The 57136-nt window shown below is 74.5% G+C and carries 45 protein-coding genes, 1 tRNA gene and 1 riboswitch (2 of these 47 only partly in view); of the genes, 26 read left to right on the top strand and 20 right to left on the bottom strand.

The window, feature by feature from the left end:
* From ACZ6ZI_RS30180 to ACZ6ZI_RS30170, 3 genes are all read left to right on the top strand, one after another.
* On the top strand, nt 1–1126 hold the 3' portion of the coding sequence (locus tag ACZ6ZI_RS30180) for a PTS transporter subunit EIIC (protein WP_469526040.1). It extends 122 nt beyond the left edge of the window; only the last 1126 of its 1248 coding nucleotides appear in the window; its start codon lies off the left edge, out of view; it ends in the stop codon at nt 1124–1126.
* A gap of 120 nt (nt 1127–1246) precedes the next feature.
* The gene (locus ACZ6ZI_RS30175) at nt 1247–2302 is read left to right on the top strand and encodes an SIS domain-containing protein (RefSeq protein WP_469526037.1); all 1056 of its coding nucleotides are present in this window, start codon (nt 1247–1249) and stop codon (nt 2300–2302) included.
* A gap of 57 nt (nt 2303–2359) precedes the next feature.
* On the top strand, nt 2360–3070 hold the full coding sequence (locus ACZ6ZI_RS30170; RefSeq protein WP_469526034.1) for a (2Fe-2S)-binding protein: 711 nt from the start codon (nt 2360–2362) through the stop codon (nt 3068–3070).
* Nucleotides 3071–3130: 60 nt separating this feature from the next.
* Here the strand turns inward: ACZ6ZI_RS30170 and ACZ6ZI_RS30165 are convergent, their stop codons facing one another.
* Together ACZ6ZI_RS30165 and ACZ6ZI_RS30160 are read right to left on the bottom strand one after the other, a co-directional pair.
* Nucleotides 3131–4900 (bottom strand): S8 family peptidase, encoded by a 1770-nt coding sequence (locus tag ACZ6ZI_RS30165; protein ID WP_469526166.1) that lies wholly within the window; start codon nt 4898–4900, stop codon nt 3131–3133.
* Nucleotides 4901–5309: 409 nt separating this feature from the next.
* The gene (locus tag ACZ6ZI_RS30160; RefSeq protein ID WP_469526032.1) at nt 5310–6728 is read right to left on the bottom strand and encodes a cation:dicarboxylate symporter family transporter; all 1419 of its coding nucleotides are present in this window, start codon (nt 6726–6728) and stop codon (nt 5310–5312) included.
* 67 nt (nt 6729–6795) lie between these two features.
* Here ACZ6ZI_RS30160 and ACZ6ZI_RS30155 point away from each other — a divergent pair, with 67 nt between their 5' ends.
* Nucleotides 6796–8451, top strand: coding sequence for a sensor histidine kinase (locus tag ACZ6ZI_RS30155; protein WP_469526029.1), 1656 nt, complete (start codon nt 6796–6798; stop codon nt 8449–8451).
* Nucleotides 8448–9167 carry a response regulator gene (locus ACZ6ZI_RS30150; protein WP_469526027.1) on the top strand — a complete coding sequence of 240 codons (720 nt, stop codon included), beginning with the start codon at nt 8448–8450 and terminating at the stop codon, nt 9165–9167. Before ACZ6ZI_RS30155 ends, ACZ6ZI_RS30150 begins: the two co-directional genes overlap by 4 nt.
* On the opposite strand, the gene melC2 is transcribed toward ACZ6ZI_RS30150, so the two are convergent.
* Entirely contained in the window at nt 9122–9970 is an 849-nt protein-coding gene (gene melC2, locus ACZ6ZI_RS30145; RefSeq protein WP_363059680.1) for a tyrosinase MelC2, read from the bottom strand. The genes ACZ6ZI_RS30150 and melC2 overlap by 46 nt on opposite strands.
* On the bottom strand, nt 9967–10362 hold the full coding sequence (melC1, locus tag ACZ6ZI_RS30140; protein ID WP_363059678.1) for an apotyrosinase chaperone MelC1: 396 nt from the start codon (nt 10360–10362) through the stop codon (nt 9967–9969). Before melC1 ends, melC2 begins: the two co-directional genes overlap by 4 nt.
* A gap of 288 nt (nt 10363–10650) precedes the next feature.
* On the opposite strand from melC1, the gene ACZ6ZI_RS30135 reads away from it, so the two are divergent.
* Nucleotides 10651–12042: a glutamate decarboxylase gene (locus ACZ6ZI_RS30135; RefSeq protein ID WP_469526023.1), complete on the top strand. Its 1392-nt coding sequence runs from the start codon at nt 10651–10653 to the stop codon at nt 12040–12042.
* 63 nt (nt 12043–12105) lie between these two features.
* On the opposite strand, the gene ACZ6ZI_RS30130 is transcribed toward ACZ6ZI_RS30135, so the two are convergent.
* The 3 genes from ACZ6ZI_RS30130 to ACZ6ZI_RS30120 all read right to left on the bottom strand — a co-directional run bounded on the left by ACZ6ZI_RS30130 (nt 12106) and on the right by ACZ6ZI_RS30120 (nt 18214).
* Nucleotides 12106–14589, bottom strand: coding sequence for a helicase associated domain-containing protein (locus ACZ6ZI_RS30130; protein WP_469526022.1), 2484 nt, complete (start codon nt 14587–14589; stop codon nt 12106–12108).
* A gap of 184 nt (nt 14590–14773) precedes the next feature.
* A complete protein-coding gene (locus tag ACZ6ZI_RS30125; protein ID WP_469526019.1) occupies nt 14774–16543 on the bottom strand; it encodes a sigma-70 family RNA polymerase sigma factor in 1770 nt (589 codons plus the stop codon).
* A 342-nt stretch (nt 16544–16885) separates the two neighbouring features.
* On the bottom strand, nt 16886–18214 hold the full coding sequence (locus ACZ6ZI_RS30120) for a glycoside hydrolase family 18 protein (RefSeq protein WP_469526016.1): 1329 nt from the start codon (nt 18212–18214) through the stop codon (nt 16886–16888).
* 198 nt (nt 18215–18412) lie between these two features.
* Here ACZ6ZI_RS30120 and ACZ6ZI_RS30115 point away from each other — a divergent pair, with 198 nt between their 5' ends.
* A complete protein-coding gene (locus ACZ6ZI_RS30115; RefSeq protein ID WP_469526015.1) occupies nt 18413–19492 on the top strand; it encodes an NAD(P)H-dependent amine dehydrogenase family protein in 1080 nt (359 codons plus the stop codon).
* The gene (locus ACZ6ZI_RS30110) at nt 19489–19974 is read left to right on the top strand and encodes a carboxymuconolactone decarboxylase family protein (RefSeq protein ID WP_363059662.1); all 486 of its coding nucleotides are present in this window, start codon (nt 19489–19491) and stop codon (nt 19972–19974) included. The genes ACZ6ZI_RS30115 and ACZ6ZI_RS30110 overlap by 4 nt, the downstream gene beginning before the upstream one ends.
* A 55-nt stretch (nt 19975–20029) precedes the next feature.
* Here the strand turns inward: ACZ6ZI_RS30110 and ACZ6ZI_RS30105 are convergent, their stop codons facing one another.
* Nucleotides 20030–21679, bottom strand: a complete 1650-nt coding sequence (locus tag ACZ6ZI_RS30105) for a GMC oxidoreductase (protein WP_469526011.1) — start codon at nt 21677–21679, stop codon at nt 20030–20032.
* 227 nt (nt 21680–21906) lie between these two features.
* Here ACZ6ZI_RS30105 and ACZ6ZI_RS30100 point away from each other — a divergent pair.
* From ACZ6ZI_RS30100 to ACZ6ZI_RS30085, 4 genes are all read left to right on the top strand, one after another.
* Nucleotides 21907–21983 (top strand) — tRNA-Trp (locus tag ACZ6ZI_RS30100).
* Between the two features lie 333 nt (nt 21984–22316).
* A riboswitch (cobalamin riboswitch) is annotated at nt 22317–22432 on the top strand.
* A 35-nt stretch (nt 22433–22467) separates the two neighbouring features.
* Complete coding sequence (locus ACZ6ZI_RS30095; protein ID WP_469526010.1) at nt 22468–23463, top strand: ABC transporter substrate-binding protein; 996 nt, start codon at nt 22468–22470, stop codon at nt 23461–23463.
* Entirely contained in the window at nt 23460–24485 is a 1026-nt protein-coding gene (locus ACZ6ZI_RS30090) for a FecCD family ABC transporter permease (protein WP_469526007.1), read from the top strand. Before ACZ6ZI_RS30095 ends, ACZ6ZI_RS30090 begins: the two co-directional genes overlap by 4 nt.
* A complete protein-coding gene (locus ACZ6ZI_RS30085) occupies nt 24482–25261 on the top strand; it encodes an ABC transporter ATP-binding protein (protein ID WP_469526005.1) in 780 nt (259 codons plus the stop codon). The genes ACZ6ZI_RS30090 and ACZ6ZI_RS30085 overlap by 4 nt, the downstream gene beginning before the upstream one ends.
* Before the next feature lie 24 nt (nt 25262–25285).
* Here the strand turns inward: ACZ6ZI_RS30085 and ACZ6ZI_RS30080 are convergent, their stop codons facing one another.
* A complete protein-coding gene (locus ACZ6ZI_RS30080; protein WP_469526004.1) occupies nt 25286–25669 on the bottom strand; it encodes a VOC family protein in 384 nt (127 codons plus the stop codon).
* Between the two features lie 225 nt (nt 25670–25894).
* Between ACZ6ZI_RS30080 and galT the strand changes: the two genes are divergently transcribed.
* The 3 genes from galT (at nt 25895) to ACZ6ZI_RS30065 (ending at nt 29231) form a co-directional block, all read left to right on the top strand.
* Nucleotides 25895–26950 carry a galactose-1-phosphate uridylyltransferase gene (gene galT / locus ACZ6ZI_RS30075; protein ID WP_469526003.1) on the top strand — a complete coding sequence of 352 codons (1056 nt, stop codon included), beginning with the start codon at nt 25895–25897 and terminating at the stop codon, nt 26948–26950.
* The gene (gene galK / locus ACZ6ZI_RS30070; protein WP_469526000.1) at nt 26947–28131 is read left to right on the top strand and encodes a galactokinase; all 1185 of its coding nucleotides are present in this window, start codon (nt 26947–26949) and stop codon (nt 28129–28131) included. Before galT ends, galK begins: the two co-directional genes overlap by 4 nt.
* Nucleotides 28132–28286: 155 nt before the next feature.
* Entirely contained in the window at nt 28287–29231 is a 945-nt protein-coding gene (locus ACZ6ZI_RS30065; RefSeq protein ID WP_469525998.1) for an aldo/keto reductase, read from the top strand.
* Nucleotides 29232–29356: 125 nt separating this feature from the next.
* On the opposite strand, the gene ACZ6ZI_RS30060 is transcribed toward ACZ6ZI_RS30065, so the two are convergent.
* Both ACZ6ZI_RS30060 and ACZ6ZI_RS30055 read right to left on the bottom strand, forming a co-directional pair.
* A complete protein-coding gene (locus ACZ6ZI_RS30060; protein ID WP_469525995.1) occupies nt 29357–30223 on the bottom strand; it encodes an ABC transporter permease in 867 nt (288 codons plus the stop codon).
* The gene (locus tag ACZ6ZI_RS30055; RefSeq protein WP_469525994.1) at nt 30220–32982 is read right to left on the bottom strand and encodes a CocE/NonD family hydrolase; all 2763 of its coding nucleotides are present in this window, start codon (nt 32980–32982) and stop codon (nt 30220–30222) included. The genes ACZ6ZI_RS30060 and ACZ6ZI_RS30055 overlap by 4 nt, the downstream gene beginning before the upstream one ends.
* A gap of 207 nt (nt 32983–33189) precedes the next feature.
* On the opposite strand from ACZ6ZI_RS30055, the gene ACZ6ZI_RS30050 reads away from it, so the two are divergent.
* From ACZ6ZI_RS30050 to ACZ6ZI_RS30040, 3 genes are read left to right on the top strand one after another with little or no spacing between them, the layout of a single operon-like run.
* Complete coding sequence (locus ACZ6ZI_RS30050) at nt 33190–34734, top strand: ATP-dependent DNA ligase (protein WP_469525991.1); 1545 nt, start codon at nt 33190–33192, stop codon at nt 34732–34734.
* Nucleotides 34735–34792: 58 nt separating this feature from the next.
* Nucleotides 34793–35461, top strand: coding sequence for a helix-turn-helix domain-containing protein (locus tag ACZ6ZI_RS30045; protein ID WP_469525989.1), 669 nt, complete (start codon nt 34793–34795; stop codon nt 35459–35461).
* Between the two features lie 16 nt (nt 35462–35477).
* Nucleotides 35478–35735, top strand: a complete 258-nt coding sequence (locus ACZ6ZI_RS30040) for a DUF6126 family protein (protein WP_469525986.1) — start codon at nt 35478–35480, stop codon at nt 35733–35735.
* Here the strand turns inward: ACZ6ZI_RS30040 and ACZ6ZI_RS30035 are convergent.
* The gene (locus ACZ6ZI_RS30035) at nt 35699–36367 is read right to left on the bottom strand and encodes a DUF6629 family protein (RefSeq protein ID WP_469525984.1); all 669 of its coding nucleotides are present in this window, start codon (nt 36365–36367) and stop codon (nt 35699–35701) included. The two genes, ACZ6ZI_RS30040 and ACZ6ZI_RS30035, sit on opposite strands and share 37 nt — an antisense overlap.
* Before the next feature lie 16 nt (nt 36368–36383).
* Nucleotides 36384–37910, bottom strand: a complete 1527-nt coding sequence (locus ACZ6ZI_RS30030; RefSeq protein WP_469525982.1) for an MFS transporter — start codon at nt 37908–37910, stop codon at nt 36384–36386.
* Between the two features lie 269 nt (nt 37911–38179).
* Between ACZ6ZI_RS30030 and ACZ6ZI_RS30025 the strand changes: the two genes are divergently transcribed.
* The 5 genes from ACZ6ZI_RS30025 to ACZ6ZI_RS30005 all read left to right on the top strand — a co-directional run bounded on the left by ACZ6ZI_RS30025 (nt 38180) and on the right by ACZ6ZI_RS30005 (nt 44827).
* Nucleotides 38180–41755, top strand: a complete 3576-nt coding sequence (locus tag ACZ6ZI_RS30025; protein WP_469525979.1) for a S8 family serine peptidase — start codon at nt 38180–38182, stop codon at nt 41753–41755.
* 138 nt (nt 41756–41893) lie between these two features.
* Nucleotides 41894–42709 (top strand): serine hydrolase domain-containing protein, encoded by an 816-nt coding sequence (locus ACZ6ZI_RS30020; protein WP_469525976.1) that lies wholly within the window; start codon nt 41894–41896, stop codon nt 42707–42709.
* A gap of 25 nt (nt 42710–42734) precedes the next feature.
* Nucleotides 42735–43250, top strand: a complete 516-nt coding sequence (locus tag ACZ6ZI_RS30015; protein ID WP_469525974.1) for a protein-tyrosine phosphatase family protein — start codon at nt 42735–42737, stop codon at nt 43248–43250.
* Between the two features lie 126 nt (nt 43251–43376).
* A complete protein-coding gene (locus tag ACZ6ZI_RS30010) occupies nt 43377–44588 on the top strand; it encodes a hypothetical protein (RefSeq protein ID WP_469525971.1) in 1212 nt (403 codons plus the stop codon).
* The gene (locus ACZ6ZI_RS30005) at nt 44585–44827 is read left to right on the top strand and encodes a hypothetical protein (RefSeq protein ID WP_363059622.1); all 243 of its coding nucleotides are present in this window, start codon (nt 44585–44587) and stop codon (nt 44825–44827) included. Before ACZ6ZI_RS30010 ends, ACZ6ZI_RS30005 begins: the two co-directional genes overlap by 4 nt.
* 21 nt (nt 44828–44848) lie before the next feature.
* On the opposite strand, the gene ACZ6ZI_RS30000 is transcribed toward ACZ6ZI_RS30005, so the two are convergent.
* On the bottom strand, nt 44849–46255 hold the full coding sequence (locus ACZ6ZI_RS30000) for a GntT/GntP/DsdX family permease (protein WP_469525968.1): 1407 nt from the start codon (nt 46253–46255) through the stop codon (nt 44849–44851).
* Nucleotides 46256–46269: 14 nt separating this feature from the next.
* On the bottom strand, nt 46270–46806 hold the full coding sequence (locus ACZ6ZI_RS29995; protein WP_469526163.1) for a gluconokinase: 537 nt from the start codon (nt 46804–46806) through the stop codon (nt 46270–46272).
* 173 nt (nt 46807–46979) lie between these two features.
* On the opposite strand from ACZ6ZI_RS29995, the gene ACZ6ZI_RS29990 reads away from it, so the two are divergent.
* Entirely contained in the window at nt 46980–47690 is a 711-nt protein-coding gene (locus ACZ6ZI_RS29990) for a FadR/GntR family transcriptional regulator (RefSeq protein WP_469525965.1), read from the top strand.
* Nucleotides 47691–47799: 109 nt separating this feature from the next.
* Nucleotides 47800–49872: an ATP-binding protein gene (locus ACZ6ZI_RS29985; RefSeq protein ID WP_469525962.1), complete on the top strand. Its 2073-nt coding sequence runs from the start codon at nt 47800–47802 to the stop codon at nt 49870–49872.
* A 210-nt stretch (nt 49873–50082) separates the two neighbouring features.
* Here ACZ6ZI_RS29985 and ACZ6ZI_RS29980 read toward each other — a convergent pair whose 3' ends face one another.
* The 4 genes from ACZ6ZI_RS29980 to ACZ6ZI_RS29965 form a co-directional block, all read right to left on the bottom strand.
* A complete protein-coding gene (locus ACZ6ZI_RS29980) occupies nt 50083–50730 on the bottom strand; it encodes a hypothetical protein (RefSeq protein WP_469525961.1) in 648 nt (215 codons plus the stop codon).
* Between the two features lie 13 nt (nt 50731–50743).
* On the bottom strand, nt 50744–51811 hold the full coding sequence (locus ACZ6ZI_RS29975) for a DNA polymerase III subunit beta family protein (protein WP_469525958.1): 1068 nt from the start codon (nt 51809–51811) through the stop codon (nt 50744–50746).
* 63 nt (nt 51812–51874) lie between these two features.
* Complete coding sequence (locus ACZ6ZI_RS29970; RefSeq protein WP_469525955.1) at nt 51875–52267, bottom strand: VOC family protein; 393 nt, start codon at nt 52265–52267, stop codon at nt 51875–51877.
* 51 nt (nt 52268–52318) lie between these two features.
* Nucleotides 52319–54220, bottom strand: coding sequence for an ABC transporter ATP-binding protein (locus ACZ6ZI_RS29965; RefSeq protein WP_469525954.1), 1902 nt, complete (start codon nt 54218–54220; stop codon nt 52319–52321).
* 168 nt (nt 54221–54388) lie between these two features.
* Here ACZ6ZI_RS29965 and ACZ6ZI_RS29960 point away from each other — a divergent pair, with 168 nt between their 5' ends.
* Nucleotides 54389–56554, top strand: coding sequence for an AMP-binding protein (locus tag ACZ6ZI_RS29960; protein WP_469525951.1), 2166 nt, complete (start codon nt 54389–54391; stop codon nt 56552–56554).
* On the opposite strand, the gene ACZ6ZI_RS29955 is transcribed toward ACZ6ZI_RS29960, so the two are convergent.
* On the bottom strand, nt 56530–57136 hold the 3' portion of the coding sequence (locus ACZ6ZI_RS29955; protein WP_469525947.1) for a GNAT family N-acetyltransferase. The gene runs 1265 nt beyond the window's last position; the window shows 607 of its 1872 coding nt (coding positions 1266–1872); the start codon falls outside the window, past its right edge; the stop codon is at nt 56530–56532. The genes ACZ6ZI_RS29960 and ACZ6ZI_RS29955 overlap by 25 nt on opposite strands.

Below are 57136 nucleotides of genomic sequence, written 5' to 3'. Positions count from 1 at the left end.
CGCCGCCCTGCTCACCCGGCTCGGCGGCGCCGACCTGCTGGGCCGGGAGGACTTCCCGGAACTCGTGCGGCGGCTCGCCCTCGTGCTCGCCGCCGCCGGGCAGACCGTCTTCACCCACCTGCCGCTGCTCTTCGCGATCGGCGTCGCGATCGGCTTCGCGAAGAAGGCGGACGGTTCCACCGCCCTGGCCGCCGTCGTCGGTCACCTCGTCTTCACGGCCGTGCTCGCCAGTCCCGCCTTCCCCAAGGGCGTCGACGGGGAGCCCCTCGACGCGAAGGTCTTCGGCGGCATCGTGATGGGCCTGGTCGCCGCGCTCCTCTACCAGCGCTTCAGCCGCACGAAGCTGCCCGACTGGCTCGGCTTTTTCGGCGGGCGCCGGCTGGTCCCCATCCTCAGCGCCTTCGCCGGCGTGGGCATGGGCGTGGTCTTCGGAGTGGTCTGGCCGACGGTCGGAACCTGGTTCTTCCACTTCGGCGAATGGCTCGTCGGCACCGGAGCCTGGGGCGCCGGCCTCTTCGGCCTCGTCGTCCGCGCCCTCATCCCGGTCGGCATGCACCACTTCTTCTCGGTGTTCCCCTGGTTCGAGGCCGGCTCCTACGTCAACCCGGCCACCGGGGTGGAGGTCCACGGCGACATCGCCCGCTTCCTGGCCGGCGACCCCACGGCCGGACAGTTCATGACCGGCGGCTTCCCGATCTACATGTTCGCCCTGCCCGCCGCCGCCCTGGCCATCGCGCACACCGCCCGCCCCGAGAACCGCGTGATGGTCAAGGGCATGATGATCTCCGTCGCCCTGACCTCCTTCGTCACCGGCGTCACCGAGCCCATCGAATTCGCCTTCATGTTCGTGGCCCCCGTCCTCTACGCCGTCCACGCCCTCCTCTTCGGCGCCTCGATGGCCCTGTGCTACGCCCTCGGCATCCGCGACGGCTTCGGCTTCTCCTCCGGAGCCATCGACTACGTGGTCAACTTCGGCATCGCCACGAAGCCGCTGCTGCTCATTCCCATCGGCCTGGCCTTCGCCGCGCTCTACTACGTGATCTTCCGCTTCGCGATCGTGCGGTTCGACCTCCCGACGCCGGGGCGCGAACGCGACCCGGAGGGGACGCCCCCGCCCTCCGCCTGAGCCCCGCGGTCTTCCCGAGCCCTCCGTCCCGTCCCTCCCCCCGTTCCTCCCCTTGCCCTTCCCCCCTGCCTTTCCCTTCTGCCCTTCCCCTTCCTCTTCCCAGAGCCAGGAGCACCCGTCGTGTCCGCATCCCGCATCACCTTCCTCGAAGGCCAGGCCGGCCAGGGCGCGGCCCTCGCCCGGATCGCCGAGCGCGTCCGCGAACGGCTCGCCTCCCCGCGGGCCGCCCCGCTGCGCGCCGCCCGCAGGCCGCTGTTCACCGGCATCGGGGCCTCGTACGCCGCTCTCGCCGTCCCCGTCGAACAGCTGCGCGCGGCCGGGATCGTCACCCAGCGCGTGCTGTCCAGCGAGATCGAGAACGGCACCCGCGGCTTCGACACCGACTGCCTGATCGGCGTCTCCCAGGGCGGCCGCAGTTCCGAGACCCTGGCCGCCTTCCGGGCGGCCGGGGACGACATCGCCAAGGTCGCGCTGCTGAACGTCGTGCCGTCACCGCTCGGCGACCTCGCCGACCTCACCGTCGACCTCGGCAACGAGCCCGACTCCTACGCCTCCACCATCGGCTACACCGGCACCGTCGTCGCCCTCGACCTGATCGCGGGCGTGCTCGCCGGCCGCGCCGGGGACCCCTGGGCGGACATCGAGCGGCACACCGCCGCCGTCCACCGGCAGGCCGTCGAGGTCGTCGCCGCCCTCGCCGAGCGGGGCGCCCGCTGCGTCGCCTCCGACGGGGTGGCCGCCGGCGCCTCCCGCGCCTCCGCCGAGGAGGGCGCGCTGCTGCTGCGCGAGGTGGTCCGGATGACCGGCGCCCACTCCGCCACCCGCAACTACCTGCACGGGGAGATGGAATCCGCGGGCGACACCCTCCACCTGGTCTACGGCGACGGGCGCGAGCTCGACCTCGCCCGCTCCCTCGCCGGCGCCGGCCACCTCACGCTCCTGATCACCACCGCGGACGTGGACCTCGCGGAGAACCTGTACACGGTGCGCCTGCCGCGCTGCGCCGACGCCGTCCGGGTGGTCCTGGAGACGGTGGTCCTCCAGGAACTGGTGGCCCGGCTCAGCGTCGAGCGGAACGTGCCGATCGAGTCGTTCGTGTTCGCCAACCAGGACACCAAGCTGGGTGGCCTCGACCTCGCCGACTTCGAGCCCGCGCCCCCCGCTCCCGCCCCCTGACCGGCCCCCGCCCGGCCCCCCGGCCGGGCGGCGGCGACCGCCTGGGATCATCCCCGTATGGACTTCGCGGGAGGTCGGGCGCCGAAGCCCGACGTGGCAGGGGCACTGGCCCGACTGGGCGCCGTCGGGGGCTTCTTCACCGTCGCGTACGGGCCCCGGGAGCCCGGCCCGGGCTTCCGGCCGCTCGACGTGCTCTACGGGGAGGAACTCGCCCCCTGGGTCGCCGAGGTGGGGCGGCGCATCGGCAGCGGACCCGACCGGGTGGCCGCCTCCACCGCCCAGTTCGGGATCGCGGCGCGGCTGTGGTCCCTCGGCCTGGGGTGCGCGGCCCTGACGGACCGGGTGCCGGACCTGGCCCCCGACCGCGTCCGGTGGCGGCTGCCCCGGTCGGGCTCACTGGAACTGTGGCTCCCCGACCCTGGCGAGGGGCTGCCCGCCGAGGCGCTCGGGGACACCGTCCTCGGGAACCTGGCGGTGCTGGAGGCCCGGCTGCGCGCCGACCCCGGGGTGTCCGCCCGGGTGCTCCGCGGCAACGCGGCCTCCGGGCTGGTCGGGGCCCTGCGCGTGCTGCTCGACCGGGTCCCCGGCGGGCGGGCCGTGGCCCTGGCGGGTGAACTGCTGGCCGAGGGCGGGGCGTTGGCCGGCACCGGCACCTTCGTCCACGAGGAGGGGCTCGGGGTGGCCTTCGTACGGCGCAGCTGTTGCCTCTACTACCGGGTGCCGGGCGGCGGCTTCTGCGGGGACTGCGTCCTGCGGAGCAGGGGATAGCCGAGAGGGGCCCGCGGGGAACGGTGGACCGTTCCCCGCGGGCCCCTCGGAGGGCACGTCCTAGAAGGTCAGGTTCCAGGAGTCGATCTTGCCGGTGTCGCCGCCCGCGTTGTCGTTCACGCGCAGCTTCCACGTGCCGTTCGCGACCTCGGAGGAGGCGTTGACGGTGTAGGTGGTGTTGATGTTGTCGGCGCTGCCGCCGGCACGGTTGTGGACCGTGTAGACGGAACCGTCCGGGGCGATGAGGTCGACCTTCAGGTCACCGATGTAGGTGTGGACGATGTTCACGCCCACCTTCAGGGTCGACGGCGCGTTGCCCGTCACACCGCTGACGGTGAGGGGGCTCTCCACGGTGGTGTTGTCGCCGATGGCGACGTCACCGAGGTTCTCGAAGTACTTGCCGGGGGGCGGGGTGGAGCCGCCCACCGCCTTCAGGGCGTCGACCTGGCCCTCACCGAAGAAGCCGTTGTTCGCGGCGGTCCCGGTGCAACGGCTGTCCGACGGGCAGGGCACGTCGTTGGCCTGGACGGCCAGCTTGTCGCGCAGCTGCGCCGGGGTGATGCCGGGGTTGGCGCTCACGAGCAGCGCGGCCACGCCGGCCACGTGCGGGCTGGCCATGGAGGTGCCGCTCATGGTGCCGTACTTGCCGCCCGGGAGGGTGGAGTAGACGTCGCTGCCCGGGGCGGCGATGTCGATGACGCCGCGACCGTAGTTGGAGAAGGAGGCCTTGGAGACGCCCGAGCCGTTGGCCGCGACCGTGACGACGCCCGGCAGCTCGGTCGGGATGTCGAGGCAGGCGTTGGTGATGGTGCGGGTGACCGGCGTCGAGTCGTTCGGGCTCTCGGTGTCGGTCGTCTTGTTGGCCAGGTCCAGGTTGGAGTTGCCGGCCGCCGCGACCTGGAGCGAGCCCTTGCGCTCGGCGTACTCCTGGGCGCGCTTGACGCCCTCGATGATCGCGGCCTGGTCGGCGTTGTCCGGGCAGTTGAACTGCCACGGGTCCGTGTAGTAGCTGTTGTTGGTGACCTTGAAGCCGTGGTCACCGGCCCAGACGAACCCGCAGACGGTGTTCTCGGCGAAGAAGAGCGAGGAGCCCGGCTCGGCGATGCGCACCGAGGAGATCTTCACGCCCGGGGCCACGCCGATGGCGCCCTTGCCGTTCTTGGCGGCGGCGACCGTACCGGCCACGTGCGTGCCGTGGGTGCCGACGTCGCGCCAGGCACCGGTGCGGGTGTCGGGCTTGCCGTACGCGCAGGACGCGGAGTCCGCCGCGTTGAAGTTCGGCGCCAGGTCCTGGTGCTGGTCGTCCACACCGGTGTCGAGGATGCCGACCTTGACGGAGGCGGAGCCGGTGGTGACGGCCCAGGCCTGGTCCGCCTTGATCTGGCTCATGTCGCTGCGGACGGGCTCGCCCGCCGGGGTGGTGGACTGCGCCGGGTTGGCGGGCAGCGCCGGGTTGTAGGCGTCGGCCGGTACGTCCGAGGTACGGGTGGCGCCCACCTGCTGGACCCCGCTGACGCCGCGCATGGTGGCGGCGAAGGAGGCCGAGGTGGAGTGGGCGACGATCACGCCGATCTGGTCGAAGTACGAGAAGACCGTACCGCCGTTGGCGGTGACGGCGGACCGTACGGCCGAGCTGTCACCGGCGGCGGTGATCACGAGGTAGGCGCGGGTGCCGGCGGCCCAGGTCGCACTCTGGGACGTCGCGGCAGCGGCCTGCGGGGCGGCCGCGGGAGCGGCGGCCGAGGGAGAAGCGGGAGAGACGGGATCGGTGCCCGCGAGGGCGGTGGGCGCCCCGAGGGTCAGGGCGGCGCCGAGAGCGGCGGCCAGCACCAGGGCACGTCGGGGGCGGCTGGATATGTGGGGTATCAATGCGTCCTCCGTTGACCCGGTGGGGGCTGGTGGCACCTACCGGGTCGTACGAAACGAGTGGTGGACGCAAGATGTCAGACGTCCGGCCCCGGAGGGAAGTACCTTTTGGACCGGACGACTTATGGACCCGGTGGCCGAAAACCACCCCTCGGTAAGCGGGGTGAATCGTTCCGCCGTCTTCGTCGGACTTGCCCGCCTCTCGGCCGGAGGTACGGGAACGCCGCGCCATCGGCCCGGGAGGGGCGGGGCGCGGCGTTCGCCGCCCTCGGCCGCGGCGTCGCGAGGAGGGTCGACGCCGGGTCGGGACCGGCCGGACGGGGCACCGTGGGGGCGAGCCCTGCCCGGCCGGCGGCTGTGGGGGAAGGCCGGCCTAGGCCGGCACCCCGTCCTTGTCCTTGGTGGCGGTCGACGGCGCGGGTACGGGGGCGGGGTCCGCGCCCGGTTCGGCCGGCGCGGCGTGTCCGTCGTCCACCAGCGTCGCCTCGTCGAACGGCAGCCGGCCGGCGAGGACTTCGGTGGCCCGCTCCCGGTCGAACTCCTTGGTCCACGTTCCGATCAGGACGGTGGCGACGGCGTTGCCCGCGAAGTTGGTGAGGGCCCGTGCCTCGCTCATGAACCGGTCGATGCCCACGATCAGGCCGACCCCGTCGACCAGTTCGGGCCGGTGCGTCTGGAGCCCGCCCGCCAGGGTGGCCAGGCCCGCGCCGGTGACGCCGGCCGCGCCCTTGGAGGCCACGATCATGAACAGCAGCAGCGAGACCTGCTCGCCCAGGGCCAGCGGCTTGCCCATCGCCTCGGCGACGAACAGCGAGGACATCGTGAGGTAGATGGCCGTGCCGTCCAGGTTGAAGGAGTATCCGGTCGGCACGGTGATGCCGGTGACCGGCCGCGAGACGCCCAGGTGCTCCATCTTCGCGATCAGGCGCGGCAGGGCCGACTCGGAGGAGGAGGTCGACAGGATCAGCAGGAACTCCCGGCCGAGGTAGCGCAGCAGGGTGAACACGTTGATCCCGGTGCACAGCCGCAGCAGCGCGCCCAGCACCACGAAGACGAACAGCACGCAGGTCGCGTAGAAGCCGATCATGATGACCGCGAGGGACTTGAGCGCGTCGACGCCGGTCGCGCCGACCACCGCCGCGATCGCTCCGAACGCGCCCACCGGCGCGGCCCACATGATCATCGCCAGCACGCGGAAGACCAGCCGCTGCACGTGCCCGATCCCGCGCAGCACCGGCTCGCCGGCCGTGCCCATGGCCTGGAGCGCGAACCCGCACAGCAGCGCGACGAGCAGCGTCTGGAGCACCTGCCCGCCGGTGAAGGCCGACACCAACGTGGTCGGGATGATCCCCAGCAGGAACTCCGGGGTGCTCTGCGCCCCGCCCGCCTTGGCCTGCGCCTCGCCGGCGTGCCGCGCGGCCTCGGTCAGGTGCAGCCCGCTGCCGGGTTCCAGCAGGTTGCCCACCAGCAGTCCGATGGCGAGGGCCACCGTGGACATCACCATGAAGTACCCGAGGGCCAGCCCGCCCACGGCGCCGACCTTGGCGGCCTTGCGCACCGATCCGATGCCCAGCACGATCGTGCAGAAGATCACCGGGGAGATCATCATCTTGATGAGGTTGACGAAGCCGGTGCCCAAGGGTTTGAGCTCCACGGCCACGCCCGGCGCGGCGAAGCCCACGACGATGCCGAGCACCACCGCGGCGATCACCGCGATGTAGAGGTAGTGGGTTCTGTCGCGTCTGGCGGCCACGTGCGCCTCCCGGTTCGTGATTGCGTTCCGGGAGACCATCGCCCACCCTGTGACCCCGGTCACCCTTGCGTTCATTGAGTTCACGAGCCGGTGCACACTGAGCGCCATGTTCCGCTTCCCTCGGCCGCCCCGGAGCCTCGCCGGCCAGCTCTTCGCCATGCAGGTGCTGCTCGTCGCCGTCGTCGTCGCCGGCTGCGCGGTCTTCGCCTACGCGACCGCCCGGGGCCAGGCCGAGGACGCCGCCCGGCGGCAGGCCGGGGCCGTGGCCCGGGCCGTCGCCGACTCGCCGTCGGTGCGGGAGGCCGCGGGCGGAGTCGCGGCGGATCCGAGCGCCCCGGATCCGAGCGCCCCGGATCCGACCGTCACGAATCCGAGCGCCCCGGATCCGACCGTCACGCTCCAGCCCTACGCGGAACGGGTCCGCGCCGACACCGGCGTGGACTTCGTGACGATCATGGCCCCGGACGGCCGGCGCTGGACCCACCCCGATCCGGGTCGCATCGGCGAGCGCTACCTCGGCAACACGGCCCGCGCCCTGCGCGGGGAGACCTTCGGCGAGACCTACACCGGTACCCTCGGCCCCTCGATCCGCGTGATCACTCCGCTGATCGGCGCGGACGGCCGGATCGTCGGCCTGGTCAGCGCGGGGATCACCGTCCGCGCCGTCAGCGACCGGCTCGCGGCGCAGCTCACCGCCCTCGGCTGGGTGGCGGCGGGGGCGCTGGCGCTGGGCGGAGCGGGTACGTACGTCATCAACGCCCGGCTGCGCCGCCACACCCACGGCATGAACGCCGCCGAGCTGAGCCGGATGTACGACTACCACCAGGCGGCCCTGCACGGGGTCCGGGAAGGTCTGCTGATGCTCGACGGTCGCCGCAGGATCACGCTGGTCAACGACGCGGGACGCGAACTGCTGGGCCTGCGCGGGCAGAGCACCGGCCGGAAGGTGGACGACCTGGGGCTGCCCGCCCCGCTGACCGGGGCCCTCCTCGCCGACCGGCCCCGGGTGGACGAGGTCCACCTCACGGCGGAGCGGGTGCTCGTCGTCAACAGCTCGCCCGTCGCCGGCGGTGGCCGCCGCGGCACCGTGATCACCCTGCGCGACCACACCGAACTCCAGTCGCTGTCCGGCGAATTGGACCTCGAACGAGGATTCACCCAGGCCCTGCGTTCGCAGGCGCACGAGGCCGCGAACCGGCTGCACACCGTGGTCTCCCTGATCGAACTGGGCCGCGCGCAGGAGGCGGTGGAGTTCGCCACCGCCGAACTGGAGCTGGCCCAGGCGCTCACCGACGAGGTCGTCACCGCCGTGGGCGAGCCGGTGCTGGTCGCCCTGCTCCTCGGCAAGGCCGCGCAGGCGCACGAGCGGGGCGTCGAACTGCTCGTCACCCCGGACGACGGCGCGGTCGACGCCGGGCAGCCCGGGGTGCCGCCGGCCCGGGACCTCGTCACGGTGCTCGGCAACCTGATCGACAACGCCCTCGACGCCCTGACCGGCGTACCGGGCGGGCGGATCCGCGTCACCGTGCGACGGGACGGGGGCGGGCTGCTGCTGTGCGTCGCGGACAACGGCCCGGGTCTGCCCGAGGGGGTGGACGTCTTCCGGCGCGGCTGGTCCGGCAAGGGGGAGGGGCGGGGCCTCGGCCTCGCGCTGGTCCGTCAGGTGGCCGACCGGCACGGGGGCGGCGTGGAGACCGGCCGGGGGCCGGAGGGCGGCGCGGAGTTCACCGTGCGCCTGCCGCTCGCGGAGGCGGCCCGATGAGCGCGGCCTCCGGCGCCGGGCGGCCGGTGCGCGTCCTGGTCGTCGAGGACGACCCCGTCGCCGCCGACGCCCACGCGCTCTACGTCGGCCGGGTGCCCGGCTTCACCGCCGTGGCGGCCGTCCACACGCTGGCCGAGGCCGGTCGGGTCCTGGAGCGCACCCGCGTCGACCTGCTGCTCCTCGACCTCACGCTGCCCGACGGCAACGGCCTGCGCTTCGCGCGCGGACTGAGGGCCGCGGGCCACCCCGTCGACGTGATCGCGGTGACCTCGGCGCGGGACCTCGCGGTGGTCCGCGAGAGCGTCTCGCTGGGCGTCGTGCAGTACGTGCTGAAGCCCTTCGCGTTCCCCACCCTGCGCGAGCGGCTCCTGCGCTACGCCGAGTTCCGCGCGGCGGCGGGCGAGGCGGTCGGCCAGGACGACGTGGACCGGGCGCTCGCCGCACTGCGCGCGCCCGGCCCGACGGAGCTGCCCAAAGGGCTGAGCGCCCCGACCCTGGAGCGGGTCGTGGCGCTGTTGCGGGCGGCGCCCGAGGGGCTGACCGCCGCGGGGGCGGCCGAGGCGGCCGGGATCTCGCGGATCACCGCCCGCCGGTACCTGGAGCACCTGGTGGACACCGGTCGCGCGGACCGTGCCCCCCGGTACGGCCAGGTCGGCCGCCCCGAGCTGCACTACCGCTGGCTGGCGGCGGCGACCGGCTCGGTGTCGAACGTGTAGAACTTGCGGTGGTCCAGCATGTCGGCCGGGGTCACGTCGTTCCACGGCCGCATGGTGTCGCGCAGGTCCACCACGTTCGGGGTGCCCGCGGCGGGCAGGTACGTGGACTGCGGGTTCTTGGCCTGCCAGTCGGCCCACAGCTTGTCCACGAAGGCGTGGTGCATCCAGAACACCGGGTCGTTGGGGGAGACGCCGGTGCCCATCTGGCCGCCGACCCACACGTGCACCCGGTTGTGGAGGTTGGCCCCGCGCCAGCCCTCCAGGTTGTTGCGGAAGCCGTTCGAGGAGCTGTTCCAGGGGGCCATGTCGTAGACCGGCATGGCGAGGACGGCGTCCACCTCGGCGCGGGTCGGCAGCTGCGCGACGCCCTCGCCGAGCGTGCGCCGCAGGTAGGAGCGGCCGTCGACGCGGACGCTGATCTCCCACCTGCCCGTGGCGTACGCGAAGGGGCCGTCCATGACCTGGCCGTCGCGGGCGCGACCGGTGCCGCCGAGGAAGTCGGCGGCCCACAGGGAGGAGCGGGAGGTGCGGTCGGCGGTCCAGTCCCAGTACGGGATGGTCACGCTCGCGTCCACCGCCTGGAGCGCCTGCTCGAACTCCAGCAGGAACCGGCGGTGCCAGGGGAGGAAGGAGGGGGAGCGGTGGCCCACCCGGTCGCCCGAGTCGGTGTCGCTCATGATGAAGCCGTTGTGCGTGGTGACGAACCGGTCGTAGCGGCCGGTGCGCTTCAGCTCCAGGAGCGCGTTGGTGAAGGCGCGCTTCTCGGCGGCGGTCAGCGTGGCCTGGTTCTTGCGGACGGTCATGCCGCGCCTCCCATCGGGTCGAAGGGCAGGAGCGTGGCGCCGCGCAGCTCGCGCACGGCGGCGCGGGCGAGCGAGGTCGGGTCGGCGAAGGTCTCGTAGTGGTTGACCACGCTGATCCAGGTGCCGTCGGCGTTGCGCATCACGTGCAGCTCGCGACCGTCGATGCGGACGGTGGGCAGGCCGGCTCCGTGGTGACCACCGTGGTGGCCGCCCCCGGTGGCGGGGGATATCTGGATGCGACGGCCCTGGTACACCTCGTCGACCGTGCCGGCGGGGGTGGCGGCGGCCCGGGAGTCGGTGGCGGCTGCGTGCGCGGTGGCGCCCGCTATGCCGAGGACGGTGAGTGCGCCGGCAGTTGTGCCCAAGGCCTGCCTGCGGGTGATCTTGTTCATGGCCGAAGAACTATCAGGGCCATGACAGCAGTTGACCGCTATCCGGACATCGGTGGATAGGTTGCCTATAGAACGAATTGCGTGATCTTCCCGTCCGGACCGGCTCCAGTGGTCCGGACGGGAAGATCTACGGAAGTAATCCTACCTGGCAGTAATTTTTACGGCGAATCCGGAGTTGTGTGCACGGCGTCACGTTCCGTGAGAAGGCCGGAAGCGATGGCATCGCCGAGCCCCGCCCGAGCCCCGCCGGAACCGCAGTTGCGGCGATATCGCCCCTATAGTCCCGATATGCCTCTTCATCAGACGAAGGACGTGCGCGACGGTGACGGCGACACGGACGTGTTCGCGTCCGCCCTCAGTGGCGAGATCCTCCCCAAGTACCGGATCCCCGAGGACCACTCCCCCTCGGAGGTCGTCTACTCGCTCCTGCACAACGAGCTGCTCCTCGACGGCAACGCCGCCCAGAACCTGGCCACCTTCTGCACCACCTGGTCGGACGAGGGCGTGCACCGCCTGATGAACGAGTGCCTCGACAAGAACATGATCGATAAGGACGAGTACCCGCAGACCGCCGAGATCGAGGCCCGCTGCGTCAACATCCTCGCCGACCTCTGGAACGCCCCGCCCGGCGTCGCGGGCACCGGCTGCTCCACCACCGGCTCCAGCGAGGCCGCCATGCTCGGCGGACTCGCCCTCAAATGGCGCTGGCGCGAACGCCGCCGCGCCGCGGGACTGCCCACCGACCGCCCCAACCTCGTCTGCGGACCCGTACAGATCTGCTGGGAGAAGTTCGCCCGCTACTTCGACGTCGAGCTCCGCCAGGTCCCCCTGGAACCCGGCGCCACCGGACTGCGCCCCCACCAGCTCGCCGCCCACGTCGACGAGAACACCATCGGCGTGGTCGCCATCCTCGGCGTCACCTACACCTGCGACTACGAACCCGTCGCCGAGATCGCCGCCGAACTCGACCGCATCCAGGCCGAACACGGCTGGGACGTGCCCGTCCACGTCGACGCGGCCAGCGGCGGCTTCGTCGCCCCCTTCCTCCACCCCGACGTCGTCTGGGACTTCCGCCTGCCCCGCGTGGCCTCCGTCAACACCTCCGGCCACAAGTACGGGCTCGCACCGCTCGGCGTCGGCTGGATCGTGTGGCGCACCGCCGACCTGCTCCCGGCCGACCTCGTCTTCGACGTGGACTACCTCGGCGGCGACATGCCGACCTTCGCCCTGAACTTCTCCCGCCCGGGCGGCGAGGTCATCGCCCAGTACTACCTGTTCCTGCGGCTGGGCCGCGGCGGCTACCGGCGCGTCCAGGAGGCCTGCGCGGACACCGCCCGCTACCTCGCCGCCCAGATCGCCGACATGGGCCCCTTCACCCTGCTCTACGACGGCAGGGGCGCGCTGCCCGCCGTCTCGTACACCCTCACCGACCCCGCCGGCGCCGGCTTCAGCCTCTACGACCTCTCCGACCGGCTCCGCATGCGCGGCTGGCAGGTGCCCTCGTACCCGCTGCCGCGCGACCGGCAGGAGACCGTGATCCAGCGCGTGCTGATCCGGCACGGCGTCACCCGCGACCAGATCGCCCTGCTCGTCGGCGACCTGCGCCGGGCCGTCGAGCACCTCGCCGCCCACCCCCAGCCGGTCCCCGCCACCGAGCCCCGCTCGGGCTTCCACCACTGACGGACCACCGCCTCGGCGGGAGGACCGACCCGGTCGGACCGCCGACCCGGTCGAAGGACCGCCTCAGGCCGACGCCGACCAGCGCATCCCCAGCTGCGACAGGGCGGCCGCCCGCTCCGGGGACAGCCCCGCCGCCCGGGAGCGCTGGTTGGCGATCCACGCCCCGAGCCGCAGCTCGCGCCCGCCGACGGGTTCCACGTGCGTACGCGGAACCCGCAGGTGCCCCTCGCGGGAACGGAAGGCCCGGGCCGCCTCCAGGTGCTCCGCCCAGGCCACCGCGTGGCTGCGGCGCGCGGGCGGCCGTTCGGACTCCGTCGCCGCGCCCACCCCCAACGTGTGCTCCAGCAGCCACCGCTGCGCCCACGCCAGCCGCTCCCACCCCAACCGTTGGGCCCGCACCCACGACCCCAGGTCCTCGCCCTGCACCACCACCTCACCGGGACCGAGCGGCAACCGCCCGCCCGCGTCCAGGTGCACCCGCGTCAGGTGGAAGGCCCGCTGCCAGCCGATGTCCCAGGCCGGGCACCAGGACGGGTCGATCTCGTCCAGGGCGTCCCGGCGCTCCCGCGCCAGCGCCCCCGGACCCTCCCGCCGGGCCGCCGCCCGGTTGTTCTTCATCCACACCCCGACCGGCGCCCCGTGCAGGCACGCCTCCACCGGCGGCAACAGGTGCCCGTGCTCCGCCGCCCAGGCGCGCGCCGCCGTCAGCCCCTCCTCGAAGGCCACGTCGACCTGGCTCCACACCATGCCGAGCGCCTCCAACTCCGCCGTCCGCTCACGGCCCAGGGCGCCCCGGCGGTACGTGCGCCGCGCGTCCGCGATCCACTGCCCCAGCGGGAAGGAGGCCAACGACGCCGGCCACCGCTCGTCCCCCGCCGGCACCCGGAACGCGAACGGCACCCGCAGGTCCCCGACCGTCTCCACGTGGATCCGGGCCGCCTCGACGCCCCGCCGCCACCGCGTGTGCTCGGGATGCAGGACGCGCAGCCGGATGAAGGCCGCCAGCAGCGCCGGATCCCGCGGCGTGGAGAAGCTCAGCAACGCCCGGGCCCCCGCTCCCGGACCCAGGCCGCCGCCGCCGATCGCGGCGCCGGCCGCGCCCCGGCTCGGCGCCTGGGGCTGCGCCAGGTCCTCCACCAGCCGCGCGTCGTGCGCCCGCAGGGCCTCCAACAGTCGCGCGAGGTCCCCGTAGGCCCGCGAGGTGAGCATCGTGTCGGGCGTCTCGCCCGGTCCGAGCAGCACCGGGACCACCAGGGAGGCCACCTTGCCCTCGCCGGGCCGGATCCGCAGGGCGCGGCCCACGGCCTGCACGAGGTCGGGCATGGATCCGCGCACGTCCGCCCAGAACACCGAGTCGCACTCCTTGGTGTCGACCCCCTCGCCCAACACCCGCACGCTGCCGAGGAAGGCCTTGTCCGCCACCCGGTCGGCGGCGAACGCCTCCAGCACCCGCCGCCGGTGCGCCGCCGTGTGCTGGCCGCACAGCCAGTCCGCCCAGACCGTACGGGGGTGGACGGGGCGGGGGCTCCGGCTCGTCAGCCGCAACCGCGCCGCGACCGCCGGCAGGCCCGCCGCGAAGGCCTCGGCCTCCTTGGTCAGGTGGTGGAACACCAGGGTCCGCCGGAAGCCCTGGTCCGCCGCGGCCGTCACCAACGCCGCCTGGAGCGCGGCCAGCCGCATCCCGCGCACCCGGTCCGAACGCCCGTCCGCGCCCAACAGCAGGGCCGACCGGAACCCGGGGTCGCTGACGTCCACGCACACCACCCGGTACGGTGCGCAGATGCCCCGGTCGATGGCCTCCGACAGCGACAGCGTGTGGCAGCGGGCGCCGAAGGGGCCCCGCGGATCGTCCTCCATCGAGGCGACCAACTCGCCGCCGCCCCGCACCACCCCGCCCGCCGCGGTCTCCGCCGAGGTCCGCGCCCCGGCCGCATCGCCCCCGGACGGCTCCTCACCCTCCTCGGGGCTCTCGCCGTCCCGCCACACCCGGGGGGTGGCCGTCATGTACAGCCGGCGCAGCGAGGGGATGCGCGTGTTGTCGTGGACCACCGCCCACGGCTTGCCGATCCGCCCCGACGTGCGGTGGGCCTCGTCGACGACGACCAGGTCCCAGGAGGGCAGGCCGGCCAGGTGGGCGCGCTCGATCGTGCCCAGGCCCAGGGAGGCGTACGTGGCGAACACCGTCACCCGCTCCAGCGGGCGGGCGCACCAGCGGGCCAGTTCACCCGGATCCGTGGTGGTCGGCACGCCCGCGTCCTCGCCGCGCAACGAGCACACCGCGAGGCTGCGCCCCGTGCGACCGCCCTCCCGCCAGGCCGCCACGGTCTGCACCAGCAGGTCGAGGGAGGGGACCAGCACCAGCACCCGGCCGGCCCGCATCTCCTCCGACGAGCGGACGGCGACCAGCGACTTCCCGGAACCGGTGGCCATGATCACCTGGGTGCGCAGGCCCCGCTCCGGAACCCGTCCGGAAGGGGGCAGCTGCAAGGCGCGCACGACGGCGTCGACCGCCTCGCGCTGATGGGGCCGCAGCTCCCTCCTCGCCATCTTCGAACCCCCTCCGCCCTGATCTGCCCGTTCGACTCCAGGTCCTATCTTGCCCGGATTATGAGTCAAAGGGAGGCAGGGGGTGGCCGGTCCGTCACCTACGGGTCACCGAAGGTCACCCGCGACACGGTCGCGCGGCGCCGCCCCAGGGGGTCGGGGCGGTGCCCGCGCGGGGACCGAGGGCTCAGCGGGCGCCGAAGTTCTGGGTCCACCACGGGCCGCCGGCGCCCTGGTGGATGCCCACGCCGATGTCCTTGAAGGAGCAGTTGAGGATGTTGGCGCGGTGGCCCGGGCTCTTCATCCACGAGTCCATCACCGACTGCGCGGTCTGCTGGCCCTTGGCGATGTTCTCCCCGTACGTCGACCAGCGGTACCCGGAGGCCGTGGTCCGCGCGCCCGGGTCGGCGCCGTCGGGGTTGGTGTGCGCGAAGAAGTCCCGCGCCGCCATGTCGGCGGAGTGGCCCTGGGCGGCCGCGCGCAGCTGCGCGTCCTCCTTGAGCGGTCCGCAGCCGGCCGCCGCCCGCTCGGAGTTGACGAGCGCGACCACCTGGCCGGCGATGCCCGAGGGGGGAGCCGGGGCGGGCGCCGGCGGGCGGCTCGACGCCTTGCGGGTCGGCGTGGGCGAGGGCGCCGGGGCGCTGCTCGTGGCGGCCGACGCCGAGGCGGAGGCGGAGGCCGAGGGGGACGCGGAGGCCGACGCGGAAGCGGAGGGAGAGGCGGAGGCGGAAGCGGAGGGCGGGACGGACGCGGTGTCGGGCGCGGCCAGGGCCATGGCCGGGGAAGCGGACGCCGCCCCGCCCGCCTCGGCGTCGCGCTTTCCGGGCATCGAGCCGAGGTAGACCAGTCCGCCTCCCGCCACGCAGGCGGCGAGGACCGCGCCGCCGATGGCCCTGCGGCGGTTCTGGCGCCGCTTGCGCTCGGCTCCCCGCCCGCCGGAACCGTCGCCCGGGGCGATTCCCTCGCCGGTGGCGCCCGAGTCGCCCCCGCGACGTCGGGCGGCGCGGCCCGGGCCGGAGACGACGGGGGTGGAGACGACCGGGGCGAGTTGGGTGGCGGCGTCGGCGAAGGACGCGGCGTCGGCGGCGTGAGCGGAGCCCGAGAGGTCCGCCGCGCCGGCGAGGTCGGCCGTGCCGGCGACGGTGGCGCCGGTCGGGGCGAGGCCCGTCACGGCGGACCGTACGCCCGCCAGCAGCGCGGCGGTCACCGGGACCAGCGCCAGCCCGGCCAGCAGCCCCTCGGCCGGCACCAGTCCGTTCCACAGGCCCGAGCAGCGCAGGCACTCCCGGGCGTGCCGGGCTATGCGCTTGCGCCACAGCGCCGACGGCCGACCGTCCCAGGTGCCGGTCACGGCCCGCAGCCCCTCGCAGACCGGCTGCGCCTCCAGCGCCCGCTCCACGACTCGGGCCGCCTCCAGTTGGGCCTTCATCCGCTGGACGCGCACCGCCGCGTGCTGCGGGGGCAGCTCCAGCGCGGCGGCCATCTCCGCGCGGGTCAGCTCGCCGGCGCACTCCAGCCACCACAGGGACAACAGCGCGCGGTCGTCGGGCTCCAGCCACCGCGTGGCCCGGGCGGTCTCGCGGCGCTGGCCCGAGAGCTGGAGCCGTACGACGGTCAGGTCGGCGAAGTCGGCGCCCGGGTCGGCCACGTCCTCGGCCGCCTCCAGGCCGCTCGCGCCGAGGCCGTGGTCGCGGGACTGCCAGTGGGCCCGTACGCGGTTCATGGCGATGGCCACCAGCCAGGAGCGGAAGCTCTCGTCGACGCGGAGGCCGGGCAGCCCGTCGAGCGCGCGCAGCATGGTGTCCTGCACGACGTCGTCGACGTCGACGGACCCGTTCAGGGCCCGCCCGACGATGTTGTAGACCAGCGGCAGGTGGGCGCTGACGAGTTCGTCCTGCGCCCGGGGGTCGCCCGCGCGGGCCGCCGTCACCAGAGCTGCCGTGTTCTGTGTACCCATGTGATGTCCCTGTCCGTACCGGCGGTCGATGATGCCCAACAACTGGGAGACCGTCGAGAGGGGTCCCAATAACAGTTATCCGGAAGATTTTCCGGCAAGACATCGAGAGCCTCACCCGAATGGGTAAGGTCTGGACCACAGGGTTCCGTCATGTGGAACTTTGTTCCGCTAAGTGGAACAACCCGATCTGTTGCGGGGCCCCGATGCCCCGCCCGCGTAGGGGCGTGGACGTGGTGGGCGCCGCCGGGCCGGATGGGTCTTCCGCGGCCCGGCGGCGCCGGTCGGACGGCGCGGGGGCGCCGGTCGGGGGGAGGGGGAGAGGGGGGCGGAGGACCGGCCGGGTCAGTGGCCGCGCAGGCCCCGGTCGACGGCTGCCGTCAGCTCGCCGTCGGCGGTGTCGGCGTCCAGGGACCAGAACATGGCCCCGCCCAGCCCCTCCTCGCGGACGTACCGGGCCTTCGCGCGCAGGACCTGCGGGTCGTCGTACGTCCACAGGGTGGTGCCGTCGAACAGCCAGGCGTGCCCGTCGCGCCGGTCGCGGTACAGCCGGTAGGTGCCCGAGCCCGCCAGCTCCTTCAGCTCCTTGTAGTCCGCGTACCCGGCCGCCCACCGCGCGGGGGCCGGCCCCGTCGCGGGCCGTCCCATGCCGTCGCCGCCGCCGGAGACCCCGGTCCAGCCCTGACCGTAGAACGGCATGCCGACCACCAGCTTGCGCGCCGGCGCACCGCGCCGCAGCCACGCGTCGACCGTGCCGGACACGCTGAAGTCGTTCCGGGCGTACAGCGCGGACTGTTGGGCCGTCCGCGCCTCCCCGGACACGTGGAAGTCGTAGCCCTGGAGGGTGACGAAGTCGAGGCTGCGCATGATGCGGCGGACGTCGAAGCCGGCGTCGATCTTCGCGGGGGCCGTGGGGACGAAGGCCGTCAGCTCGTAGCCGCGCCGCCGCTCGCGCCCGAGGGCGTCGAGCTGTCGGCGGAACTCCTCGACCAGCGCGGTGAAGTTGCGCTTGTCCTCCGGCCGGTACTTCGTGTCGGTGTCGCCCTCCGAGCCCGGCCACTCCCAGTCGAGGTCGATGCCGTCGAAGACCCCCGCCGCCGCGCCGGCGCCGCCCCGGGCGCCGTCCCGGGGGAGGTTGCCCTTGATGTACAGGTCGAGGCAGGACCGTACGAGGGCCTCGCGCGAGGCGGCGGTGAGGGCGGCGTCGGAGAAGTGCGTGGACCAGCTCCAACCACCCAGCGAGATCAGCACCTTGAGGTTCGGGTGCTTCGCCTTCAGCTCCTTCAGCTGGTTGAAGTTGCCGGCGAGGGGCTGCTCCGCCGTGTCGGCCACCCCGTCCACGGAGTTCGCGGCGTCCAGCGGGCGCGCGTAGTCGGCCCAGGCGTCGGCCTCGCCCGGCACGTTGCCGGTGAAGCACTTGCCGTCGGCGCCGATGTTGCCGAAGGCGTAGTTGATGTGGGTGAGCCTGCCCGCGGTGCCGTTCGCGTCGAGGTCCTGGACCTGGAAGTCCCTTCCGTAGACGCCCCATTGGGTGAAGTACCCGACCTTGCGGTACGCGCGGTCGTGGCCGCGCGCCCCGTCCCCGTCCCCGGTGGCGCCGGCCGGCGCGAAGGCGGTCAGCAGGGACAGGGAACAGACGGCGACGGCGAGTCTGCCGAGCGTGCTGCGGCGCATGGGCTTCCTTTGCGGATGCGGGGGAGTGGTGCTCCGGGGCCGTGCGAGAACGCGTGCGCTGTGCAACCCGGAAACTATTGGTCTGGACCATCCCGGTCAAGAGGGCGTCCACCTCGGGTTCCGTGCCCCGCGCGGGACGTCCGAAAAACATGCTTCACGGCCCTGGGCACCTATGGCCCCCCTCGCTACCCTCCGCGCATGATTCCCACGGTGGTCTGGGGCACCGGCAACGTCGGCCGCGCGGCGATCCGCGCCGTCGACGCCCACCCGGCGCTCGAACTCGTCAGCGTCATCGTCCACAACCCCGCCAAGGTCGGCCGCGACGCGGGCGAACTCGCCGGGCTCGACCACGCCTTGGGGGTGACGGCCACCGACGACGTCGGCGCGGTCCTCGCCACCCGCCCGGCGGCCGTCGTCTACGCCGCCTCGGGGGACGTGCGCCCCGACGACGCGCTCGCCGACATCACCCGGGCCGTCGCCGCCGGCGCGGCCGTCGTCAGCCCCGCCCTCTACCCCCTCTACGACCACCGCAACGCGCCCGCGGAGTTCCGCGACCCGGTGCTGGCCGCCGTGGCCGAGGGCGGCGGCTCCCTCTTCGCCTCCGGCGTGGACCCCGGCTGGGGCAACGACGTGCTCCCCCTGCTGCTCAGCGGCCTCGGCACCACCGTCGACGCGATCCGCTGCCAGGAGATCTTCGACTACTCCACGTACGACCAACCGGACTCCGTCCGCGACCTGGTCGGCATGGGCCGCCCCATGGACGACGAGCCCATGATGCTCTGGCCCTCCGTCCCCACCATGGTCTGGGGCGGGCAGATCCGGATGATGGCCCGCGCCCTGGGCGTCGAACTCGACGAGATACGCGAGACCTCGCAACGCCGCGCGCTCGACACCACCGTCACCACCCGGACCATGGGCACCTTCGAAGCCGGCACGCAGGGCGCCATCCGCTTCGAGGTGCAGGGCATCGTCGAGGGCGAACCCCGCATCGTCATCGAGCACGTCACCCGCATCCACCCCTCCTGCGCCCCCGACTGGCCCACGCCACCCGACGGAGCCGGCGCCCACCGCGTGATCATCGAGGGTCGGCCCCGGATCGAGGTCACCGTCGAGGCCACCGACGAGGGCGAGAACCGTTCGGCGGGCGGCAACGCCACCGCCGTCGGCCGGCTCGTCGGCGCCATCGACTGGCTGGTGGCGGCCGAGCCCGGACTCTACGACGCGCTCGACGTCCCGCTGCGTCCCGCAGTCGGCAAACTCGGAAGGAAGCAGCCATGAGGATCGACGTCCCCGAAGGACAGCACCCGATCGAGTACGTGTGGGGCGACCTCGTCCCCGGCATCGGGATGGCCGCCGCCAACTTCTCGCTCTCGGTCTACGCCCACACCACCCTGGGCCTGCGCGAGTTCGAGGCCGCCCGGCTGCGCGTCGCGCAGATCAACGGATGCGTGTTCTGCCTCGACTGGCGCACCGACCGCGACGGGGAGAAGGTCGAGGAGGAGTTCGCCGACGCCGTCACCGAGTGGCGCACCACCAAGGCGTTCGACGACCGGACCCGCCTGGCCGCCGAGTACGCGGAGCGCTACGCCCTGGACCACCACAACCTCGACGAGGAGTTCTGGGAGCGGATGACCGCGCACTACAGCCAGGTGGAGATCGTGGAGCTGAGCATGAGCATCGGCTCCTGGCTCGCCTTCGGCCGGCTCAACCATGTGCTGGGCCTCGACAGCGTCTGCGTGCTGCCGGGCAGCGGCGGCTGACGCGGGCCGGGGTCGGCCGCAACCTCCGGCCGACCCCGGTACCGCCGCGCCGCCGTCAGAGGTCGGTGGCGATGATCTTCTCGATGTTGCGCTCGGCGAGGGCCGTGATGGTCACGAACGGGTTCACGCTGGTGTTGCCGGGGATCAGCGCTCCGTCGATGACGTACAGACCCGGGTGGCCGTGCAGCCGACCGTAGTTGTCGGTCGCCTTCCCCAACACCGCGCCTCCGAGGGGGTGGTAGGTGAGGTGGTCGCCCCAGATCTTGTTGGTGCCGAAGAGGTCGGTCCGGTAGATCGTCCCCTCCTTGGAGTTGATCCGGTCGAAGATGGTCTTCGCCATGTTGATGGAGGGTTGCTTCCAGGCGGTCTGCCAGTTCAGGTCCACCCGGCCCGCGGCGGCGTTCCAGGTGAACTCGGCGCGGTGGGGGTTCTTGGTGATCGACAGGTAGAAGGAGGCGTACGTCTCGATCCCGGTCGGCAGCGGGGCCACCTCGGCGAAGGCGCCTCCCGCGTCCCAGTTGTCGATGCCGCCGCAGGGGATGGAGGCCTGGACCTTGCCGGTCGGGTCCCACATGTGGTTCGCGCGGCCGCACATGACGTTGCCGTTCTCGCCCCAGCCCTTGCCGACCTCGTCGTTCAGGTTCGGCAGGGCGCCCGTGGCCTTCAGCCGCACCAGCAGCTTGCTGGTGCCGACGCTGCCCGCGGCGAAGAAGACGCGGTCGGCGGTGACGGTCTTGGTGGTGACGACGCCGCCGGAGGTGTTCAACTGCTCGATGACGACCGTGTAGCCGCCACCGCCCGAGGGGGAGACGGTGGTGACCCGGTGCAGGGGGGAGACGGTGACCTTGCCGGTCGCGCGGGCGGCGGCGAGGTAGGTCTTCTGGAGCGACTTCTTGCCGGCGTTGTTGCCGTAGAGGATCTCGCCGTCGACCGCGGACTTGGGGACGGTCCCGGCGACCTCCTGCTTCATGTAGTCCCAGTCGTACACGTCGGGTACGAAGACGAAGGGGAAGCCGGAGCGTTGGGCGTGCTTGCGGCCGACGCGGGCGAACTGGTAACAGTCCACCGTGTCGAACCAGTTCGGGTCGATGAGGCCCACCCCGAGCGCGGCGTTGGCGCGCGGGTAGTAGGTGTCGTACATCTCGTCGGCGTCGACCGTCGGGAGGATGGCGGAGAAGTTCTGCCGCTTGGGCGTGACGGCCATGCCGCCGTTGACGAGCGAGCCGCCGCCGACCCCGCGGCCCTGGTAGACGATGATCCCTCCCATCTCCTCGGCGTCCAGGATGCCCGTGTACTTCGGCACGTCCTTGTCGATGGGGAACCCGAGGAAATTGCTGAGCGGGGCCTTGGTGCGGGTGCGCAACCAGTACGAGCGGTAGTCGGGTTTGGTGGTGTTGGCGAAGATCTTGCCGTCGTTGCCCGGGGTGTCCCAGGCCATGCCCATCTCGATCAGGTGGACGTCGACGCCGGCCTGGGCGAGCCGCAGCGCGGCGACCGAGCCGCCGTAGCCGCTCCCGATGATCAACACCGGGACCCGGACGCCGGATCCGATCGGCGTGTCCGCGGCGGCGCCACTGGTGCGCGCATGGGCGGGGGTGGCGTTGACCGACAGCGCCATGGCCCCAAGAATGGAACCGGTTCCAGCTATGAATCCACGTCGGGAAACGCCCTTGGATACCTTGCTGTGCAGGCTTTTGTCACTCATGTGACCTTCCTCACTCTCGGCGGAGTGAGAACAAGTTCTACTGTCGATTGCTTGGTAAGTCACTACACGCGGCGCGGTAACTTGTGGCTGGTTCCGCCTCCTGGTTCACCCGGTGCCGAACCGCCGCGACCGGCCCCCACACCGCGCGGACGATCCGAATTCCCTCGGGTCCACCCCCGAATCGAGTGGATCTTCGGGCCGCGACGTGTCATCGTTGGTCCCACCGAAGGGGTGTAGCTCAGCTGGTCAGAGCAACGGTCTCCAAAACCGTAGGCCGCAGGTTCGAATCCTGCCGCCCCTGCCATCGTGAACAGCGCGCTCACGCCGAACGCCCAGCTGAGAGGACCCCTCTCGGCTGGGCGTTCGTGTTGCGGCGGACTCTTCCGGAACGTGTCGGCGTGCTCGTGGCGCGCGTCAGCGCGCGGGCCGGTTCTGTGGCGCACGGTGCGCCATGGAGCCGCTGAGATCGGCCGCATCCGCGAAGTCGGGACCTCGCGGATGCGGACCTTGGAGGACGGCCCCTGCGAGCGGCAGCCGGTGGGGCGGGCCTTCCGGCCCACCGGGGCGTGCACGCCCGTCGGTGTAAGGGGTGCGGGTGGGGGGTGGGGGTGATCGGCGGGTCTGGCAGACTGGGCGCGTTGTCCCAGGCTGCGCAGGTCAGGAAGCCGGTGTGAATCCGGTGCGGTCCCGCCACTGTGACCGAGCCCCCTCCGGGGGTTCGGGAGTCAGACACTGCCGCGCCGCCTCCACTTCGACCGGGGACGAGGATCCCCCGGAGAGGCTCCGCCATGTCGCGTTCCCGCGCCGCCCTGCGCGCGTTCCTGCCGCTCGCCCTGCTCATACCGCTCGCCGCGTGCTCCGGCTCGTCCGGGAAGTCCGACCCGACGGCGGGTGAGGCCCCGAAGGCCGCGCCCGGCTTCCCGTACACCGTCACCAACTGCGGGGTCAGCACCACCTACCAGGCCCCGCCCGGGCGTGCGGTGACCATGAACCAGCACGCCACCGAGATCATGCTGGCCCTCGGGCTGCAGGACCGGATGGTCGGCACCGCCTACCTCGACGACTCGGTCCTGCCCGCCTACCGGCCGGCCTACGACAAGATCAAGGTGCTGGCGCGGGAGTACCCCTCGAAGGAGGTGCTCCTCGGCGCCAACCCCGACTTCGTGTACGGCGGTTACGCCAGCGCCTTCGACAAGGGGCAGGGCCGCGACCGCGAGGGCCTCGCGAAGTCGGGCGTCAACACCCGCCTCAGCGTGGAGTACTGCACCCAGGGCCCGGTGGGCGTCAGCCAACTGAAGACCGAGATCGGCGAGGTCGCGCGCACCTTCGGCGTACCCGAGCGCGGCGACGCCCTGATCGCGGACGAGCAGCGCCGCATCGACGCCGTCACCGCCCGCGTGAAGGACCGCACCCGTCCGTCCGTCTTCGTCTACGACTCGGGCGAGGGCTCCGCCTTCACCTCCGGCGGCAGCGGCATCGGCAACGAGATCATCTCCTTGGCGGGCGGCACGAACGTCTTCGCCGACCTGAACGACACCTTCGGCGACGTCCCGTGGGAGAAGGTCATCGAGCGGGCGCCCCAGGTCGTGCTGATCTACGACTACGGCGGCACCACCGTCGAGGAGAAGAAGCGCCGCCTGCTGAACGACCCGGCGCTCGCCTCCGTCCCCGCCGTCCGTGACCGGAAGTTCGTCGTCCTGCCGCTGTCCTCCGCCGTGCTCGGCGTCCGCGTCGCCGACGCCGTCGAGTCCCTGGGGTCCCAGCTGCACCCCGACGCCGCGTGAGGCGGCGCCGAACCGCCTCCGTCCTCGCCCTGCTGACCGTCGCGCTCCTCGCCTCGACCGTCGCCGGCCTCGCCCTGGGGCCCGTACGGATCCCCCCGGGGCAGGTGCTCGACATCCTGCGCGCCGGCCCCGGGCCCGGCGGCGGGGCCTTCGCCTCCATCGTGTGGGACGTACGGATGCCCCGGGTGCTCCTCGGAGCGGTCGTCGGCGCGGGGCTCGCCGTCTGCGGCACGGTGCTCCAGGCCCTGGTGCGCAACCCGCTCGCCGACCCCTTCCTGCTCGGCGCCTCCTCGGGCGCCTCGGCGGGAGCGGTCCTGGTCATCGTGTTCGGCGCGGTCGGGATCCTCGGCGGGGTGGGCCTGCCCCTCGCCGCCTTCGTCGGCTCCCTGGTCGCCCTCGTCGCCGTCTACGCCCTCGCCCGACGCGGCACGACCATGACCACCGGACGTCTGATCCTCGCCGGCGTCGCCGTCCAGTACGTCCTGTCCGCCTTCACCAGCCTGATCCTCGTCCTGTCCGCCCAGCCCGACCAGGTCCGCTCCGTGCTGTTCTGGACGCTCGGCGGCCTCGGAGGCGCCCGCTGGGACGAACTCGCCCTGCCGGCGGTCGCCCTGCTGCTGGGCACCGCCCTGCTCGTCACCCTCGCCCGGCCGCTCGACCTGCTCCTCGCCGGGGAGGAGGGAGCCCGCACCCTCGGCCTGGACGCCGGCCGCTTCCGGGCCGGCGTCTTCGTCCTCACCTCCCTGGTCATCGGGGTGCTGGTGGCCTACAGCGGGGCGATCGGCTTCGTCGGCCTGATGGTCCCGCACGCCGCCCGGATGGTGGTCGGCGCCGGCCACCGGGCGCTGCTGCCGGTGTCCGCGCTGGCCGGAGCGGTCTTCCTGACCCTGGCCGACCTGCTCGCCCGGACCGCCGCCGCCCCGGAGGAGATACCGGTGGGCGTGGTCACCGCACTGGTGGGCGGGCCGTTCCTGCTGTGGATGCTGCGCCGGTCCACCCGTACCGAAGGGATCACCGGATGACCGCCCGCCCTCCCGCGGCCCTCGCCGTCGAGGCCCTGCGCTACGAGGTCGACGGACACACCCTGCTGCACGGCGTCGACCTCGCCGCCCGGCCCGGCGAGACCGTCGGCGTCGTCGGCCCCAACGGCAGCGGGAAGACCACCCTGCTGCGCTGCGTCCACGGCGCGCTGCGCCCCACCGCCGGCCGCGTGCTCCTCGACGGGCTCGACGCCGGGGAGTTGGGCGTCAAGGAACGCGCCCGCGTCGTGGCGGTCGTCCCCCAGGACGCCGACGGGACCTTCGGACTGACGGTCCACGAGGTCGTCGCCATGGGGCGCAGCCCGCACAAGCGGTTCTGGGAACAGGACGGGGCCGGGGACAGGCGGCTGGTGGCCGAGGCGCTGGAGACCGTGGGGATGGCGGCGTTCGCCGCGCGTGCCTTCGGCGAACTCTCCGGCGGCGAGCGCCAGCGGGTGCTCGTCGCGCGCGCCCTCGTCCAGGAGCCGGGGCTCCTCGCCCTCGACGAGCCGACCAACCACCTGGACATCCGCTACCGGTTGGAGGTCCTCGCACTGGTCCGGGGACTCGCCGCCACCGGCCTGCTCGTCCTGCACGACCTCAACCTGGCCGCCTTCTTCTGCGACCGGCTGTACGTCCTGTCGGGCGGCACGGTGGTGGCGGCGGGCCCGCCGGCCGAGGTCCTCACCCCGGAGCTGCTGAAGGAGGTCTACGGAGTGCGGGCCGAGGTCGCGCCGCATCCGACGACGGGCGTCCCGAACATCGTCTACCTGCCCTGAGCGTGCCCCGGAGGCCGGGGCCGATCAGCCGCCGTACGGGCGGGTGATGATCTCCATGGCGTGGCCGGAGGGGTCGAGGAAGTAGACCCCCCGGCCGCCGTCGTTGTGGTTGATCTCGCCCGGGTGCCTGCGGTGCGGGTCGGCGAAGAACTCGACGCCCGCCTCCTTGATCTTCTCGAAGGCGGAGTCGAACTCCTCCTCCGAGATGAGGAAGGCGTAGTGCTGCACGGTGACGGGCTCGTCCGCACCGACGGTCGCGAAGTCCAGGGTGACGCCGTTGTCCGTCGTGACGGGGACGAACGGGCCCCATTCGGGACCGACCTCCAACCCGAGGACCCGGGCGAGGAATTCGGCGGACTCCCGGTTGTCACGGGAGTGGATGATCGTGTGGTTCAGCTGTACCGACATGAGTGGATGCCTCCGAAAGGCACGTCACGGCGCCTCCATGCCTCACCCGGTCGGTGACCGGCACGCGACGCCGTCGTCATGATCGTAAACAGCGGCCCGGGCGGAAGTCCACCGATATCCGGCCGGCCGGCCCGCGGGCCGGAGCACCCCCGGCCCCGGGGCGGGGAACGCCGCCCCGCCCCGGTTCGCGGTACGGTCGGCACCCTCCGGTGAGAGGATCCGCCCGTGAAGCGCACCCGCACCCACCTCGCCGACGGCCGCGAGATCCTCTACTACGACACCGCCGACACCGGTGGCGGAGCCACCCGGGCCGTTCCCGACGGCCGCCCCCTCGCCGCCGGCGCCCCCGCCTCCGAGGTGCGCCGCGACCCCCTGCTCGGCGACCCCGTCGTCATCGCCTCCCACCGCCAGGGCCGCACCCACCTGCCCCCCGCCGCGGACTGCCCGCTGTGCCCCTCCACGCCCGACCGCGCGAGCGAGGTCCCGGCACCCGACTACGAGGTGGCGGTCTTCGAGAACCGTTTCCCCTCCCTCGCCGGCGACACGGGCCGCTGCGAGGTGGTCTGCTTCACCCCGGACCACCACGCCTCCTTCGCCGACCTCGACGAGGAACGCGCCGCCCTCGTCCTCGCCGCCTGGACCGACCGCACCGCCGAACTCTCGGCCCGCCCGGGCGTGCGGCAGGTCTACTGCTTCGAGAACCGCGGCGCCGAGATCGGCGTCACCCTCGGCCACCCCCACGGCCAGATCTACGCCCTCCCCTTCGTCACCCCCCGCACCACGCGCATGGTCGACACCGTCGCCGCCCACCGCGCCCGCACCGGCGGCAACCTCTTCGAGGAGGTCCTCGCCGCCGAACGGGCCGCGCCCGCCGCGACCACCCGCGTGGTCCTCGAAGGCGAGCACTGGAGCGCCTTCGTCCCCTACGCCGCCCGCTGGCCCTACGAGGTCCACCTCTACCCGCACCACCGGGTGCCCGACCTGCCCGCCCTCGGCACGGCGGCCCGCGCCGAGTTCCCCCGTCTCTACCTGGAGCTGCTGCGCCGCTTCGACCGGCTGTTCGCGCGGCCCGACCCGACGCCGTACGTCTCCGCCTGGCACCAGGCGCCGGCCGGAGCGGAACGGGAGCACTTCGCCCTGCACCTGGAGCTGTTCACCGTCCGGCGCACCGCCGACAAACTGAAGTACCTCGCCGGCACCGAATCCGGCATGGAGGCCTACATGAACGACGTCCGGCCCGAGGACGCGGCCGCCCGGCTGCGGGAGGTGGCGAGCCCGTGAGCCGCACGGAGACGGAGTTCCTGGAGCTGTACGGCGTCCCGCCCGAAGGGGTCTGGGCGGCGCCCGGCCGGGTCAACCTGATCGGCGAACACACCGACTACAACGACGGCTTCGCCCTGCCCTTCGCCCTCCCGCAGCGCACCGAGGTGGCGGTGGCCCGCCGCACCGACGGACTGCTGCGCCTGCACTCCGCCGACGTCCCCGGCGGGGTGGTCACGCTGGAGCTCGCCGACCTCGACCCGGCCCGCCCCCCGCGCGGCGCCGCCCGCTGGGCCGGCTATCCCGCCGGCGTGGTCTGGGCCCTGCTGGAGTCCGCGCGGGCGCCGGGCGCGCGGGGCGCCGGCGAGCCCGTCACCGGCGCAGACCTGCACGTGCGTTCCACCGTCCCGACCGGCGCCGGGCTGTCCTCATCCGCCGCGCTGGAGGTGGCCACCGCCCTCGCCCTGACCGAGCTGTACGGTCTCGCGCCGACCCGCCCCGAGCTGGCCGCGCTCGCCCGCCGCGCGGAGAACGCGTACGTGGGCGTCCCCTGCGGGGTCATGGACCAGATGGCCTCCGCCTGCGCCACCGAGGGCAACGCCCTGCACCTGGACACCCGGACCCTGCGGACGGCCCACGTGCCCTTCGACTGCGCCGCCGCCGGCCTGGCCCTGCTCGTCATCGACACCCGCGTCTCCCACGACCTCGCCGACGGTGCCTACGCCGAACGGCTCGCCTCCTGCCGGCGGGCCGCCGCCGCGCTCGGCCTGCCCGCCCTGCGCGACCTGCCGTACGCGGACCTCGAAGCGGCCCTCGCCCGGCTCGCGGACGCCACCGACCGGCGCCGCGTGCGCCACGTGGTGACGGAGAACGAACGCGTGGCCCGCGTGACGGAACTGCTGCGCGCCGGACGGCTGCGCGAGACGGGCCCGCTGCTCGGCCGGGGACACGCCTCCCTGCGCGACGACTACGAGGTCTCGTGCCCGGAACTCGACCTCGCCGTCGCCACCGCCGAGGCGGCCGGCGCGTACGGGGCCCGGATGACCGGCGGCGGTTTCGGAGGCTCCGCGCTGGCGCTGATCGACGCCGACGCGGCCCCGGAGGTGACCCGGGCGCTGACACGGGCCTTCCACCGGGCCGACTTCGCCCCGCCCCGCGTCACCACCGCGGCCCCCGCCCCGGGAGCCGCCCGCCTGCGCTGACCGCCGCGCCGACCGGCCCCGGGTTGACAGGCCCGCGCCGGCCGCCGTGCGGGCCGGCCGGGAAGGGCCCTTCCCGGCCCCGCGAGCCGCCCTAGGATGATCACCCGAACCGTCGCCGTCGGACGACGGGCGAGCGAGTACGGAGGAGTCGTCCCATGCGCCACGTCCCCCTGGGTGATTCGGGCCTTCAGGTGTCCGTCGTCGGCCTCGGCTGCAACAACTTCGGCGGTCGCCTCGACGCCGCCGCCACCCGTTCCGTCGTCGACGCCGCGCTCGACGCGGGCGTCACCTTCCTCGACACCGCCGACATCTACGGCGGGCGCGGCGGCTCCGAGAGCCACCTCGGCCAGGCCCTCAAGGGCCGCCGCGACCGGGTCGTCCTCGCCACCAAGTTCGGCTACGACGGCGTCGACATGGGCTACGGCCCCGCCGTCGGACCGCGCGGCGGGCGCGGCTACGTCCGCCGCGCCGTGGAGGAGTCCCTGCGCCGCCTGGAGACCGACCACATCGACCTCTACCAGCTGCACAGCCCCGACCCGTCCACCCCGATCGCCGAAACCCTCGGCGCGCTCGGCGAACTCGTCACCGAGGGCAAGGTCCGCGCCATCGGACACTCCAACCTCACCGGCGCGCAGGTCACCGAGGCCGCCGAGGTCGCCGCCGGAATCGGGGCGACCCCCTTCGTCTCGGCCCAGAACGAGTGGTCGCTCCTCAACCGGGCCGTCGAGGGCGACCTCGTGCCCGCCGCCCTGCGCCACGGCCTCGGCGTCCTGCCCTACTTCCCCCTCGCCAACGGCCTGCTCACCGGCAAGATCCGCCGGGGCGCCCCGGTGCCCGCCGGCTCCCGCCTCGAAGGACGCGACTCCTACCTGACCGACGAGCGCCTCGACACCGTCGAAGCCCTGGCCGCGATCGGCGAGAAGCACGGCCGCACCCTGCTGGAACTCGCCATCGGATGGCTGATCGCCCAGCCGGGCTGCGCCTCCGTCATCGCCGGCGCCACCTCCGCCGAACAGATCCGGGCCAACGCCGCCGTCGCCGACCGGCCCCTCGACGCCGCACTGCTCGCCGAGATCGACGCCGTCACCCCCTCCGCGTGAGCGCCGCGCCGCGGACGGCCCGGCGCGCCTGACGCCCCGGGCCGCACACGGCGAAGCCGTCGGGGAGGTCCGCGACCTCCCCGACGGCTTCGACCGCAGGCGCCCCGCCCGGGCGGGGGCCCGCCCTACGACACGATGTCCTTGCGGGCGAACCCGCGGAACGCCAGCGCGAACAGCACCACCGCGTACGAGACCGACACGGCCGCGCCCTTGACCATCCCGCCCCACTCCAGCTGCGGTTGCAGGGCGTCCACCCAGGCGAACTGCCAGTGCGCGGGCAGGAACTCGCGCCACGACCCCAACGCGGTCACAGCGTCCAGGACGTTGCCCACGATGGTCAGCCCGACGGCGCCGCCGACCGCGCCGAGCGGGGCATCGGTCCGCGTCGACAGCCAGAACGCGAGCCCGGCCGTGACCAGTTGCGACACGAAGACGAAGGCCACGGCCAGCGCCAGGCGCGGCAGCGCGTCCCCGGCGGCCAACTCCCCGCCCGTCGGAAGCCGCAGCGGTCCCCATCCGTACGCGGCCGTACCCGCCGCCAGCGCCACCACCGGCAGCAGCACGATCGCGGCGAGGCTGAACGCCAGCGCCACCACCAGCTTGCTCCACAGCAGGCGCGCCCTCGGCACGGGCGAGGCCAGCAGGTAGCGCAGCGAGGACCAGCCGGCCTCCGAGGCCACCGTGTCCCCGCAGAACAGCGCCACCGGGATCACGAGCAGGAACCCGGCCGACACGAACAGGCAGGTCACCGCGAAGTTCGCGCCGGAGGCCGTCGCCGTGTCGATCATGCTGATCCGGCCGTTGTCCCCGCCGCGGTCGCCGTCGGGCCCGCCGCCCACCGCGAACGCGATGATCATGACGAAGGGGAGCGCGGCCAGTACCCCGGCCATCACCAGCGTCCTGCGACGGCGCCACTGGCGCAGCGCCTCCACCCGCAGCGGCAGCGTGTGCCCCGCCCGGTAGCCGGGCGCGGTCTCCTGCACGGCGCTCATGCCGTTCCTCCGATCAGGGTGAGGAAGGCGTCCTCCAGCCGTCGGTGGGGTCCCACCGAGGTCACCGGTACCTCCAGCCGTACGAGTGCCACGATCAGCGCGGCGGGCGAGGACCCGTCCAGCCGCACCAGCAGCCCCTCCTCGGCGGCCACCGCCGAGGCCACGCCCTCCAGGGCCGCGACCTTCCGCACGACCGTCTCGTCCACCGGCCCGTCGACGCCCACCAGCAGGGTGTCCCCGCCGCCGGTGATCTCGCCGACCTCGCCCGCCCGCACCAGGCGCCCGCGGTCCATGACCACCAGGTGGGTGCAGGACTGCTCCACCTCCGACAGGAGGTGGCTGGAGACGATGACGGTCCGTCCGCCGGCGGCGTAGCGGATCATCACGTCGCGCATCTCGCGGATCTGCGGCGGGTCCAGACCGTTCGTCGGCTCGTCCAGGATCAGCAGGTCCGGCATGCCCAGCATGGCCTGGGCGATGGCGAGGCGCTGGCGCATGCCCTGCGAGTACGTGCGCACGGCCCGTTCCAGGGCGTCGCCGAGCCCGGCGATCTCCAGGGCCTCCGCCATGTGCGCGTCCTCGACCGGCCGGCCGGTGGCCTGCCAGTACAGCTCCAGGTTGGCCCGACCCGTCAGGTGCGGCAGGAACCCGGCGCCCTCCACGAAGGCGCCGACCCGCGACAGGACCGGGGCGCCGGGACGGATCGCGTGTCCGAACACCCGGATCTCCCCGGCGTCCGGGGTGATCAGCCCCATCAACATCCGCAGGGTCGTGGTCTTCCCCGCCCCGTTGGGCCCGAGCAGACCGAGCACCTGGCCCTTCTCCACCCGGAAGGACAGGTCGCGCACGGCGTAGCGGTCGCGGGCCTTGGCGTAGCGCTTCGTCAGCCCGGTGATGTCCAGCGGTACGTCGGCCAGTGCGGGGTCGTGGCCCGCCGTCGCCGCCGTCCGCGCCGGTCCGCGGCCCCCGCCGGTGCGGCGGATGCCGAGCAGGGCGGCGGCCAGGGCCACCGCGCCGAGCGGGAGCGCCCAGGTCCAGGCGGGCAGCCCGGCCGGGGCGGACCGCACGCCGTCCGCGACGGGCACCTCCAGCGGGCCCTTCACCGCGACGGTGTAGGAGGCCGGGGCGGCGGGGGAGGCGTAGGCGAGGTCGGTGGCGGCGACCACCAGCCGCAGCCGGTGCCCGGCCTGGACGGCGTGGTCCACGGCCGGCAGCCGCAGCCGCACGGTCCTGCCCGCCGCGGCGTCCTCCACCCGTACCGGGGCCACCAGCTGGTGCGGCAGCACCTGCTGCCGGCCGTCCGGGCCGACGTCGTACACCTTGCCGAACAGCACGGCGGAGCCGTCGGCGGCCGTCGACCTCACGTCGAGGGTGACGGTCGGCGTCCCGGTGATCCGCAGTTCCTCCGTCAGCGGCCGCGACTCGAAGGCGGCGTGCTGCCCGGGGAAGTCCAGGGAGAGCCCGGTGCCGAGCGCCGCGAGGCCACCGCCGATGCCGGGCAGCGAGGAGATGGACGGCGGGGTGCCGCCCGCCGGGTTGGCGAAGGTCTGCTCCCGCCCCTCCAGGGCGAAGGCCCGGGGGTCGGAGTCGAGTCCGGGGTAGCGGTCGGAACTCGCGCCGCGGACCATGATCCGGCCGTCGGTGGAGTCGATGCCGCCGGTGCGCGAGACCCGGAACGCGGGTCCCGTGTCGACGCCCTCGTCCCCCTTGAGGTGACGGTCGAACCAGGACGCCACGCGGGCCTCGACGCGGTCGGCGTCGCGCATGCCGCCGTCGTGCCCGCCGGCCGCCCAGTCCACGGAGACGGGCGCGCCGTTGGCCGCGATGGCCTTCGCCATGGCGTCGGCCTGGCCCAGCGGGAAGAGGGAGTCGTCCTGGCCCTGCACGATCAGGGTCGGCACCTTGATCCGGTCGGCCACGGCGGAGGGGCTGCGCCGTTCCAGCAGTTCGCGGGCCTCGGCGTCCGGCCTGCCCGCCACCGCGACGCGTTCGTACATGGCGCACAGCGCCGGCTCGAACCGCCCGCAGGCGGCGGCCGGGCCCCGGCCCGAGGCCTCCGCCCGTCCGGGCGCCGCGCCGGCCGGCGGGGCGTCGGGCGCCGTTCGGGCGGGCCCGTCCGTCCGCAGGCCCCCGGTCGCGCCCGTCGTGAAGAAGATCCCGGTCCACAGCTTCTTGAAGACGCCGTCGGGGAAGAGGGAGTCCGCCAGGTTCCAGTACGTGATCTGCGGGGCGATCGCGTCCACCCGACGGTCGTACCCGGCGGCCAGCAGGGAGACCGCCCCGCCGTAGGAGGCCCCGGCGACGCCGACGCGCGGGTCGCCGTCCGCGTCGAGCCGCACCTCGGGCCGCTTCGCGAGCCAGTCGACCAGCGCGGAGACGTCCTTGACCTCGTGCTCGGGGTCGTTCAGCCCGATCGCCCCGCCGGAGCGGCCGAAACCGCGCGCCGACCAGGTCATGACGGCGTACCCGTCCCGGGCCAGCCGCTCCGCCTGCGCCCGGACGTCCTCCTTGCTGCCGCCGAACCCGTGCCCCAGGAGCACGGCGGGCCGTCGGCCGTCGGTGTCCCCGGCCGCGGCGGCCGTGAAGTAGGAGGTGTCGATGGCGGCGCCGGGCAGGTCGAGGACCTGGTCCTGACGGTGCACCGCCGGGGCTTCCCCGGCGGCCACCGCCGTCCAGGTCCCGGCGCCCGCCAGGACGGCGAGGGCGGCGGCGCCGGAGAGCAGCCGGTCCCGGCGGCGCCGGGGCAGTCGTAGCTTCATACCGGGAACCCTAAGGGTCGGGGTGCCCCGACCCGAGCTCCCTCAGGGGGAGCCCCGCCCCTTCTCCAGGCGTACGCGCCCCGGCCGGCGTACCGCGTTCGTGGTACGCCCGCGCCGGCCCGACCGGTCCCCGTCCCGGTTCCGTCCGCGTCCCGCCCGCTCCCGCCCGACCTGCGGGGGCGGCCCGGCGGCGGCAGGATGGGCGGCATGCTGCTGGCCGAGGTCGCCCGCGTGTCCCGGGAGGTCGCCCGTACCTCCGCCCGTTCCCGGAAGGTCGCCCTGCTCGCGGAGGTGTTCGGGGCCGCGCGGGCCGAGGAGGCGGCGCTGGTCGTCTCCTACCTCTCCGGGCGCCTGCCCCAGGGCCGCCCGGGCGTCGGGTGGCGCGCCCTCGCCCCCGAGGTCCCCCCGGCCCCGCGGCCCACCCTGACCGTGACCGCCGTCGACGCGGCCGTCACGGAGCTGGCCGCCGTCGCCGGCGCGGGATCCCGCGACGCCCGGCACCGGATCGTGGCGGAGCTGCTCGGCGCCGCCACCGAGGACGAGCAACGGTTCCTGCGCGGCCTGCTGTCCGGCGAGGTGCGCCAGGGAGCCCTCGACGCCGTGGCCCTGGAAGGGGTGGCCTCCGCCGCCGGGGTGCCCGCCGCCGCGCTGCGCCGGGCCGTCATGCTGGACGGATCCCTGCCCCGGGTGGCGGCCGCCGCGCTGACGGGGGGAGCGCGGGCGCTGGGCGCGGTGACGCTGCGGGTGGGGCGGCCGGTCCAGCCGATGCTGGCCGGGACGGCCCGGTCCGTGGCCGACGCCCTGGCCGCGCTGGGGCCGTGCGCCGTGGAGGAGAAACTCGACGGGATCCGCGTCCAGGTCCACCGGGAGGGGGACGACGTACACATCCACACCCGTTCCCTGGACGAGATCACCGACCGGCTCCCGGAAGTGGCCGAACTGGCCCGGAGCCTGCCGGCGGAGCGGTTCATCCTGGACGGGGAGGTCATCGGGGAGGGCCCCGACGGGCGCCCCGTGCCCTTCCAGGAGATCGCCTCCCGGGTCGGCTCGCGGGTGGACGTGGCGGCGGCGCGGCGCACCCTGCCGGTGACGGCCTACTTCTTCGACGTGCTCGCGCTCGAGGACCGGGTCCTGCTCGACCTGCCCGTCCGCGACCGGTACGCGCGGCTGGCCGCGCTCGTCCCCGAGGCCTCCCGGGTGCGCCGACTGGTGGTCGAGGACCCGGCGGTGCAGGCGGCCGAGGCCGAGCGGTTCTGGGCGCGGGCGCTGGAACGGGGCCACGAGGGGGTCGTCGTCAAGGCCCTGGACTCCGTCTACGAGGCGGGCCGGCGCGGCAAGCGGTGGCTGAAGGCGAAGCCGGTGCACACGCTGGACCTGGTGGTTCTCGCCGCCGAGCGGGGCCACGGCCGGCGCACCGGGCTGCTGTCGAACCTGCACCTGGGCGCGCGCGCCGCCGACGGCACGTTCGCCATGCTGGGCAAGACCTTCAAGGGGCTCACCGACGAGACGCTGCGGTGGCAGACGCGACGGCTGGGCGAGCTGGCCGTCGAGGACGACGGGTTCACGGTGCGGGTGCGCCCCGAGCTGGTGGTCGAGATCGCCTACGACGGCCTGCAACGCTCCTCCCGCTACCCGGCGGGGGTGGCCCTGCGCTTCGCCCGGGTGCTGCGTTACCGCCCGGACAAGAACGCGGACCAGGCGGACACGGTGGAGACGGTGCTGGAGGGCCGATCGGGCACGGACGGGCCGTGATTTTGCCCCAGAGGCAAGGAAGATTGCCAGGAAGGCAAGAATCTGGCTCAATCGGAGCATGACGTCCCGCCCCGAGGCCCCCACGGCCCCCGCCGCCGACGGCATCCAGGGTACCCGGGCGCCCGACGGCGCCACCGACGGACTGCCCGCCGTGGCCCCGCAACTGCGCGAGCTGCGCCGTCGCGCCGGCCTCACCCTGGAGGCCGCCGCCGCCCGCGCCTCCCTCTCGCCGGCGCACCTGTCCCGGCTGGAGACCGGCCGGCGCCAGCCCTCCCTGCCCCTGCTGCTCGAACTCGCCCGCACCTACGGCACCACCGTCTCCGAGCTGCTCGGCGAGACCCCGGCCGTCGCCGACCCCATCGTGCGGGCCGGCGGGCCGGGGGCCCGGGAGGCCGACGGATGGACGTACTGGCAGGCCGGCGGCTCCGGACGGGGGATGCAGGCCCTGCGCGTGCACGTCCCGTACGGGGGCGGCCAAGGCGAGCTGGTCCGCGTCCACCCGGGGGAGGAGTGGCTGTACGTGCTCACGGGGCGGCTGCGGCTTCGGCTGGGGGAGACGGAGTCCCTGCTGGAGCCGGGGGACAGCGCGCACTTCGACTCGCTGACGCCGCACCGGATCGGCGCGGCCGAATCCGGCGGGGCCGACCTCCTGTTCGTCCACACGCTGCTCCAGAGCAGCCTCGCCGGGCTGTGCCTCGGCGGAGCCACCACCACGCACCACCGCTGAGCGAGGAGCCGCAACCGTGTCCCAGGCACACGAGACCACGACCCCGACCCCGACCACGCCCTCGAACGAGACCACGACCACGACCACGGACGCGGGGGTCGGCGCCGCCGACGAGACCACCGGCGGGGAAGCGGCCCGGCAGACCCTGCTGGGGCGCATCGAGTCGAAGTTCCCGCGCGGGCTGGTGATCCGACTGATCGCCTACCTCTTCGTCGGTCACCTCTTCGCCTTCTTCGTCTACCTCCTGTTCGTGCTCGGCGGCCAGAACCAGTAGGCCTTCGGGTCCCGGGCGGCGCCCGCGTCGGCCCGCCCCACCCACCCGAACACCAGCAGCGAGGCCACCGCCGCGAAGGCGCACCAGGTGGAGGCGAATTCCAGCCGCCACAGCGCCGCGCACAGCGCCGCCCCCACGGCCAGGACCGCGCCCAGCAGCCGCAGGAGGCGGTCCCCGGCGAGCAGCAGCGAGCCGAGCGTGGCGAACAGGTAGCCCGCCACGACCACCGCCGGGTACGGCACGTCCAGGCCGTACCCGATCACCCGCCCCCGGATCTCGGCGGTCACCGGACGCGTGGCCAGGCAGGCCGCGAGGACGGCGGCCGTCGGCAGGCCGACCACCGCGGGCGGGAGCAGCCGCCGCCGCGTCCGGGGCGCGGCGGCGCACAGCACCGCGAACGGCACCCACACGGCCAGGACCGGCAGGGCGATCACCGCCCACGCGGTGGTGGCGGCGCAGCGGCCGCCGCCCGCGTCCCACACGGCGGCCTCGACCAGCTGGTGCGCCCCGAGCAGCACCGGCAGCGCGGCGACCGGCAGGTCGCGGGCCCGTCGGGTCCGGGCCAGGCACACCACTCCCGCGGCGGTGACGATCGTTCCCGCCGTCAGGTCGGCCGTCGCGCTCCAGCACACGCGGCGCCGCCCGCCCTCAGGCCCCGTCGGACCGCGCCGGCGGGGGCTCGGGCGACGGGTGCGGGGGCGCGTCGGGACAGGCCCCGGGCGGCGGTTCCAGGGGCGGCGCGCAGACCGGGCACTGGGTGCGGCAGCGGGCGTGGGGCGCCCCGGGCGCGGGGGTGCGTACGGTCGCCCAGGCCAGGGCCGCGCCGGCCACCAGGGCGCCCGCGCACCAGAGCATGGAGCGGCCGAACGCGGCGTCGAAGGCCCCGGGTGCGAGGTAGGCGTCCGGGCCCATGCCCGCCAGCAGCGGCAGGGCCGCCACCGCGAGGAGTCCGGCGGCCCGCGCGGCGGCGTTGTTGATGCCGCTGGCCAGGCCGGCCCGTCCGGGATCGACCGAGGCCAGGACGGTCGCGGTGAGCGGGGCCACCAGGGCCGTCATGCCCGCGCCCATCACCACGAGGGCGGGCAGCACGTCCCGTACGTAGGAGGCGTCCGGTCCCACCCGCAGCATCAGCAGGGTCCCGGCCGCGCACAGCAGGGGCCCCACCGTGAGCGGAATCCGAGGGCCGATGCGCTCCCCGAGGGCCGCCGAGCGGGCCGACAGCAGCAGCATCAGGGCGGTGGTCGGCAGCAGGGCGGCGCCGGCGCCGAGGGCGGAGTAGCCGGACACCACCTGGAGCTGGAGCACGACGAGGAAGAAGAAGCCGCCGAAGGCCGCGTACACGCAGAGCGTGACCAGGTTGACGGCGGTGAACTGGCGGGACGCGAAGATGTCCGGCGGCACCATGGGGTCGACGCGGCGCCGTTCCACGACGACGAAGGCGGCGCCCAGCAGGAGGCCGCAGACGGCCGCCACGGTCACCGACAGGGCTCCGGAGCGGGCTTCGATCAGGGCGTACGTGATCAGGGCCAGGGAGGCCGCGCCGAGCACCGCGCCGGCCACGTCGAAGTGCCCGCGCGCCATCGGATCCCGTGATTCCGGTACGTGGCGCAGGGCGACCGGCACGCACAGCGCGGCCAGCGGGACGTTCAGCAGGAATACCCACCGCCAGCCCGGCCCGTCCACCAGCCAGCCGCCCAGGAAGGGGCCGACGGCCGCCCCGACACCGCCGAACCCCGACCACAGGCCGACCGCCCGGGCCCGGTCGTCGGGGCGGATCGAGCCCTGGATCAGGGCCAGGGAGCCGGGGGTGAGCAGGGCGCCGCCGATGCCCTGGAGGGCGCGGGCGGCGATCAGGACCCCGGCGTTCGGTGCGATCCCGCACAGCAGCGAGCCGGCCGCGAACCACACCACGCCGAGGACGAAGATCCGGCGCCGCCCGTAGCGGTCGCCGAGCGCCCCGCCGACCAGGATGAGCCCGGCGAGGGTCACCAGGTAGGCGTTCACCGTCCACTGGAGCACCGCGAGGTCCGCCCCGAGGTCGCGACCGATCCGGGGCAGGGCCACGTTGACCACGGTCGAGTCCAGCAGGGCCATGCCCGATCCCAGCACGGTGGTGAACACGATCCACCGGCCGCGGGCGGAGCCGAGCGGGATCCCGGGAGCGGGTGACGTCATCACCCCAGGCTGTCGCGGACCGCCCGGAAGGGCCAGCCGGCGGGAGGGACCGCCCGGCGGGGGAGAGCCGGCCGACGGGGGAGAGCCGGCCGACGGGAGGGGCCGGCCGACGGGAGGGGCCGGCCGGCCCGAAAGTGGCTCACGAGGCCCTCTTGTAATGAGCATGGCGCCCACATCACCATGACCGCGCACGTCACCGGGGCCCCGCTCGTTCACGGCTCCGACACCAGTCCCGCACGACCCGCACACGGCGTACGAGGAGACCACACGTGGCAAGACGCGACATCCGACGACGATCCTTACGCACGGCGCTCGCCGCGCTCACCGCGGCCCTGCTCCTGCCCCTCGGCGCCGGCGCGGCCGCCGCCGCGCCCGAACCGGGCCCCTTCCCGAGCGCGGCGGAGCGCAAGATCGAACCCGCGCTCCGGGGACAGCTCGAAGGCGACGCCAAGGCCGTCTTCTGGGTCTACCTCGACAGCGCGGCCGACCTCACGGAGGCGCGGGGGCGCCAGACCCGTGAGGCCAAGGCCGAAACCGTGCTGCGCCTGAAGCGGGACCACGCCGACCGCAGCCAGGCCGAACTGCGCAAGGCCCTGGACGGCGCACGCGCCGAGTACACCCCGTACTGGATCGTCAACGCGGTCCGCGTCGTCGGCACGCAGAAGCTCGCCGGGGCCCTCGCCCAGCGGCCCGAGGTCGCGCGCATCGACGCCGACGACAAGGTCACCCTCCCCAAGCCCGCCGAGGGCACCCGGGAGAAGACCGGCGCCGAAGCCGTCGAGTGGAACATCGACCGGATCAAGGCCCCCCAGGTGTGGGACGCCCTCGGGGTGCGCGGCGAGGGCATCGTCGTCGCCAACATCGACAGCGGCGTCGACCACACGCACCCGGCCGTCGCCCGCCAGTACCGCGGGCTCAAGGCCGACGGCGGCTACGACCACAACCACAACTGGTTCGACCCGGCCGGCGTCTGCGCCGGGGCCCAGCCCTGCGACAACAACGACCACGGCACCCACACCATGGGCACGATGGTCGGCGACGACGGCGCCGGCAACCGGATCGGCGTCGCCCCCGGCGCCCGCTGGATCGCCGCCAAGGGCTGCGAGACCAACTCCTGCTCCGAGGCCTCCCTCCTCGCCGCCGGCCAGTGGATCGTCGCCCCGACCGACCTGAACGGCCAGAACCCGCGCCCCGACCTCGCCCCGCACATCGTCAACAACTCCTGGGGCAGCTCGGCCCACGACGACTGGTACCGGCAGATCGTCGACACCTGGCGGGCCGCCGGCATCTTCCCCGCCTTCTCCAACGGCAACTCCGGCCCCTCCTGCTCCACCAGCGGGTCCCCCGGCGACTACGCGAGCTCCTACAGCTCCGGCGCCTTCGACGTGAACAACGCCATCGCCTCCTTCTCCTCGCGCGGCGCCGGCCCCGGCGGCATCGTCAAGCCGAACATCGCCGCCCCCGGCGTCAACGTCCGCTCCTCCGTCCCCGGCGGCGCCTACGAGGCCTTCTCCGGCACCTCCATGGCCTCCCCGCACACCGCCGCCACCGTGGCCCTGCTCTGGTCGGCCGCACCCGCCCTCGTCGGTGACGTCGCCCAGACCGAGTCCCTCCTCGACGGCACCGCCCAGGACACCGACAGCGCCCAGTGCGGCGGCACCGCCGCGAAGAACAACGTCTTCGGCGAGGGCCGGCTCGACGCGCTGGCCGCCGTCAACGCCGCACCGCGCGGCTCCGTCGGCGCCCTCGCCGGCATGGTCCGCTCCGAGGACGGCGCCCCCGTCGCCGGCGCCCGCGTCACCGCCGACGGCCCGACCGACCGCACCACGACCACCGCCGCCGACGGCACCTACCGCTTCCCGGCCCTCTCGGTCGGCTCCTACGCCCTGACCGCCGCCAAGTTCGGCTACGGACAGCGCACCGCGACGGCCGAGGTCACCGAGAACGCCACCGCCACCGGCGACCTCACCCTCACCGCCGCCCCCTCCGGCAAGCTCACCGGCACCGTCTCCACCGCCGCCGGACCGACCGCCGGAGCCTCCGTCACCATCGTCGACACCCCGGTGACGGCGACCACCGACGAGCGGGGCCGCTTCGAGGTCACCCTGCCCCACGGCACCTACGAGATCCGGGCCGGCCACTCCTCGCGCTGCGTCACCACGGGCACGGCCCGCGCCACCGTCGCCGGGGACACCACCGTCGCCGTCGACCTCCCCGAGCGCACCGACGGCTACGGCTACGCCTGCGCCGCCGCGAACGGCCGCCCCTACGCCGCCGGAGACCGACAGCTCGCCCTGACCGGCGACAACACCACCGAGCGCGTCGACCTGCCCTTCCCGCTGCCGCTGTACGGCAAGACGTACGGGCAGGCCTGGATCGGCACCAACGGCACCGTCAGCTTCGGCGGCAACCACACCGCCGACACCAACGCCGACATCCCCGCCACCGGCACGCCCAACGCGGCCCTCTACCCCTTCTGGGACGACCTGGTCGTCGGCGCCGCAGGCAGCGGCTCGGGCGTCTTCACCGCCGTCACCGGCACCGCCCCGCACCGCGCCTACGTCATCGAGTGGCGCGAGGTCTCCCACTGGTCGGCGCAGTCCGACCGCTTCTCCTTCTCCGCCTCCATCGGCGAGGACGGCACCGTCACCTACTCCTACAAGGGCACCGGCGGCACCGGCATCAAGGCCGGCTCCACCGCCACCGTCGGCGTGGAGAACGCCACGGGCACCGACGCCTTCAAGTACTCCTTCAACACCCCCGTCCTGACCGACGGCCTGTCCATCGGCTTCCGCACCACCCGCAGCGGCGTCGTCGCGGGCCGCGTCCTCGACGCCAACGACGGAGCCCCCCTCGCCGGGGCCACCGTCACCGTCGGCACCGGCGACACCGCCGTCTCGGCCGTCACCGCCGCCGACGGCGGCTACGTCGTCCAGAGCCCTTCCGGCGTCCGCACCGTCGCCCTGACCGCCCCGTCCTACGAGGCCGCCCGCGCCGACGTGGACGTCAAGGCGGCCGACGTGACGACCGTCGACCGCTCGCTGCGCACCGGCAAGGTCACCGCCGCCCGCGCGGACGTCGAACTCGTCCTGCCCGCCGGACAGCGCCGCACCCGCACCCTCGACCTCACCAACCCCGGCCTCGGCACCGCGTTCACCGTCGCCGAGGACGCGCCCTGGCTGACGGTCACCCCCGCCGAGGGCACCCTGCCCACCGGCGGCAAGGCGGCCCTCGCCCTGACCGCCGACACCACCGGCCTCGCCCCCGGCACGGTGCTCACCACCGGCCTGCGCATCACCTCGGCCAGTGGCCGCGCCCCCGTCCTCACCGTCCCGGTCAAGATCGTGGTCCCGCGCTACCAGGCCGCCCTCGACACCGGATCCGACCAGGCCGGCACCGACGCCCTGGGCGACGCCTGGTCCCCGGACCGCAAGTACACCCCCGGCTCCTACGGCTACCAGGGCAACTCCTCCGTCCGCTCCACCGGACGCGAGATCGCCGGCACCCAGGACCAGAGGCTGCTGCGCAACGCCCGCGAGGGCATGTACGAGTACCGCTTCGACAACGTCCCGAACGGCACCTACACCGTCGAACTCGGTTTCGCCGAACTCTCCTCGACCCGACCCGACAAGCGCGTCTTCGACGTCCTCGCCGAAGGCGTGCAGGTCCTGCCCTCGCTCGACATCGCCCTGGAGGCCGGTTCGTACAAGGCCCTGACCAAGAGCTACACGGTCACGGTCACGGACGGCGCCCTCAACGTCCGCTTCGTCACGCACAACGGCTTCGGCAAGCCGCTGATCAACTCCCTGCGCGTGACCGACCGGCCCGACCTGCCCCGCCCCTGACCCACGACACCGGCACACGGCCCCCGGGCCGCGTGCCGGCGCCGCCCGCCCCCGGCATTCGGGTGGCGGGCGGCGACTTCGGGCCGGCCCGGCGCGACACGCCCGTCGCGCCGGCCGGGTCGACGTAGCGTGACGTCCATGACGTCCACGACGCCGCACAGCGATCGGGCCGACCGGATCGAGGCCCTCGTACGGGCCGCCGACCCGTACGCCGTCTGGGCGGAGGGCGGCGCCGACCCCGCCCGCGACGCCCCGCCCTCCTCCCCGCCGGGCGCCCCCGACCCCGACCGCGACACCCCGCTGGACGTCGGCGGGCTGCTGCCGGTCCTCGCCCTGTGGCCCGTCCTCGGCAGCCTGGTCACCCAGGGCGAACTGACCCTGCACACGCCGATCGCCGCCTACGGGCCGCGCCTGGCCGCCGGACTGCCCGCCGGAACCACCACCCACCACCTGCTCACCCACGCCGACGGCCCCCCGGCCCTGGCCGCCCTCACCCGCCTCGCCGAGCACCTCGGCGGCGGCCCGCCGACCGCCCTCGCCGCCACCCGGATCTGGGGACCGCTCGGCATGACCGGCACCCGCTTCGACGGGCGGACCCTGCACGCGCCCCCGGCCGACCTCGCCCGCTTCCTGCGCCACCTGCTGTCCACCGCCGACCACCCCATCGCGCGCCGGTGGACCGCCGAGTCCCTGCGCATCCGCACCGGCGAACTCACCCCCGCCCGGGGCCTGCTGTGGCACCCCGCCCCCGGCGGGGTCTGGACCCACCACGCCCCGACCCGCACGGGCCCGGCGCTGTGGGTCTCGCCCCGACACGGCCGCTGGGCGGCCCTCCTGCCGGGCGCCGCCCCCACCGGGCCCGCCGGCTGCGTCGACCCCGCCGCCGATGCCCGCGCGCGCCCCCTGCGCAACGCCTTCAGGGACGCGGTCTTCCAATCAACCCCGCCCGTGTGAAGCCCTGTTGTACGCTCCCGACACGATGGCGAAGACTTCCTGGAAGAACCCCGACGCACCCTGCCCCACCACCCCCTGGAACGAGGTCGCGCCCGGCCTGTGGATGGGCGGACACGTCTGGAGCGACCCGTCCGGCGAGATCCGGCCGGCCGTCGTCGCCGACGAGTTCGACCTCGTGATCAGCCTCCTCGACCGACCCGGCCACGGACCCGACCCCGGCGTCGAACACCTCCTGGGGGAGATGCCCGACGCACCGCTGACCGTCGCCCAGCTCGAAACCGTCGTCCACCTCGCCCACAGCGCCTCGCGGGCCCTCGACGCGGGCCGCCGCACCCTCGTGCGCTGCTTCTACGGATACAACCGCTCGGGCCTCGTCGTCGCCCAGTGCCTCGTCGGACGGGGTGCCTCGCCCGCCGACGCCATCGAGACCGTCCGGCGCGAACGCTCGCCCTGGGCCCTGCACAACTCCGTCTTCACCGGCTACCTCACCACCGGCCTGGACACCGCCGCGCTCCTCACGGACCTCGATCCACTCCCGTAGCGCAGTCGGAGCGCGCGCCCCACGGGAGCGACGTACGGTGATCCCGTCGTCGCCGAACGCGGGTGTCCGGCCCCGTCGGGGCCCGCCGGCGGCGCCCCGCCGTCCGCCGCACCACGCGAGGATCCCATGTCCGACGCCGTGACCGCCCTGGCCACCGACCCGGGCGTCGACACGCTCGACGCCCTGTGCCGGGAACTGGCCGACGCCGCCGACGCCGTCGGCGAGGCCTCCCGGTACGCCTCCGCCCTCGCGCTCGGGGCCCGCCTGCCCGCCGCGGCGCTGACCGGAGGGCGCGGCGGCCACCGTCGGGCCTGGCGCACCCTGCTGCGCACCCTCACCGACCCGGCCGGTCTCGGCTGGGCCCCGCGCGGCCGGGGCGTCGCCCGCGCCGGCCGGCTCGTCGGGGTGCTGGCCCGCCGCGAGAGCCTCGCGGTGAGCACCGCGGTCTGCGGGCTGCGGGCCAGGATCCGCCTCGCCGCCCTGGAACGCCCCGAACCGCTCGACGACCCGGCCGCCGCCGCCGTGCTGGCGGCGGTCGCCGAAGGGCGCCAGGCACAGGCGGCCCGGGCCTTCAGGGCCCTGCTGCGCGAGCGGGGCGCCGGGGAGGCCTTCGCCCTGCTGGCCCCGTCCTTCGCGGACATCCTGGCCTGGCACGCGCTGACCGACGAGAACCCCTTCAACGACCACGCGGGCTGGCAGGTCGCCACCGGCCGGGCCGTGCCCGCCGAGCCGCTCCTCGGGCTCGGGGCCGCCGTACGCTCCCTGTTCGACCGGGGTTCCGGCCCCGGACCGGGCTCCGGACGCGGGTCCGGAGCGGCCGGAGCGGCCGGGCCGCTCCCGGCGGCGGGGCTCGCCGCCGCGCTCGACACCACCGGCACCCTGGCGGGCGCCCTGCGCAACACCGCCCTCCTCGCCGGAGCCGACAGCCTGCTGGTCCAGCGGGTGAGGCGGCCCGGCGCGGGACCGCTGCACCTCGTACAGCTCGGCGACCGCGACGCCCCGTACGCCGCCGAGGTGGCGCGGGCCCTGCGGCCGGAGGTCCCCTCGGGGGCGGCGGTGGCCCTGGTCGGGCACCGGATGGGCGCCGTCACCGCGATGGACCTGGCCCGGGACCGGGAGTTCACCACGGTCTACGCCGTCACGCACCTGGTCACCACCGGCTCCCCGGCGGACGACCGCGTCCCCGTCGACCCCCGGACCAAGGCCGTCCGCGCGTCCGGGCCGGACGCAGCGGCGCTGGAGGGAACGGTGACGGGCACCCGTCTGTTGTCCCTGTCGCCGCCCGCTCCCCCCGACCCGCCCGTCCCGCCCGCCGCGTCCTTTCGGAGGAGCCCGTGAGCCCCTGTCACCGGCTGTGCCCGCCCGGCCCGTCCGACGGGCTGCGCGCCCATTCCGCCGCCCTGCGCTCCCACGCGGGCCGGCTGCGGGCCGGCCTCGCCGCCCTGGACTGGCGGGGCCCGCAGGCCGACGCCTTCCGGGCCGAGGTCACCGCCCTCGCCGACCGCTGCGCCACCGCCGCCGACGGCTTCGCGCTCGCGGCGGCGCAGCTGGACGGGCCCGAGCCCCGGCGCCGCTGACCGGCGTGTCCGGCCCGTCCGTCACAGGACGAGCGACAACAGCATCACGAACCCGAGACCCGTCACGGAGATGATGGTCTCCATCACCGACCAGGTCTTCACGGTCTGGCCGACGCTCATTCCGAAGTACTCCTTCACCAGCCAGAACCCGGCGTCGTTGACGTGGCTGAAGAAGAGCGAGCCCGCGCCGATCGCCAGCACCAGCAGCGCGGTCTGCGCGGTCGGCAGGTCCGTCGCGAGGGGGGCCACCAGGCCGGCGGCCGAGATGGTGGCGACCGTCGCGGAGCCGGTGGCCAGGCGGATGGCCACCGCGATCAGCCAGGCCAGCAGCAGGGTGGGCACCGACCAGTCCTGGGCCAGATCCATGATCATGCGGCCCACGCCCACGTCGATGAGGGTCTGCTTGAAGCCGCCGCCCGCGCCCACGATCAGCAGGATGCCCGCGATCGGCGCGAGGGACTTCTCCACGGTGGACGACAGCCGCTCCCGGGTGAATCCGGCGGCCCGGCCGAGGGTGAACATGCCCACGAGGACGGCCGCGAGGAGCGCGATCAGGGGCGACCCGATGACGTCGGTCACCTTCTGGACGCCGTCGGTCGGGTCGTCGACAACGATGTCGACCAGTGCCTTGACCAGCATCAGCGCCACCGGCAGCAGGACGGTGAACACCGTCGCGCCGAACCGGGGCCGCCGTCCGGGCTCCACCTCGAGGCGCCGCGGGACCATGTCCCGCGGCACCGGGACGTCCACCCAGCGGGCGGCGTAGCGGGAGAACAACGGCCCGGCGATGATCACGGTGGGGATCGCGACGAGCACCCCGAGGGCGAGGGTGACGCCCAGGTTCGCGTCGAGCGCGTCGATGGCGACGAGCGGGCCGGGGTGCGGCGGGATCAGCCCGTGCATCACCGAGAGGCCGGCGAGCGCGGGGATGCCGATCCGCATGAGCGAGTAGTTCCCGCGCTTGGCCACCATCAGCACCACCGGGATCAGCAGCACGATGCCGACCTCGAAGAAGAGCGGCAGCCCGATCACCGAGGCGATGAGCACCATCGCCCAGGGCATGGCGCGGCCCTTGGCCCGGGCCAGGATGGTGTCGACGATCTCGTCGGCGCCGCCGGAGTCCGCGAGGAGCCGGCCCAGGATCGCGCCGAGGGCGATGAGCACGCCGACGCCCGCCACCGTGGAGCCGAGCCCGGCGGTGAAGCTCGCGATCGTCTTGCCGAGCGGGGCGCCCGCGAGGGACCCGAGGGCCAGCGAGCCCACCGTCAGGGCCAGGAAGGCGTGCATCTTGAGGCGGGTGATGAGCAGGACGATGACGGCGATGCCCGCCAGGACGGCGAAGCCCAGTCGGCCGTCGCCGGCCGAGGTGATGGGGGCGGGGGCGGCTGCCGCCAGCTGCTGGACTGTCTCGACGCTGAGACCGGTCACGGTGGTGCTTCCTTTCACGGACGGGGGGTTCGGGGCCCGGTCTCCGGGCTGGGCGCGGGTGCGCTCGGCGTCCGCGGGGCGCGCAGGGCCGCGAGGGCCCGGGCGGTGATCTCCCGGGGGGTGCCGCCGACGTCGACCGCGACGCCGCGTTCGTCCGCGCCGAGGGGTTCGAGCGTGGCGAACTGGGAGTCGAGCAGGGAGGTGGGCATGAAGTGGCCCGTACGGGCCGCCATCCGCTCCTCGATCAGCTCCCGGTCCCCGGTGAGGTGGACGAACACCGCCTCGGGGGCCGTACGGCGCAGCCGGTCGCGGTAGGCGCGCTTGAGGCAGGAGGCGGCGACCACGCCGCCGCCCTGCCCGGACCGGTCGAGGATCCACGCGGCGATGGCGTCGAGCCACGGCCGCCGGTCGGCGTCGTCCAGCGGGGTGCCGGCCGACATCTTGGCCACGTTGGCCGGCGGATGGAAGGCGTCGCCCTCCGCGTAGGGGAGACCGAGCGCCTCCGCGAGCAGCCGGCCCACGGTCGTCTTGCCCGTGCCGGCCACACCCATCACCACGATGACGCGCTGGGAGCTCACGTCGTACCTCGCTGTCCTCGTCGACACCGCCCGGGAGAAAGCCCCGGGGGAGCACCACTGAAGCCTATTAAGTACTACTTATTCAAGGGGTAGACGGTAAAACATCACACCTTTTGGCCGTCAGTGCGTCACCGTACGCTTACGCCATGACCACCGAAGGCAGTCCGGGCCAAGGACTCCACTCCCAGGTGCTGGACACCCTCGGCCTCGCGATCACCGCCGGCGAGCACCCCCCGGGCAGCGTCCTGCGCACCGACGAGATCGCCGAGCGCTTCGACGCCTCGCGCACCGTCGTCCGCGAGGTCGTCCGCGTCCTCGAGTCGATGCAGCTCGTGGAATCGCGCCGGCGCGTGGGCGTCACCGTCCGCCCCGCCGACGAGTGGAACGTCTACGACCCCCGCGTCATCCGCTGGCGGCTCGCCGGCGCCGACCGCCCCCGCCAACTGCGCTCCCTGACCGTCCTGCGGTCCGCGGTCGAACCCGTCGCCGCCGGCCTCGCCGCCGGCCGCGCCACCCCCGAACAGTGCGCCCGCCTCACCGAGGCGGCCCTCGGCATGGTCCGCACCTCGCGCGGCCACCAACTGGAGGGCTACCTCCACCACGACATCGACTTCCACCGCACCGTGCTGAACGCCTCCGGCAACGAGATGTTCGCCCGACTGGGCGATGTCGTCGCCGAGGTGCTCACCGGCCGCACCGAGCACGCCGTCATGTTCCACGACCCCGACCCCGCCGCCGTCACCCTCCACGTCCGGGTCGCCGAAGCCGTCCGCGAGGGCGACGCCGCCCGCGCCGAGGCCCTGACCCGGCAGATCGCGCTCGGCGCCCTGGAGGAACTCGACGTCCTCGCCCCGTAGCCCGTGCCCGCCGGGCGGGGGCACCGGCACCGACTCCCCGCCGCCTCGCCCGTCCGGCCCGGGGTGACGCGGTGCCCGGCACCCGCGCCCGTACGCCACACTGGGGCCCGTGCTGGGACATGCCGGGCAGACCCCGGGCGCGGGAACCTCCTTCGTGGGGCGCGAAGACGAACTGGCCGCCCTGCGGACGGCCCTGTACGAGCGACGACTGATCACCCTGACCGGCCCCGGCGGAGTCGGCAAGACCCGCCTCGCCCGGCAGGCCCTGACGGCCGCCGCCGGCCCCACCGGCCCCTTCCCCGAGGGCGTCCACTGGGCCGACCTCTCCCCCCTGCCCGACGGGGCGCTGCTGCTCGACACCGTCGCCGACGCCCTCGACCTCGCCGACCACACCTCCCGCAGCCTCGCCGAAGCCGTCCGCGACTGGATCGGCGACCGCAGGGTGCTCCTCGTGCTCGACTGCTGCGAACACCTCATCGACGCCGTACGGGACCTGGTCGGCGCGCTCCTGGACCGCGCCCCGCGCCTGGTGCTCCTCCTGACCAGCCGCGAGCCGCTCGGCCTCGCCGCCGAACACGTCCTGGACCTGGGCCCGCTGCCGTACGCCCCGCACGCCTACGAGGCCCTCGCGCTGTTCACCGCCCGCGCCCGGGCCGTACGCCCCGCCATGGGGCCGCCGTGGACCCCCGCCCACCTCGCCGCGGCCCGCGCGATCTGCGCACGACTCGAAGGGGTCCCCCTCGCCCTGGAACTGGCCGCCGCCCAGTTGACGGACCACACCGTCGAGGAACTCGCCGACCGCCTCACCCGGCGCATCGGCGCGCTCCCCGGCCCGCCCGACGCGCGACCGCCCCGCCACCGGGCCCTGCGCACCGCCATCGGCTGGAGCCACGAATGGTGCACCCCGCGCGAACGGCTCCTGTGGCTGCGGCTCTCCGTCTTCGGAGGCGCCTTCGACGAGCGTGCCGCACGCGCCGTGTGCTCCGCGCCGCCCCTGGCCCCGGACGAGGTACCGGCCCTGCTGGAGGCGCTCGTCGCCAAGTCGGTCGTCCGCCGCACCGGGCCCCCGGGCACCCACCGGATGCTCGACACCATCCGGGAGTACGGCGCCCTGTGGCGCGGCGAGGCCGGGGAGACCGAAGCCCTGCGCGACCGGCACGCGGCGTACTTCCTCGACCTGGTCCGCGCGGCCGAACGGGACTGGCTCGGTCCCCGCCAGCGCGAGGTCTACCGGCGGATCGCCGCCGGCCACGGCGACATCTGCGCCGCCCTCGACCACCACCTGGCCACCGACCCCGCCCGGGCCGTCGAACTCGCGGGCCGCGTCGGCTTCTTCTGGGCCTGCTGCGGCCACCTGCACACCGCGCGCGCCTACCTGGAACGGGCCCTGGCCGCCGCCGACCCCCGGGAGGTGGACGCCGCCGGCCGACTGCGCGCCCTGTGGGCCCTCGGCGTGGCCCTGGTGCTCCAGAGCCGCAAGGGCGAGGCCCACCGGATCGCCGTCGGCTGCGAAGCCCTGGTCCGGGCGCGCAGCGACCTCGGACTCGACGCCGTCCTCGACGCCGCGTACCTGCTCGGCCTCAGCCACCTCGTGGCCGGCCGCCCCCTCGCCGCCCGGTCCATGGCCGACCACGTCCTCGAAACCCACCCCGCCGACCCCTTCGACTCCGCCCCGCGGATGCGCTGCCACCTGCTGCGGGTCTTCGCCCTGACCGGGATGGGCCTCTTCGGCGACGCCCGCGCCGAGGCCGAGGAACTGCGCGCCGGCTGCGTGAGCCGCGAGGAGTACTGGATCCGCTCCTACATCGACTACCAACTGGCGCTGATCAGCCTCTTCGAGGGACGTCCCGCGGAGTCCGCCGGACACGCCCGGGCCATGCTGGAGAGCAAGAGGGAACTGCGCGAGACCTTCGGCACCGCCCTCGCCTTCGACGTCCTCGCCAGTGCCCGGGCCGCCGCCGGCGACGGGACGGGCGCCGCGCACGCCTTCGGCGCCGGCCACGCCTACTGGGGGGCGGTCGGCCACGCCCTGCGCGGCACCCCGGAACTGGGCCCCGTACGCGAGGAGTTCGAACGCACGGCCCGCCGCGCCCTGGGCGAGCGGGCGTACGAGGCCGCCTTCCAGGAGGGAGTCCGCCACGGCCACGCCCAACGCGCCGAGGCCGCCCCCACGCCCACCTGACGCCCGCCCGCGCCCCGCCGGCCCCGGGGCGCGCCCTAGGGTCTGTCGTCACACTCCTGTCTGCCCCGCGACGCCTGGCACGCGCTCTCGCCGTACCGGGCGAAAGACCGAGTACGACCGGTACGCGGGCTTCCGCCCGGCACGCCGAGAGCACGCACCAGACGCCGCGGGGCCGCCCTCCGGGCAACGACAGGAGTGTGACGACAGGCCCTAGCCCCGCGCCCCGATGATCGCGGAGAGTTCCGCCTGCTCCCGCTCGGGCAGGCGACGTTCGGCGTGCAGCATCCGCAGGGTGAGGGTGAGCCGCGCGGCGTCCTCGGACCGGCCGGTGTCGCCCAGGTACGGGGGTAGCACCAGGGCCAACGAGGCGAGGTCGCCCCGGGAGCGCAGCCGTTCGAGGAAGGGGCCCAGAGGGTCGGCGCCGGGCGGGTCCGCGGGGCCGCCGCGGGTCCCGCGCAGGCCCTCGGCGACGCGCAGCCGCATCCACTCGGCGTAGGGGCCCGGGGGAAGGTCGTCGAGGCGGGCGGCGGCGGCCTCGAAGTGGGCGCGCGCCTCGCGGGTGGCGCCGAGTTGCGCCTGTGCCCGGCCCAGGGTGGCGTGGAGGGAGGGGTAGAAGGCGCGGACGCGTTCGTCCCCGACGCGGTCGGCGCGTTCGAGGCAGACCCGGTTCCAGTGCAGGGTGTCCTCGGGGGTGCTCTGGTGCCGGGCCAGGTAGTGGGCGGCGACGCAGGCCTCGTAGTCGTCGCCGGCCGCGTCCCAGGCCCGGCGGAAGAGGGCCAGGGCCTCGACGGCGCGGCCCTCGGCCTCGGCGGCCATGCCCTCGGCGCAGAGCCGTACGACGGTGTTGTGCGGATCCATGGCGGGGTGTCCTTCAGGCGCGGGGGAGGGCGACGGGCATGACCAGCGTGGTGAAGCTGCCCTGGTCGGCGGAGCGGACCAGGGTGGGGCGGGGGGCGGACGGGATCTCCAGCAACACGTCCGGACCCACGCCGCTCTCCACCGCCGGGGCGAACACGGCCGGGTCGAAGCCGACGCGCAGCGGCCCCTCCTCCCCGCACAACGCGGGCAGGGCGACGTCCGCCACCCGCAGGACGTCGGGGCCGAGCTCCAGGGTCACGGCGGGGACGTCGCCCGCGGCCGCGAGGGCGCCCAGCAGGGCGGTCCGGTCCACGACCACCCGGTGGGTGGGGGCGGGGAGCGCGGCGAGGGCGTCGAGCATCCTGCGGTAGGCGGGGTAGGTCCCCCCGGCCACCGCCACCTCGCGCCGCTCGCCGCGGGCCCGCGCGACGAGCGGGGACGCGCCCGGCCCGACCGTCAGCGTGACCTCGGCGGCGCGGACCGCCCAGGCGCCGAGCCGGACGAGGAGGTCCGCCTCGATCAGCACCCGCCCGGGCGGGCCGGTCAGGGTGCTCGGGCGCAGGACACGCAGCGAGAGGCGGTGGCGGTCGGTGGCCACGAAGCGGACCTCGTCCTCCTCGAACTCCACCAGCACGCGGCCCAGGACGGGGTGCTCCGGGTCCGTGCCCACCGCGGGCGCCACCTGCCGCACGGCGCCGGCGAGCTCCGCCCCGCCCAGGGTGAACTCCGTACGGTCCGGGCCGCCCGGCAGGGCGTCCAGGACGGCGCGGATCGCCGTGTCGGCGGCCCGCCCGGACTCCCGGACGGCCCGGCGGTGGCGCTCCAGCACCTCCCGCGCGCCCGCGGCCGGTCCGTCCAGCACCGTGACCACGTCGGGCAGGGCCAGTCCCGCCTCGCGCAGGTCCCGCAGCAGGGCCGCGCGGGGCTGCTGCGCGGCACTGTAGTAGCGGTATCCGGTGACGCCGTCGACCCGGGCGGGGGGCAGTACGCGGCAGTCGTCGTAGAAGCGCAGGGCGCTCGGCGCGAGTCCGACCAGCCGGCCGAACGCGCTGATGCTCATGAGTCCAGGGGTGCCGTCCATGGACCGGATTCTCGACTCTCATCCCACTCGAAGGTCAAACGCGCGCGGGCCCGGCCTCCCGGTTCAGGCGCCGGCGGCGCCCGCGGTGGTCGCGCGCGGGGTGGTCTGCTGGACCGCCCAACCGTTGCCGTCCGGGTCGGAGAAGTAGACGAAGGAGCCCCAGGGCATGTCCTGGATCTCGGTCACCTCGACGCCCCGGCCGCGCAGGTCGGCGTAGGCCTCCTCGATGTCGGCGACGACGACCTGCATGTTGTCCAGGGAGCCCGGCGTCATGCGGGTCAGGCCCTTGCCGAGGGCGATCGAACAGGCCGATCCGGGCGGTGTCAGCTGGACGAAGCGGATCTCGTCGCTGACGGTCACGTCGTGATCGGCGTGGAAGCCGATCCGCTCGTAGAAGGCCTTGGCCCGGTCGACATCGGTGACGGGGACGGCGACCAGTTCCAGCTTGATGTCCATCACGCACTCCTGGATCGGTGGCGGGCCCCGGATCCGGGGCCCGCCGGGCCATCATGCCCCCGAGGCCGTCACCGCGCCGCCGCCGGCGCGCCCGGCGTCCGCGAACTGGGTCCGGTACAGCTCCTCGTACCGGCCGCCCGCCGCCAACAGCTCGTCGTGCGTCCCGCGTTCCACGATCCGTCCCTCCTCCACCACCAGGATCAGGTCGGCCGCCCGGACCGTCGACAGGCGGTGCGCGATCACCACGGCCGTCCGCCCGGCCAGGGCCTCGGCCAGGGCCTCCTGCACCGCCGCCTCCGACGTGGAGTCCAGGTGCGCGGTGGCCTCGTCGAGGATCACCACGCGCTGGCGGGCCAGCAGCAGCCGCGCGATGGTCAGCCGCTGGCGCTCGCCCCCGGAGAGCCGGTAGCCGCGTTCGCCGACCACTGTGTCCAGGCCGTCCGGCAGCGAGGCGACCAGCCCCTCCAGGCGGGCCCGGCGCAGGGCGTCCCAGATCTCCTCCTCGCCGGCGCCGGGGCGGGCCAGCAGCAGGTTCGCCCGGACCGACTCGTGGAAGAGGTGCCCGTCCTGGGTCACCATGCCGAGGGTCTCGCGCACCGAGTCGGCCGTGAGGTCCCGTACGTCCACCCCGCCGATGCGCACCGCGCCCTCGTCGGCGTCGTAGAGCCGGGGCAGGAGCTGGGCGATGGTCGACTTGCCGGCCCCGGAGGATCCGACGAGGGCGATCATGCGGCCGGCCTCGGCGCGGAAGGACACGTCGTGGAGGACCCGCTCGCCGCCCCGGGTGTCGAGGCCGGCGACCTCCTCCAGGGAGGCGAGGGAGACCTTGTCGGGGGAGGGGTAGCCGAAGGAGACGCCGTCGAACTCCACCGCCACCGGGCCGTCCGGCACCCGGCGGGCGTCCGGCTTCTCGGAGATCAGCGGCTCCAGGTCCAGGACCTCGAAGACCCGCTCGAAGCTGACCATGGCGCTCATCACCTCGACGCGGGCGCCGGCGAGGGCGGTCAGCGGCGCGTACAGCCGGGTCAGGAGCAGGGCCAGCGCCACCACGGAGCCCGCCTCCAGGGTCCCGCGCACCGCGTAGTGGCCGCCGAGTCCGTAGACCAGCGCCAGGGCCAGGGCCGAGACCAGGGTGAGGGCGGTGATGAAGGCCGACTGGGCCATCGCCGTACGGATGCCGATGTCGCGGACGCGGGCGGCGCGGGCCGCGAACTCGGCGGACTCGTCGGCGGGCCGGCCGAACAGCTTGACGAGGGTGGCACCGGGCGCGGAGAACCGTTCGGTCATCTGCGTGCCCATCGCGGCGTTCAACGTCGACGCCTCGCGCTGCATCGCCGCCATCCGGCTCCCCATCCGGCGCGCCGGCAGGACGAACACCGGGAGCAGGATCAGGGCCAGGACGGTGATCTGCCAGGAGATGGTCAGCATCACGCCCAGGGTCAGCAGCAGGGTGACGGTGTTGGCGACCACCCCGGAGAGGGTGTTGCTGAAGGCCCGCTGCGCGCCGATGACGTCGTTGTTGAGGCGGCTGACCAGGGCCCCGGTCCGGGTCCGGGTGAAGAAGGCGACCGGCATCCGTTGCACGTGGTCGAAGACGGCCGTGCGCAGGTCGAGGATGAGTCCCTCGCCGAGGGTGGCGGACAGCTTGCGCGTCAGCAGTCCGAGGGCCGCCTCGGCCACCGCGATCACCGCGATCAGCAGGGCGAGGCGGGTGACGAGACCGCTGTCCGTACCCTCGACGATGGCGTCGACGATCCGGCTGGCCAGCAGCGGGGTGGCCACCGCGAGCAGCGCCCCGACCACGCTCAGCAGCAGGAAGAGGAGCAGCCCGCGCCGGTGCGGGCGGGCGAAGGCGGCGACGCGGCGCAGGCTCGCGCGGGAGAGCGGCCGGCGGCCCTGCTGGGCGGTGAGGGTGCTGTGCAGCGAGGTCCAGGCGGTGACTTCCATGTCCATGCCCCCACGCTAGAACCTCGACTTTGGTTGAGGTCAAGGAAGTGCCCGCGGCCACCCGAACGGGGGTCGGGTCCCGACCTCCCGGCGATCAACCCCCTTTGAGGGGAAGGGGAGTTCGAGTACCGGAGGAGCATCGTGCTCGTCGGTGGCGGGTGTCATCATCGGAGGATGACGCAGGCATCGCCGTCGGCCCGCCCCGACAGACCGTCCGTCGACACCGTCGTCCACCGCTTCGAGCGCCACGTCCGCAGCGCCCCCGAATCCCTCGCCCTCGTTCACGGCGGACGGCGACTCACCTACGGGCAACTCGCCTCCCGGGCGGACCGGTTGGCCCTGCGCATCACCGCCGCCGAGGGGCTCGCCGTACGGGAACGGCCCGCGCGGGCCCTCGTCGCGATCGGCACCGCACGCCACGACGAGCTCGTCGTCGCCCTGCTCGCCGTCCTCAAGGCGGGCGCGACCTACGCGATCGTCGACGCCGCCGACGCCCACACCGGCCGCCGCCAACTGGCCGCGCTCGCCCCGCACCTCCTGCTCACCGACGGGCCCGGCCGGGCGGGCCTCGACGACGGGCACGGGCACGGGCCGTCCGTGCTCCTCCTCGACGCGGCGGACGACGACCCGCCCGCGCCGCCGGACCCGCCGCGGCCCGTGGCGGTCGGGGCCCCGGACGCCCCGCCCGTGCCCGCCGCACGCGCGGGCGAGGCCCCCGCGGATCCGCCCGGCGGTCTCCCCGGTGGTCCGTCTTCCGCTCCGTCCGCCGGTCCCTCGGCCGATTCGCCCGCCGGCCCACCCGCCGGTCCCCCCGCCGCCGTCCTGCTCACCGGCTCCGCCGACCCGCGCCCCGTCGCCGTCGGACACCGGCTGCTGCTCGCCGCCCTCGACGGCTGGACCGAGGTCGCCCACCTCGGGCCCGAGGACCGCCACCTCTTCACCGGCCCGCCGGACGCCCTCGCCTTCGCCGCCGGCTGGACCCGCGCCCTGTGCACCGGCGGCGCCCTCGTCCTGCCCGACCCCGCCGAACGGGACCCGGCCGCCCTCGCGGACACCATCCGGGCGGAGGGGGTCACCGTGGTCCACACCGACCCCGGCCGCGCCGGCCGCCTGACCGCCCCCGCCGGACGGCCCCCGTACGCCGCCCCCGCCCGCCGCGCCCCCGACGAGCGGCTCCGCTCCCTGCGGCTGCTCGCCGTCACCGGGGACCGGCTCTACCTCGACGAGCAGAGCGCCCTCCAGGACCGGCTGCGCGTCGGGGCCCGCGTCCTCAACGTCTACGCCCTCACCGAGACGGCGGGCGTCGGGACCTTCTTCGAACCCTCCCAGCCGGGCCGCCCGCTGGACGACCCCGAGCGGCTGTCCCTGCTCGGCACCCCCTTCCCCGGCTGCCGCGTCCACGTCCACGACGGGCGGATCCACCTCGCCCCGCCCGACGGCACCGACGCCCAGCCCACCGGAGACCTCGGCCGGCTGCGCCCCGACGGGCTCCTGGAGTTCGGCGGCCGGCTGCGCGACCGCGTCACCCTGGACGACGGCACCCGCCTCGACCCGTACACCGTCGAGAGCGAGATCCGCGCCCATCCGGGCTTCGGCGGCGCCGTCGTCCGGCCCCTGCCCCTGCCCGCCGGCGCCCGCACCACGCTCGCCGCCTACGTCACCCCCACCCCCGACAACCCCGGCTGGGCGCGCGTGGACCCCTCCCAGGACCTGGCGGGACTGCGCGCGCACCTGGCGGACCGGATCCCGCCGCCCGCGATCCCCCGACGGCTCGTACGGCTGCGCACCCTGCCCCGCGACCGCGGGGGCCGCGAGGACCGGGGCGCGGTCCCGCGCCCGCCGGCCGCCGACCCGTCGACCGGCGCCAAGTACGGGGCCGCCCCGGGCGACACCGGCCCCCTGGTCTGGGGCTGCCTGATCGGCCTGCTGATGATCCCGGCGGTCGTGGTCGTCCTCGTCGCCACCCGCTTCGTCTGGCCGGGCTCCACCGACCTGAGCGGGGTCCCCGGACCCTGGGCCCACCTGTTCGTCGGCCTCTACGTGTGCGAGGCGTGGGCCTTCGTCTACGGGCTGGCCTTCCTGCTGTGGGGCAAGAGGACGCTACGGGTCCACGGGCGCGGGGAGGGGCTCACCACCACCGCCCACCTCGCCGTCTCCTACCTGCTGATCGCCTGGTGGCCGCAGGACAACCTCTACCGACTGGCGTCCAGGACGGACTGGCCCCACCAGGCCGCCCTCGTCTACCTGTTCAACATCCCGCTCATGATCGCCGGCTTCCTCGTCATCCGCTTCCTGACCTGGCGCCCCCCGACGCGTCAGGGGCGCGTCGAGGAGGACTGAGTCGAGCCCGAGCCCGAGCCCCTCGGATCCGACAGTCCCTCGAAGCCCGCGCCCACCGCGAGAGCGCTCCGGCGCACCCGCTCCTCGGCCGCGTCCAACACCCCGGCGTCGTGCGCGGCCACCAGCACCCCGACCCACGGCGCCGGATCGTCCGCTCCCGTGGGGATCGCCGGCACGAACACCGCTCCCGAGCGCGCGCACTCCCGCGCCAGGTCCCCGCACCACTCCATCAGCTGCGCCGGCGCCAGCCGCGCCCCCAACTCCACCCGGTCCACGATCCGTACGAGGTGTCCCGCGCCCCGCAGCGCGTCCAGCCCGGCCGCCACCACGAAGGCGACCGACGGGCCCGTCAGCCGCAGGTTCGTCTCGGTCGGCGCGAACCGCCCCCGCGGATCGGCGACGAAGTCCACGTCGAACCACCCCCGGTACCCGCCGCCGGCCAGCTCCCGGCCCACCGCCGCCCCGAAGGCCCGTATCGCCCCCGCCGCCCCCTCGGACACCACCCCCGGCCCCACCGTCGCCCCCCGGTACCCGCCGCCGGCCACCTCCATCACCGCCACGCCCACCTCGTGCGACCGGCCC

The sequence above is a fragment of the Streptomyces sp. NPDC103540 genome (assembly GCF_055584445.1).
Note: the sequence above shows the minus strand (reverse complement) of the source record. Positions and strands in the feature narration are given on the sequence as shown.

Coding starts and splice junctions, on each gene's coding strand:
- ACZ6ZI_RS30170 (WP_469526034.1), top strand. CDS start 2,360: ATGGACTTCGCGGGAGGTCGGGCGCCGAAGCCCGACGTGGCAGGGGCA.
- ACZ6ZI_RS30160 (WP_469526032.1), bottom strand. CDS start 6,728: ATGGTCTCCCGGAACGCAATCACGAACCGGGAGGCGCACGTGGCCGCC.
- ACZ6ZI_RS30155 (WP_469526029.1), top strand. CDS start 6,796: ATGTTCCGCTTCCCTCGGCCGCCCCGGAGCCTCGCCGGCCAGCTCTTC.
- ACZ6ZI_RS30150 (WP_469526027.1), top strand. CDS start 8,448: ATGAGCGCGGCCTCCGGCGCCGGGCGGCCGGTGCGCGTCCTGGTCGTC.
- melC2 (WP_363059680.1), bottom strand. CDS start 9,970: ATGACCGTCCGCAAGAACCAGGCCACGCTGACCGCCGCCGAGAAGCGC.
- melC1 (WP_363059678.1), bottom strand. CDS start 10,362: ATGAACAAGATCACCCGCAGGCAGGCCTTGGGCACAACTGCCGGCGCA.
- ACZ6ZI_RS30135 (WP_469526023.1), top strand. CDS start 10,651: ATGCCTCTTCATCAGACGAAGGACGTGCGCGACGGTGACGGCGACACG.
- ACZ6ZI_RS30130 (WP_469526022.1), bottom strand. CDS start 14,589: ATGGCGAGGAGGGAGCTGCGGCCCCATCAGCGCGAGGCGGTCGACGCC.
- ACZ6ZI_RS30125 (WP_469526019.1), bottom strand. CDS start 16,543: ATGGGTACACAGAACACGGCAGCTCTGGTGACGGCGGCCCGCGCGGGC.
- ACZ6ZI_RS30120 (WP_469526016.1), bottom strand. CDS start 18,214: ATGCGCCGCAGCACGCTCGGCAGACTCGCCGTCGCCGTCTGTTCCCTG.
- ACZ6ZI_RS30115 (WP_469526015.1), top strand. CDS start 18,413: ATGATTCCCACGGTGGTCTGGGGCACCGGCAACGTCGGCCGCGCGGCG.
- ACZ6ZI_RS30110 (WP_363059662.1), top strand. CDS start 19,489: ATGAGGATCGACGTCCCCGAAGGACAGCACCCGATCGAGTACGTGTGG.
- ACZ6ZI_RS30105 (WP_469526011.1), bottom strand. CDS start 21,679: ATGAGTGACAAAAGCCTGCACAGCAAGGTATCCAAGGGCGTTTCCCGA.
- ACZ6ZI_RS30095 (WP_469526010.1), top strand. CDS start 22,468: ATGTCGCGTTCCCGCGCCGCCCTGCGCGCGTTCCTGCCGCTCGCCCTG.
- ACZ6ZI_RS30085 (WP_469526005.1), top strand. CDS start 24,482: ATGACCGCCCGCCCTCCCGCGGCCCTCGCCGTCGAGGCCCTGCGCTAC.
- ACZ6ZI_RS30080 (WP_469526004.1), bottom strand. CDS start 25,669: ATGTCGGTACAGCTGAACCACACGATCATCCACTCCCGTGACAACCGG.
- ACZ6ZI_RS30065 (WP_469525998.1), top strand. CDS start 28,287: ATGCGCCACGTCCCCCTGGGTGATTCGGGCCTTCAGGTGTCCGTCGTC.
- ACZ6ZI_RS30060 (WP_469525995.1), bottom strand. CDS start 30,223: ATGAGCGCCGTGCAGGAGACCGCGCCCGGCTACCGGGCGGGGCACACG.
- ACZ6ZI_RS30055 (WP_469525994.1), bottom strand. CDS start 32,982: ATGAAGCTACGACTGCCCCGGCGCCGCCGGGACCGGCTGCTCTCCGGC.
- ACZ6ZI_RS30050 (WP_469525991.1), top strand. CDS start 33,190: ATGCTGCTGGCCGAGGTCGCCCGCGTGTCCCGGGAGGTCGCCCGTACC.
- ACZ6ZI_RS30045 (WP_469525989.1), top strand. CDS start 34,793: ATGACGTCCCGCCCCGAGGCCCCCACGGCCCCCGCCGCCGACGGCATC.
- ACZ6ZI_RS30030 (WP_469525982.1), bottom strand. CDS start 37,910: ATGACGTCACCCGCTCCCGGGATCCCGCTCGGCTCCGCCCGCGGCCGG.
- ACZ6ZI_RS30020 (WP_469525976.1), top strand. CDS start 41,894: ATGACGTCCACGACGCCGCACAGCGATCGGGCCGACCGGATCGAGGCC.
- ACZ6ZI_RS30015 (WP_469525974.1), top strand. CDS start 42,735: ATGGCGAAGACTTCCTGGAAGAACCCCGACGCACCCTGCCCCACCACC.
- ACZ6ZI_RS30010 (WP_469525971.1), top strand. CDS start 43,377: ATGTCCGACGCCGTGACCGCCCTGGCCACCGACCCGGGCGTCGACACG.
- ACZ6ZI_RS29995 (WP_469526163.1), bottom strand. CDS start 46,806: ATGGGTGTGGCCGGCACGGGCAAGACGACCGTGGGCCGGCTGCTCGCG.
- ACZ6ZI_RS29990 (WP_469525965.1), top strand. CDS start 46,980: ATGACCACCGAAGGCAGTCCGGGCCAAGGACTCCACTCCCAGGTGCTG.
- ACZ6ZI_RS29980 (WP_469525961.1), bottom strand. CDS start 50,730: ATGGATCCGCACAACACCGTCGTACGGCTCTGCGCCGAGGGCATGGCC.
- ACZ6ZI_RS29975 (WP_469525958.1), bottom strand. CDS start 51,811: ATGGACGGCACCCCTGGACTCATGAGCATCAGCGCGTTCGGCCGGCTG.
- ACZ6ZI_RS29970 (WP_469525955.1), bottom strand. CDS start 52,267: ATGGACATCAAGCTGGAACTGGTCGCCGTCCCCGTCACCGATGTCGAC.
- ACZ6ZI_RS29965 (WP_469525954.1), bottom strand. CDS start 54,220: ATGGACATGGAAGTCACCGCCTGGACCTCGCTGCACAGCACCCTCACC.
- ACZ6ZI_RS29960 (WP_469525951.1), top strand. CDS start 54,389: ATGACGCAGGCATCGCCGTCGGCCCGCCCCGACAGACCGTCCGTCGAC.